This is a genomic window from Clostridium manihotivorum, assembly GCF_004015185.1.
Taxonomy (GTDB): domain Bacteria; phylum Bacillota; class Clostridia; order Clostridiales; family Clostridiaceae; genus Clostridium_AR; species Clostridium_AR manihotivorum.
This window is the reverse complement of the sequence record NZ_CP025746.1, coordinates 1,960,419-2,018,089: the sequence shown is the minus strand read 5'-3', so window position 1 is coordinate 2,018,089 and position 57,671 is coordinate 1,960,419. Positions and strand designations below refer to the sequence as shown.

General features: G+C 30.0%; 49 protein-coding genes, 1 other RNA gene, 2 pseudogenes and 3 riboswitches (2 of these 55 cut by a window edge). Of the genes and pseudogenes, 8 read left to right on the top strand and 44 right to left on the bottom strand.

Annotation, left to right across the window (positions count from 1 at the left end; all coding sequences use genetic code 11):
* The 9 genes and pseudogenes from C1I91_RS09005 to C1I91_RS08960 all read right to left on the bottom strand — a co-directional run.
* Nucleotides 1–37, bottom strand: the start of a protein-coding gene (locus C1I91_RS09005) for a hypothetical protein (RefSeq protein ID WP_128212571.1). The gene continues 434 nt to the left of window position 1, outside the view; the window shows 37 of its 471 coding nt (coding positions 1–37); its start codon is at nt 35–37; its stop codon lies beyond the left edge, outside the window.
* Between the two features lie 415 nt (nt 38–452).
* Nucleotides 453–1,568: a site-2 protease family protein gene (locus tag C1I91_RS09000; RefSeq protein ID WP_128212570.1), complete on the bottom strand. Its 1,116-nt coding sequence runs from the start codon at nt 1,566–1,568 to the stop codon at nt 453–455.
* Between the two features lie 183 nt (nt 1,569–1,751).
* Nucleotides 1,752–2,510 carry a hypothetical protein gene (locus C1I91_RS08995; protein ID WP_128212569.1) on the bottom strand — a complete coding sequence of 253 codons (759 nt, stop codon included), beginning with the start codon at nt 2,508–2,510 and terminating at the stop codon, nt 1,752–1,754.
* A 12-nt stretch (nt 2,511–2,522) separates the two neighbouring features.
* Entirely contained in the window at nt 2,523–3,398 is an 876-nt protein-coding gene (locus tag C1I91_RS08990) for an ABC transporter ATP-binding protein (RefSeq protein ID WP_128212568.1), read from the bottom strand.
* A 12-nt stretch (nt 3,399–3,410) separates the two neighbouring features.
* Entirely contained in the window at nt 3,411–5,006 is a 1,596-nt protein-coding gene (locus C1I91_RS08985; RefSeq protein ID WP_128212567.1) for an ABC transporter permease/M1 family aminopeptidase, read from the bottom strand.
* An 892-nt stretch (nt 5,007–5,898) separates the two neighbouring features.
* Nucleotides 5,899–6,271, bottom strand: an RNA gene (gene rnpB, locus C1I91_RS08975) — RNase P RNA component class A.
* A gap of 454 nt (nt 6,272–6,725) precedes the next feature.
* Nucleotides 6,726–6,995: a hypothetical protein gene (locus C1I91_RS08970; protein ID WP_128212566.1), complete on the bottom strand. Its 270-nt coding sequence runs from the start codon at nt 6,993–6,995 to the stop codon at nt 6,726–6,728.
* A 21-nt stretch (nt 6,996–7,016) separates the two neighbouring features.
* A pseudogene (locus C1I91_RS08965) lies at nt 7,017–7,388 on the bottom strand (AIM24 family protein); the annotation flags it as partial.
* A gap of 676 nt (nt 7,389–8,064) precedes the next feature.
* A complete protein-coding gene (locus tag C1I91_RS08960) occupies nt 8,065–9,684 on the bottom strand; it encodes an ATP-binding protein (RefSeq protein WP_008424573.1) in 1,620 nt (539 codons plus the stop codon).
* Nucleotides 9,685–9,802: 118 nt separating this feature from the next.
* Between C1I91_RS08960 and C1I91_RS08955 the strand changes: the two genes are divergently transcribed.
* Complete coding sequence (locus C1I91_RS08955) at nt 9,803–10,075, top strand: helix-turn-helix domain-containing protein (RefSeq protein WP_035283531.1); 273 nt, start codon at nt 9,803–9,805, stop codon at nt 10,073–10,075.
* Between the two features lie 205 nt (nt 10,076–10,280).
* On the opposite strand, the gene C1I91_RS08950 is transcribed toward C1I91_RS08955, so the two are convergent.
* The 11 genes from C1I91_RS08950 to mgtA all read right to left on the bottom strand — a co-directional run bounded on the left by C1I91_RS08950 (nt 10,281) and on the right by mgtA (nt 23,797).
* Nucleotides 10,281–10,517 (bottom strand): hypothetical protein, encoded by a 237-nt coding sequence (locus C1I91_RS08950; protein WP_035283526.1) that lies wholly within the window; start codon nt 10,515–10,517, stop codon nt 10,281–10,283.
* Nucleotides 10,518–10,887: 370 nt separating this feature from the next.
* Nucleotides 10,888–11,634: an ATP-binding protein gene (locus C1I91_RS08945; RefSeq protein ID WP_128212564.1), complete on the bottom strand. Its 747-nt coding sequence runs from the start codon at nt 11,632–11,634 to the stop codon at nt 10,888–10,890.
* Nucleotides 11,627–13,201, bottom strand: coding sequence for an IS21 family transposase (gene istA, locus C1I91_RS08940; RefSeq protein ID WP_128212563.1), 1,575 nt, complete (start codon nt 13,199–13,201; stop codon nt 11,627–11,629). Before istA ends, C1I91_RS08945 begins: the two co-directional genes overlap by 8 nt.
* Nucleotides 13,202–14,028: 827 nt before the next feature.
* The gene (locus tag C1I91_RS08935) at nt 14,029–14,442 is read right to left on the bottom strand and encodes a hypothetical protein (protein WP_008419182.1); all 414 of its coding nucleotides are present in this window, start codon (nt 14,440–14,442) and stop codon (nt 14,029–14,031) included.
* Between the two features lie 234 nt (nt 14,443–14,676).
* The gene (locus C1I91_RS28095; RefSeq protein WP_008419185.1) at nt 14,677–14,814 is read right to left on the bottom strand and encodes a hypothetical protein; all 138 of its coding nucleotides are present in this window, start codon (nt 14,812–14,814) and stop codon (nt 14,677–14,679) included.
* Nucleotides 14,815–15,230: 416 nt separating this feature from the next.
* Complete coding sequence (locus tag C1I91_RS08930; protein WP_008419187.1) at nt 15,231–17,759, bottom strand: cation-translocating P-type ATPase; 2,529 nt, start codon at nt 17,757–17,759, stop codon at nt 15,231–15,233.
* 92 nt (nt 17,760–17,851) lie between these two features.
* A riboswitch (NiCo riboswitch) is annotated at nt 17,852–17,942 on the bottom strand.
* A gap of 15 nt (nt 17,943–17,957) precedes the next feature.
* Nucleotides 17,958–18,683, bottom strand: a complete 726-nt coding sequence (locus C1I91_RS08925) for a serine/threonine protein kinase (protein WP_008419189.1) — start codon at nt 18,681–18,683, stop codon at nt 17,958–17,960.
* Nucleotides 18,683–18,943 carry a hypothetical protein gene (locus C1I91_RS08920; protein ID WP_008419192.1) on the bottom strand — a complete coding sequence of 87 codons (261 nt, stop codon included), beginning with the start codon at nt 18,941–18,943 and terminating at the stop codon, nt 18,683–18,685. Before C1I91_RS08920 ends, C1I91_RS08925 begins: the two co-directional genes overlap by 1 nt.
* Nucleotides 18,944–19,170: 227 nt before the next feature.
* Complete coding sequence (locus tag C1I91_RS08915; protein ID WP_008419193.1) at nt 19,171–20,043, bottom strand: cation diffusion facilitator family transporter; 873 nt, start codon at nt 20,041–20,043, stop codon at nt 19,171–19,173.
* Between the two features lie 19 nt (nt 20,044–20,062).
* Nucleotides 20,063–20,755: a L,D-transpeptidase family protein gene (locus C1I91_RS08910; protein ID WP_008419195.1), complete on the bottom strand. Its 693-nt coding sequence runs from the start codon at nt 20,753–20,755 to the stop codon at nt 20,063–20,065.
* A 330-nt stretch (nt 20,756–21,085) separates the two neighbouring features.
* Nucleotides 21,086–23,797: a magnesium-translocating P-type ATPase gene (mgtA, locus tag C1I91_RS08905; protein ID WP_128212562.1), complete on the bottom strand. Its 2,712-nt coding sequence runs from the start codon at nt 23,795–23,797 to the stop codon at nt 21,086–21,088.
* A gap of 369 nt (nt 23,798–24,166) precedes the next feature.
* Nucleotides 24,167–24,323: riboswitch (M-box (ykoK) riboswitch) on the bottom strand.
* Between the two features lie 185 nt (nt 24,324–24,508).
* Between mgtA and C1I91_RS08900 the strand changes: the two genes are divergently transcribed.
* A complete protein-coding gene (locus tag C1I91_RS08900; RefSeq protein ID WP_008419200.1) occupies nt 24,509–25,123 on the top strand; it encodes a manganese efflux pump in 615 nt (204 codons plus the stop codon).
* A 126-nt stretch (nt 25,124–25,249) separates the two neighbouring features.
* On the opposite strand, the gene C1I91_RS08895 is transcribed toward C1I91_RS08900, so the two are convergent.
* Nucleotides 25,250–26,134: a cation diffusion facilitator family transporter gene (locus C1I91_RS08895; RefSeq protein ID WP_008419201.1), complete on the bottom strand. Its 885-nt coding sequence runs from the start codon at nt 26,132–26,134 to the stop codon at nt 25,250–25,252.
* Between the two features lie 326 nt (nt 26,135–26,460).
* On the opposite strand from C1I91_RS08895, the gene C1I91_RS08890 reads away from it, so the two are divergent.
* Complete coding sequence (locus C1I91_RS08890; RefSeq protein WP_008419203.1) at nt 26,461–27,759, top strand: Nramp family divalent metal transporter; 1,299 nt, start codon at nt 26,461–26,463, stop codon at nt 27,757–27,759.
* A gap of 66 nt (nt 27,760–27,825) precedes the next feature.
* Here C1I91_RS08890 and C1I91_RS08885 read toward each other — a convergent pair whose 3' ends face one another.
* Nucleotides 27,826–28,368 carry a metal-dependent hydrolase gene (locus tag C1I91_RS08885; protein WP_008419205.1) on the bottom strand — a complete coding sequence of 181 codons (543 nt, stop codon included), beginning with the start codon at nt 28,366–28,368 and terminating at the stop codon, nt 27,826–27,828.
* Between the two features lie 306 nt (nt 28,369–28,674).
* Between C1I91_RS08885 and C1I91_RS08880 the strand changes: the two genes are divergently transcribed.
* Nucleotides 28,675–29,577: a cation diffusion facilitator family transporter gene (locus C1I91_RS08880; RefSeq protein WP_008419207.1), complete on the top strand. Its 903-nt coding sequence runs from the start codon at nt 28,675–28,677 to the stop codon at nt 29,575–29,577.
* A gap of 220 nt (nt 29,578–29,797) precedes the next feature.
* On the opposite strand, the gene C1I91_RS08875 is transcribed toward C1I91_RS08880, so the two are convergent.
* Together C1I91_RS08875 and C1I91_RS08870 are read right to left on the bottom strand one after the other, a co-directional pair.
* The gene (locus C1I91_RS08875; RefSeq protein WP_008419209.1) at nt 29,798–31,051 is read right to left on the bottom strand and encodes an Nramp family divalent metal transporter; all 1,254 of its coding nucleotides are present in this window, start codon (nt 31,049–31,051) and stop codon (nt 29,798–29,800) included.
* Nucleotides 31,052–31,066: 15 nt separating this feature from the next.
* Nucleotides 31,067–32,293: a magnesium transporter gene (locus C1I91_RS08870; protein WP_008419212.1), complete on the bottom strand. Its 1,227-nt coding sequence runs from the start codon at nt 32,291–32,293 to the stop codon at nt 31,067–31,069.
* 242 nt (nt 32,294–32,535) lie between these two features.
* A riboswitch (M-box (ykoK) riboswitch) is annotated at nt 32,536–32,705 on the bottom strand.
* Between the two features lie 437 nt (nt 32,706–33,142).
* Here C1I91_RS08870 and C1I91_RS29355 point away from each other — a divergent pair.
* The 3 genes from C1I91_RS29355 to C1I91_RS28745 all read left to right on the top strand — a co-directional run bounded on the left by C1I91_RS29355 (nt 33,143) and on the right by C1I91_RS28745 (nt 33,807).
* Nucleotides 33,143–33,274, top strand: a complete 132-nt coding sequence (locus C1I91_RS29355; protein ID WP_275051651.1) for a hypothetical protein — start codon at nt 33,143–33,145, stop codon at nt 33,272–33,274.
* 199 nt (nt 33,275–33,473) lie between these two features.
* Complete coding sequence (locus C1I91_RS28750) at nt 33,474–33,620, top strand: hypothetical protein (RefSeq protein WP_008419218.1); 147 nt, start codon at nt 33,474–33,476, stop codon at nt 33,618–33,620.
* Between the two features lie 49 nt (nt 33,621–33,669).
* Entirely contained in the window at nt 33,670–33,807 is a 138-nt protein-coding gene (locus tag C1I91_RS28745; RefSeq protein WP_238475946.1) for a hypothetical protein, read from the top strand.
* Nucleotides 33,808–33,824: 17 nt separating this feature from the next.
* Here C1I91_RS28745 and C1I91_RS08860 read toward each other — a convergent pair whose 3' ends face one another.
* The 12 genes and pseudogenes from C1I91_RS08860 to C1I91_RS08805 all read right to left on the bottom strand — a co-directional run bounded on the left by C1I91_RS08860 (nt 33,825) and on the right by C1I91_RS08805 (nt 48,431).
* Nucleotides 33,825–34,604 (bottom strand): hypothetical protein, encoded by a 780-nt coding sequence (locus C1I91_RS08860; protein ID WP_008419221.1) that lies wholly within the window; start codon nt 34,602–34,604, stop codon nt 33,825–33,827.
* Between the two features lie 3 nt (nt 34,605–34,607).
* Nucleotides 34,608–36,230, bottom strand: a complete 1,623-nt coding sequence (locus C1I91_RS08855) for a site-specific integrase (RefSeq protein WP_008419223.1) — start codon at nt 36,228–36,230, stop codon at nt 34,608–34,610.
* On the bottom strand, nt 36,227–38,242 hold the full coding sequence (locus C1I91_RS08850) for a hypothetical protein (protein ID WP_128212561.1): 2,016 nt from the start codon (nt 38,240–38,242) through the stop codon (nt 36,227–36,229). Before C1I91_RS08850 ends, C1I91_RS08855 begins: the two co-directional genes overlap by 4 nt.
* Before the next feature lie 23 nt (nt 38,243–38,265).
* Nucleotides 38,266–39,123 (bottom strand): hypothetical protein, encoded by an 858-nt coding sequence (locus tag C1I91_RS08845; protein WP_128212560.1) that lies wholly within the window; start codon nt 39,121–39,123, stop codon nt 38,266–38,268.
* An 8-nt stretch (nt 39,124–39,131) separates the two neighbouring features.
* Nucleotides 39,132–40,526 carry a hypothetical protein gene (locus C1I91_RS08840; protein WP_035282362.1) on the bottom strand — a complete coding sequence of 465 codons (1,395 nt, stop codon included), beginning with the start codon at nt 40,524–40,526 and terminating at the stop codon, nt 39,132–39,134.
* 217 nt (nt 40,527–40,743) lie between these two features.
* Nucleotides 40,744–41,169: pseudogene (locus C1I91_RS08835) on the bottom strand (AIM24 family protein); the annotation flags it as partial.
* Nucleotides 41,170–41,679: 510 nt separating this feature from the next.
* Nucleotides 41,680–42,483 carry a Nif3-like dinuclear metal center hexameric protein gene (locus tag C1I91_RS08830; RefSeq protein WP_128212559.1) on the bottom strand — a complete coding sequence of 268 codons (804 nt, stop codon included), beginning with the start codon at nt 42,481–42,483 and terminating at the stop codon, nt 41,680–41,682.
* A gap of 1 nt (nt 42,484) precedes the next feature.
* Nucleotides 42,485–43,174: a tRNA (adenine(22)-N(1))-methyltransferase gene (locus C1I91_RS08825; protein ID WP_128212558.1), complete on the bottom strand. Its 690-nt coding sequence runs from the start codon at nt 43,172–43,174 to the stop codon at nt 42,485–42,487.
* A 44-nt stretch (nt 43,175–43,218) separates the two neighbouring features.
* On the bottom strand, nt 43,219–44,106 hold the full coding sequence (locus C1I91_RS08820) for a PH domain-containing protein (protein ID WP_128212557.1): 888 nt from the start codon (nt 44,104–44,106) through the stop codon (nt 43,219–43,221).
* A gap of 133 nt (nt 44,107–44,239) precedes the next feature.
* Nucleotides 44,240–45,391 (bottom strand): RNA polymerase sigma factor RpoD, encoded by a 1,152-nt coding sequence (gene rpoD / locus C1I91_RS08815; RefSeq protein WP_128212556.1) that lies wholly within the window; start codon nt 45,389–45,391, stop codon nt 44,240–44,242.
* Between the two features lie 8 nt (nt 45,392–45,399).
* Nucleotides 45,400–47,181 carry a DNA primase gene (gene dnaG, locus C1I91_RS08810; protein ID WP_128212555.1) on the bottom strand — a complete coding sequence of 594 codons (1,782 nt, stop codon included), beginning with the start codon at nt 47,179–47,181 and terminating at the stop codon, nt 45,400–45,402.
* 221 nt (nt 47,182–47,402) lie between these two features.
* Nucleotides 47,403–48,431 carry a deoxyguanosinetriphosphate triphosphohydrolase gene (locus C1I91_RS08805; protein ID WP_128212554.1) on the bottom strand — a complete coding sequence of 343 codons (1,029 nt, stop codon included), beginning with the start codon at nt 48,429–48,431 and terminating at the stop codon, nt 47,403–47,405.
* Between the two features lie 360 nt (nt 48,432–48,791).
* Between C1I91_RS08805 and C1I91_RS08800 the strand changes: the two genes are divergently transcribed.
* Nucleotides 48,792–49,856: a CotS family spore coat protein gene (locus C1I91_RS08800; RefSeq protein WP_128212553.1), complete on the top strand. Its 1,065-nt coding sequence runs from the start codon at nt 48,792–48,794 to the stop codon at nt 49,854–49,856.
* Between the two features lie 392 nt (nt 49,857–50,248).
* Here C1I91_RS08800 and ppdK read toward each other — a convergent pair whose 3' ends face one another.
* The 8 genes from ppdK to ybeY all read right to left on the bottom strand — a co-directional run.
* A complete protein-coding gene (gene ppdK, locus C1I91_RS08795; RefSeq protein ID WP_128212552.1) occupies nt 50,249–52,879 on the bottom strand; it encodes a pyruvate, phosphate dikinase in 2,631 nt (876 codons plus the stop codon).
* Between the two features lie 134 nt (nt 52,880–53,013).
* Complete coding sequence (gene ccpN / locus C1I91_RS08790) at nt 53,014–53,649, bottom strand: transcriptional regulator CcpN (RefSeq protein ID WP_128212551.1); 636 nt, start codon at nt 53,647–53,649, stop codon at nt 53,014–53,016.
* A 195-nt stretch (nt 53,650–53,844) separates the two neighbouring features.
* Nucleotides 53,845–54,489: a DUF4342 domain-containing protein gene (locus tag C1I91_RS08785; RefSeq protein ID WP_128212550.1), complete on the bottom strand. Its 645-nt coding sequence runs from the start codon at nt 54,487–54,489 to the stop codon at nt 53,845–53,847.
* 5 nt (nt 54,490–54,494) lie between these two features.
* Nucleotides 54,495–55,235 (bottom strand): DNA repair protein RecO, encoded by a 741-nt coding sequence (gene recO, locus C1I91_RS08780; RefSeq protein ID WP_128212549.1) that lies wholly within the window; start codon nt 55,233–55,235, stop codon nt 54,495–54,497.
* An 18-nt stretch (nt 55,236–55,253) separates the two neighbouring features.
* Nucleotides 55,254–56,141, bottom strand: coding sequence for a GTPase Era (gene era / locus C1I91_RS08775; RefSeq protein ID WP_128212548.1), 888 nt, complete (start codon nt 56,139–56,141; stop codon nt 55,254–55,256).
* 12 nt (nt 56,142–56,153) lie between these two features.
* Nucleotides 56,154–56,549, bottom strand: a complete 396-nt coding sequence (locus C1I91_RS08770) for a cytidine deaminase (protein ID WP_128212547.1) — start codon at nt 56,547–56,549, stop codon at nt 56,154–56,156.
* 142 nt (nt 56,550–56,691) lie between these two features.
* Nucleotides 56,692–57,390 carry a diacylglycerol kinase gene (locus C1I91_RS08765; protein ID WP_128212546.1) on the bottom strand — a complete coding sequence of 233 codons (699 nt, stop codon included), beginning with the start codon at nt 57,388–57,390 and terminating at the stop codon, nt 56,692–56,694.
* Between the two features lie 10 nt (nt 57,391–57,400).
* Nucleotides 57,401–57,671, bottom strand: partial view of an rRNA maturation RNase YbeY gene (gene ybeY, locus C1I91_RS08760; protein ID WP_128212545.1) — the 3' portion only. Its footprint extends 236 nt past the window's final position; 271 of the gene's 507 nt are visible here — the last part of the coding sequence; the start codon falls outside the window, past its right edge; the stop codon is at nt 57,401–57,403.

Below are 57,671 nucleotides of genomic sequence, written 5' to 3'. Positions count from 1 at the left end.
CTTCATGATCATTTTTCTTATACTTATCTTTCCTCAATACTACATCATTTTTTTCTTCTGTTCCAAAAGATCGCTTTTCAACGAAAAAAACATATCAGTTCCCATAGATATCTCCTAACTAATCGTCATACTTATTGTCGCTTACTAACAATATGATCAAATAAATAATTGATTATTCCGAGCCTATTATTGATAAAAAACATTATATATTGCCCTAATATTTACCATTATATCACTTGATTAGAATACACTCAATGTCATTTAACTACTTAAACTTTTCTGTGTTGTAGATATATGTTTATTATAATCTTCAACAATCAAGTGCATCCTAATTATTCACATATCATAAAAAGCCCACCACGTTTTAATGCAATACCATTATTATTTTATACTTCAATTATGGCTTAATATGGTAAAAGCACAGAGACTTTAAAATAGCAAAAAATAAATATTTATCGCACTTCTTTTAAAGCATAACCTAACTTTAGGATACTCTTTTCAGTTATATAGAAACCTTCCTTACCATAAAAAAATTTTTCACTAAATAATTTCATTTCTGTAATTATACTGTGATGCGGAAGTGAAGTTCCTACAAAATACTCGGAGCGTAATTTAAAATATTTATAGAAACTATTTCTATGATCTGTGGCTTTATTCAAAAACTCTAATAACATTTTAGCCTCTCCCATTCTCTCTTTTAATGCAAAATAAACTACTAATAAATGAAAGAACTGAACACTTAAATAGTTAATCCTAGGCTCTAACACTAGTCTTTCCTTTTCAGAAATCATATTATCCATAAAGTCTTTTGCCTTTTGAGGTAGCTTTTCAATATCGTGTACCAGAAAGTATTGAACTATCAAGTACCCCATCAATAGCTGATATGGATTTTTACTGTAAGTAAGCTCCTCCTTTGTTAATTGCTTTAACCTCCCAACAAGCAAATTTATCATATATTCATTCTCATCGCCGTTATTGTACATGTACTGTTTGAACAAATTTACCAAAGCAAACTCCCTGTCCATAATATATAAATAAGCAAACTTGCCATCACCAATAAGTAAAGCTTGTACTCCTATAAAAATGCATACAAATAGAGGAGCTACTATAAAGCAATACAATTTATAGTCCACTAAATTAAGGATAGCTATAAGTATTCCTGCCATTATAAAACTCCCCACTGGCCCCGCTATATTGATAATTGACATTTTTAATATACTTTTCCTGTAAGCCTCTTTAGAACTGATTTTAGATAATTTAATATTTACACATCCAAGTTTACCTCTGTTTTCAAAGCTTACTTCTTTTATTTTCCATCTCCCAACTGTTTTTTCAAAGGCAAAAGGTATTGAATATATGTTATAAGGTACCTCTCCCAAGATCTTAGCTGCTATAGCATGACTTAATTCGTGTAAAAAAGTGCATAATATCACACATGCTAATGAATATAAAAGTCCAATAAGTACTATATAGGATTCGAATTTGTTAAAAGAAATAAAGCTAACAGCTGCATAAACAACAAATACAGTTATAGAAAAAATACTAAAGTATAAGTTATTTTTTTTCATTATACTTACCTCTTCTTTTTCTTAATAAAATAAACATCCTTTAATATAAATAAAATATCGTTTTTTGTAGAATAGTAGTTTCTTAGGTTATATTTGTTTAGTCATTAATATAAAAGAGTTCCATTCTATTTAAAGGAACTCTTACAATTACTCTCTGTTTCCATAACAATATTTTATATTTAATTATTTCTTTAATTGAAAACCTTTTTTTATAATACTGTAAGATGCCTTCCTTTGGGTCATAATAAAAGTTAAAGTTAATAAAATAATTGAAAGTATTATATATATTACCTTAACCTCTAAGAGTTCCCCTTTTTTGTAGTCTGTGTATTGGTAGATGTGTCCTAGTATTCCACTTGTCCCCATAACTTTACATCTCCATAAAGCTTCTTCAATTAAATAATAAACTGTAATTAGCGATGTGCTTACAGCTATATCTCTTGAGATAAATAATATAAATAGACTTAGAGATATTATAAACAAGTTAGTTACAATTGAATAAAATAAAACTTCTAAAATAGGAGTCAATATATAACTACTTGGTAGTATCTTCTTGTATAAGTAGTAAATATTAAAGAAAGATACACTGTATAAGAAGAAATACACTAATAATATTGAGATTAGTTTTCTAATCATAAATTTGTTTGTTCTACTTCCCCCAATAGCCAAGGATATATCTTCCATACTATTATTGAAGTCCACACCTAAAGTAAAAAATATTAAAATAACAAAAAGAAGTAATAAATATACATCACAGTACATATATAGTTCATTAGGGACTTTTTTTGTAACAGCTACACCTTGAAACATTGTGGAAATGTTGATGAACTTATATGGCATCACCCTTATAAGTATATTAAAAAGTACGACAACTGCAAAAATTATATAAAGCAAATTTTTAATAAATATATTATTAATAACCTTAAGATAAAATCTAATCATAAATACACTCCATTACTTCTCATGCATTTTACTATGGGCTATATATGCATCCTGCAAACTTATAGATGCTTTAACCGAGTTATCAGTAAGTGGATTACTACTAATATATTTTATATGATACATCTCATTTGGGTGAATAGTAGTTATTACCTTGCCTTGTTCTAGAATCTTAGGTAAATCATCTGAGTTTACATCTGTTTCCCAGACAGTATCTTTTATTTCTTCCACAAAATTTTTTTTAGTACCTTTATATATAATTTGACCATCTTTTATAACAATTAAGTACTTACAATAAAATTCAATATCCTCTACAATATGAGTTGTGGCTAATACTATACGGTTTTGACTTATCATAGGAAATAATTCTCTTATTACATTTCTTTGCTCAGGATCTAGCCCTACAGTAGGCTCATCAACAACAATTAAACTAGGATCTCCAATCATAACTTGGGCAAAACCTAACTTCTGTTTCATTCCTCCAGAATATTCTTTGAACTTTCTATCAATAAATTTGCTCATATCTAGCTTTTCAATAATACTATCGATATGCTTTTTAATATCCACTTTACTCCACTCTAATTTCAATGTACCTACTATTTCAAGGAACTCCCTACCAGTCAAATTTCCATAGGTAGTAAAATCTTGTGGTAGATACCCAATCCTTTTTCTAACCTTTTTCAAATCCTTTTTATAATTTAAGTCATCTAAAAATATCTCACCACTCTGAATATTAAATAAAGTAGTAATTAGTTTCATCGTTGTACTCTTCCCAGCGCCATTAGGACCCAATACTCCTATCAATCCATCCTCTACTTCAAAGGAAATATTCTTTAAAGCATCTAGTTTGCCATATTTATAACTTAAATTATCTACTCTTAGTAATGTCATTTTCTCTCCTCCCTAATCGTGTGAAGGCCATAAAAATGCGCCATCATACGGTTTGTCCATTTTTGATAATCCAGGAATAAACGGTGATAAAATAACTTTTTTAGTATCTATATTTGTCTTTTTTAAATAATCTATTAACTCATCACATTGATCATTATTTTTTATATATTCCTGATTGCCTATGAATAAATAATCCTTATATTTTCTTTCAGAAATATTACCACTAATCAAAAACATCTCTATATCTTTTCCCATAAATGTATGACTGCCATTCTTACTTAACTCATTTAAATTTGAATAAATTTTATTTTTGCTAGCATACTTTACATTTACTTCAAAATTTTTCTCATTACTATCATTCAATTTGGGATACCATTCAAAAACATCCGCTAAGAATAATGAATTATTTCTAACAAAAAACATATTTTCTCCATTTGACCATGTTAGATTTATCTTTCCATCATATGATATCCTTAACTGAATCGATTCCCCACTTTTATACGTTCTTGGCAATTTAAGAATAACGCTATTATTAGTCCTTTGAAAATCAATTGCTTTATTGTCAATTTCTAACTTAGATATATTTAGAGATTTATATAATCCAAATTCTAAAGATTTTATATTAGATTTATTGAATTTTACGTTTATCAAGCAATCATTTTTCAAATTATTATCTATATCTATATTCATATTGTAGCTGTCAACGTAATAACCACTTTCACTACTACTAAAAAAAGTTCCCTCTCTATAAGTATGTTCCGCACTTAAATGCTCAAAGTCCGGTCTTTCTTCTATATTATAAAAATCAGGCTTCATAGAATTTATACTTATTCCTAAGTAAGCACATAATAAACCAGCAATTATTATAGATACTAACTTAATCCCTAAGCCACCTTTTTTATACCTACTTCTAACAAATAAATAAGAAATCATCACAAGAATAAAGCTTACTCCTAACCAGAAAATATTATGATATAAATAACTCTTATCGTAGCTTATAACATCAAATATCCCTGGAAATGTTTTTATATCAATTAACGGAAAGATCTGATTCTGCAATTTATAGAAATTGCATAAAAACCCAAACTCCAAAAGTACTAATAGATATCCAATCATTTGATAAACTAACTTATTAACTACCTGTCCAATGAATAAACCTATACAAGTACATACTACTAAATAAATTAAAGTATTTACTATATAACCTAGACTTTCATATAATATATAACCTAAGGTCCCATGACTGATTATGCTAAAAAACAAAAATACTATCATATTGGTTGCAAGCAATATTGCATCGATAACTGCAGCTGTAAGCAATTTACCTTTTATTATATCCTTATAAGTAATATCTAAGCTCTCAAAAACTTCATTTGAGCTTTCCCCAATCATTACTATTAATAATAATAACGGCACCATTATAAAATTAAGAGGTAGCCACGAAATTCTAATTAATCCTACTACCGATAAAAATATCTTACCTGAAGTTCTCATACTATCTACAGATTGCTGAATTCCAAATATGTATAAAGCTCCAATAATCCAAATAAGCTTTCCTCTTCTTAAATTGATAAGTTCGTATTTTGCAAGTGCTTTTATTTTTTTCACATTATCCACCTATCCTTATATACTTAGGAAACGATAATTTATGGTTTCCTAAAATTCAATTAGAATGTAAAAAATATTAATAATTTTCATAAAAAATATTTCTATGTTTATTTTATAAATATCATACAGCGCTATATTCTGCACTCATTCTAAATACATTTTTTTCAATCTCGTACTCTAATTATATCATTTTACATTTATTTGTATATAATCAATATATTGTAGATATATATTTATTCTATAATTCTATATTTTTCACAAAAAGACACTCCAGGTCAGTGAATTTTCACACCCTATTCTCTCATTATTTTTCTTGCCGCTGACGATTTTCTAAAATTCCACTTCTATAACTTACAAGTCCAATATGCTTCCAACTAGCAGTACTATATAGGAAAGCAACCTCATTATTTACATAAGCAATTGCCTCAGAAACTTCATAAGTATCTAAGTTTCATCTATAATTCCTTCCGTTCCTCTTGCCTATTAATCTTCTCAAAAAAGGCTAGACAGAAGAAAAGTAATTTGTAATAGGGTTTCTATATCGAACTTAATTTATAATTCTTTGATAATCGGGGTTTCTTGGGGGACCGGGCACATATAAATTTAATAGTTGAGTTAGGAAACTTAAAGTTAAAGAAATTAGATAGTGCTGCAAATATAAAAAAACATATTAAACTTCATGATTTAAGGCACACCAATTCAACCCTACTTCTAAAGTAAGGAGTATCTATGAAAGTTGTTCAAGAAAGATTAGGACATAAAGAAATGTCTACAACTGCTAACATTTATTCACACGTAGATCTAGAAATGCAGAAAGAAGCTACCAATAAATTAAATAATATTTTAGAATGGCAAATAAAAAAACACTTAGGCATAAACCTAGTGTTTTCAATGTGCGAGATAAGTCTGTAAGCCGAGTTCTGTATTAGACAATCATCTATCTAGGCCTATCGTTGCCAATAGGCTCCAGCGACACACCCAGAGGCGGGACGGGCAATCCCATAATGCCTCTCTATTCGGTCTTGCTCCAGGTGGGGTTTACAGAGCCGTGAAGTCGCCATCACGCTGGTGAGCTCTTACCTCGCCTTTCCACCCTTACCAGATGATATAAATATCATGCTCATTCTTAAAAAGAATTCTGGCGGTATATCTCTGTTGCACTTTCCTTCGAGTCACCTCGACTGGACGTTATCCAGCACCCTGCCCTGCGGAGCTCGGACTTTCCTCTCCTGACTGTCGTCAGCAGCGATTGTCTGGCTTACTCGCAAGATTTATATTAACATATAACTTTATATAAAGCAAATAATTTTTTATAGGAGGTTTTCCTCAATGTTAGAAATAGCTTCCATATCTTTATCTTTAATACCTTAAAACTCAGGCAATATTTAAGAATAGCGCTAAAATAAAGTGGATAAACAGAAGATTCTATATGATCAAGCAATTAAATTAAATGTCTTTTATGCCCAAGCGTAGTGAGCTTAAAGTTTCAGCCATCTAATATGACAAAATCATGTTAATTCTTTGCGTAAGATTGTCTAAGCATCAGATTACCACCCATTTAATTTTATTATCCTGGCAAAGTCTACTTTTAAAGCTTTATAGCCACTTCCAGCTATATAGTATAAAGCATAAACCTTAATATAATTGAAGGTCTGTTGCTAAAATTCTTAAAAGCAAGAAATGGCTATATTCATAAAAAAGTCGCTAAAGCAGCCTAAATTATCTTCGATTGCTCATATATAGTGCAGCAATCAAAATTAAAATTGCAATTGGTATGCCTATTCTGGTAAAAACCAAAAGTACTATTATAGCTGATATTATGAGGTATTTAAAAAGGTTTGTACTTCTCTTTATCTTCATAGGTAGTTTATAATCCACTTTTTTATATATGTTTTTTATATCATTACCTAGCTTCTTTAAGTCATCACCTAAATTATCATAATTACTACCACCACTTTGATAGTGCTTGTAATTTTTCTTTTTTGACACACCTCTCAACCCCTGAAATTATTAAAAACCATCACCATCTAAAAAGTTTCCTAAGCCACCTAATATACTTCCTTCATCTTTTCTTCCGCCGCCATGCATACCTGAAGCTGCAAATACTCTTGAAGCAAGTCTTGAGAATGGCAGACTTTGTACCCAAACAGAACCTGGTCCTGTTAGTGTAGCTAGGAATAAACCTTCTCCTCCAAATAGAGTATTTTTTATTCCTCCTACGAATTCGATATCATAGTGAACATCTCTTGTCATTGCAACAAGACATCCTGTATCTATTCTTAGAGTTTGACCTGGCATTAAATCTTTTCTTGTTATGGTTCCTCCAGCGTGGACAAAAGCTAACCCATCACCTTCTAATTTTTCAAGTATAAAGCCTTCTCCATATGAAGTCCGTTATAACACAATTATCAAAAATTGATTATTTTTATTTTTTGTCCAATGAACAATTGTTATAAATAATCAAAATAGTACCAATATCTTCTACCAATCTAATACAATATATTTAAAATTAGATAGTTATATAACATGTGAATCTTTTCCTTTTTATACTTTATCTAATCATTTGCACATAACACTCTTCTATAATCAGTTGATTTTTTATCCCTAAAATTTATCAAATCCCCTCTACTAAACCAATATAAATTCAAAATTTTCTTCTATATAATGTATCATGATTTGTTGTTATAATAGACCCAATATTTTTTTAACTCTTTATAATGCTAATATTTCATCTTTTTTCTTCACTAAAAGCATCATTTTCTAAAAGTTGAGAAATATATATTTTAAATCTACTCAAATTTATATCTATATTCATGTTATCATAAAAAATATCATTTACATTTCTAAATTCTCCATATTGATCATTTTACAGAATTCAAATAAATAATAGTAATGTTCAATTTATAGTATTGTAAATCAAAGTATATATACTATATTTTGATAAGAACTAATAAGTAACTTATACATAAAATTTTCTCATATAAAAATTATAAATTAAACATTCCAATAAAATAAACATAAATTTATAATTTTATGTTATTTAAATTATTAATAATTTTTATCTTCTATATTGTTTATTCAATATAGAACTTAATTCAATTACCTTCATTTTTTTATTTTTTTCAGTTACAATATATTTTTCCTCCCCTTCACTAACTAATATTGTTTTTACATTATTTACCTGATTAATCACATTTTGTTCCAAATCAATTTTCCAACAAACAACATAATCATAAGTCTCTATCGGATGTTTATGTTTAAAAATATTACTTAATTTATATTCTATTTCAACTAAAGCAATTTTATTATCACTATCTGTGCAAATTGTATCTGTTGTCATTCTACCAGAATATGAAATTATATTCATTATATCCTCAATTAATATTTTTGTATTTTCATTTGATAGTATAGCAGCAAATAATAATGCAACTTCATACTCACTTTGTGGTACTTTTTTTATTGGTATATCATTGATATAAAGATTATCTACTAAGTCTATTTTCTTTATGTATTGATTCATTGCCCTGATTCTACATTCTGCATCAAATGCTTCTTCTTCCTCTTTTCGCATACTGAAGTATTCCTTTTCTGCAATTGGTTTGATGCTTTCTCTAAATATTTCTTGGATTTGACTAAAAATCCATTTCACCTTAATATCATCCATATTACTAATGCTATTTCTGTCTGCTGTCAACTCGAAATTCTGAGAATTAACCAACAGATGATAGTGATAATATTGCTCATCTCCTAATAAAAAATTTGCTTTTTCAAAAGGTATAAAATCTTTACAAAGATACAATCCAAATCTGGATTTATAAGTTTCAGATTGCTTTAATTTACATATCTTTTTTCTACAATTTACCCCTGAAATAGTACCATACATTTGTAATGAAACATATTCGCCATTTATTGTAGTTTCCTTATGGAAAGGCCCAAACGCCCTGCAATAATTTACACTCCTCTTATATTTTTTATTATTAACATCTTCCCTTGGATTTTCATTAGGGGGGGTAAATTGATGTACACCTGTCATTTGACATTGCTTATCTAGTATTTCATCCTTAATGTGAATTTTAGGTGATTTGTTCATATCTTTCACTTTATTCTGAAGTATTAAGTAGTTTGCAAAAATATTTTTATAATTCCCTCCAGCCGTAAACCATAATATATAATCCTTCAAATTATAATAGTTAAAATATTTCTCTGGATTATCAACCACATAACCACTAATAATAATTTCTGTACCATTTTCCAAGTCATCTCTATCGTAAACTTTATATTGTGGTACTTTTCCATCTAATAAATTCTGCCATGGATTTTCCATAGTTGCTGTATATCCAGATTCGTCACAGCACTTAGTATTAATAACTATTTTTTTGCTTTTAAAGAATGTTTTTGTTCCCAATCCCTTTTCACCAATATTTTGTAATACCTTTTTAGAGTCACCAAGATTAAAAAATGAATGTATATCATCAATCCTCATACCATTGCCATCGTCACGTATTATAATTTCTAAATCTGCAGACAAATCTCTTTTGATAATAATCCAAATATTTTTTGCATCTGCATCGTAACAATTACTAATCCCTTCCCTAACTACTTCACTAGGATTCTTTATATTCAATGCAATCTCCTTAAACATTGCAACTGCTTGAACTTTAGGTACAAATACATTCATAATAAATCACCTCCATAAAATAAAAATTTTTTCGTTATGTAGTTACTACATAATATAGTCTTGTTCAATCTTGTAAAATATATTCATATCTCATAATGGTGGTGGTATATTGAAAAATATGGATAATATAAAAAATATTTCTGGTGACTTTATCAAAAATTCTAGAATTAAAATTGGAATGTCGCAAGAAACTTTAGCAGGTAAACTTAATTTATTTGGATTAAAAATGGATCAATCTGCTATATCTAGAATTGAAAATGGAACACGAGAATTATATGACTATGAACTTTATTGTATATGCAAAATATTACATATTGATATTAAAATATTTTGGGATAAAAATCTAATTTCTAAACTTCCTAAGAAACATAATCCATTTATAAGAAAATAGATAATACTTATAACATTATTAATTAGTTTATTTGGAGTATAAATTCACAAATATCTATAATTAAATTACAAAAATAAATTCAAACAAAAAAGCAAAACCTGCTATTTTGAATTTACATTGAAAATAGTTACATTTTGCCAAACAAAAAATATTATAAAACTAATAATCCTTACATGGGAATATATATAACTATTGTTTACCAATGTTAAATTCCCACACCTTCTCTTTCTACATTTATAATTAAAGGAGATATATTTTTGTATTTATTATTATAACTGATTCTCATATCATATATATTTATCATAATGCCATATTTTAATTGACATTCCACTGATATTTCAGATATTAAATCATCTATATTTTTTATTCTTGTTTCGTCATATACTAAAAAAATATTAATATCAGAATCGTTACAATAAAATAATATCTTTCTTAACTTCATTAAGTAACATAGACAATTCATAATTACCTATGTATGTCTTTATAATACAACTCATAAATCACCTCCATTTTTATATTTGTTTTATCATTTACTTGAAATATCTAATTAGAAAATCTACACCTAGTTATTACAAGTCATTTTTCGACATCCAATTTATCTGGAAATATCATCATTTGGTATCTCAATATTATCATCTTAAATCAAATTTCACAAAGGAAGGGCTGAAATATGATTATAGAATCACAGATTAAATGCAAGTGATTATTACGCCACATTAGAACCATAGGTTCATATTATTGAAACTATCTATTCACAGTAAAGAAACCACCTATTCACTTATAAGCACCGCCTAAAGGCGGTGCCTTTATAACTAAATTTCTTTAGTAGAGAAGTACTCTCTCATGTTCATGCTCCCTGTATCAATACGAATTGATTTATGTACTATACGGTCTAAAATAGCATCAGCCATAGTTCCACCTCCCAAGCGAGTATGCCAATCTGACACCTTGTATTGAGTACAAAATAAGGTAGAATGACAATCATAACGTTTCTCAGTAAGCTCAAAAATAAATCTGACGTCATCATCGGATAATTCTTGAAGTAGCCATTCATCCAGAATCAGTAGATTATAGTTAGAAAATTTGTTTACCAACTTTCCGATCCCTTTGCCTTGCAAAGTTGCCTCGGTCCGAAGCTCTAGGAGTTCTGGCATTCTTATATAGCGTACTCGATATAACTGCCTACAGGCGACTTTGCCTAATGCACAAGCTAAAAAGGTTTTACCAGAGCCTGTGAAGCCGTTAAGAACAATACTAAAGTTATTACGCATGTATTGACAGGTTGAAAGCTCAAGAATTTGATTTTTATCAAGACCTCTATCTGCATAGTAAATCGAATTTACATCTGCATCAGTAAATCTGAATTTGGCCTGCTTCATTAAACGCACGGAGCGCTTATTGTTTTTACCCTGATATAGACCGTCAATAGCTAAAGTTATTCTTTCATCAAAGGTCATAGTTAGATAGAGCGATTGATTATCATCCTGTATCTTTAATATATCAACCATTTCATCAAGGTTTAACTCTCGAAGCTTACGTTTTGTTTCATCACTAATCATACCTGCCACCTCCGTAGTATTCAGAACCTCTCACATATCCATGAGTATTGGAGTTTGATTGTATAGATTTAAGGTGGGTATTTTTCTTTTCAAGATAGATGATATCTTGATTACTTGCGAGAATGGACTTAAGCTGTCTATAGCGAGGTATGCGTGTCATAGGCAATGCTATTTCACATGCAACTTCAAGTCGCTTTTCCGAATAACTCTTACTTAATTTTAAAACTGATAATGCAGAGTTATATCCTTGTTCTTTTATGGTTACACTTTTAAATATACGTTCAATAACTTCGCTTGTGTGAGTACCTATACTTGCTGCCCATTGTCTCAACCTTATATCATTCATTTCTGGTTGATTAAAGGCATCAGGCATATCTTCTTTGTGGGTAGAATATTTGTTACTCACATAAAGCGGAAACCTAGGATGCGTAGAAATACGCTGATGTCGGTTATATATTTCTACAATACTATCTGTTAGCTTCACATCCACATACTGACCGGCAAAAGCAAAAGGTACAGAGTAATAATTCTTACAAACGCATACATGGCTGTTAGGATAAACCTTATGATTGTACTCCCAAGCGGCTACTTCGTAAGGTACTGCAGGAAGTGCCCGAAGATACTTTCTTTCTTCTTCAAACACTTCAATTCTACTGTATTGACGTTTCTGAAAAGGTGCCTCATTAAATCCTTTCAAAGCCTTTGAAACAGCTTCTTTCAATTCATATAGAGAATAAAAAGTACATTGTCTTAGCTTAGCAATTATGGCAGTTGCCACTTTGCCAACCGTACCTTCTACGGAACTTTTTTGTTTAGGTTTTCTCACTCCAGTCGGCATGATAGCTGTAACATAGTGACTTCCTAAGGCTTCATAAGCATCTGTGAGTATAATATCTCCTTCTTTCGGATGTTTAACAACTCCCGCCTTAAGATTATCACATACAGTTTTTACAGGAACACCTGAGAAAAACTCGTACATATGGATATGACATCTAAGCCAAGTATCTTGCTTTTCATCTAGAGTAGGCTCTACATAAGCATATTGACTATATGGTAGACATGCTACAAAAAGATGTACCTTTGTAATTTCACCAGTATCAACATTCACGATTTCCATAAGCTTGCCACTCCAGTCTACTTCCACCGTCTGACCTGGTTTATGTTCTAAATGATTGGAGAGATTGCACTGATTAATGTATGAGCTATAGCCCTCTGTAAATTTAGTGTATCCCACAGGAATTAAGCCCTCTTTGTTGCAGAAATCCCTATATTCTTGATGTAAGAGTTTTAGTGTTACACCAACTCTTTTCAGTTCGTTGTGAATGTAGTCATAGTCGGGTACTTTAAACATTGTTTCTACAGCAAACTTATCTGGATAAAAGAGACGGTATACTTCATCGTCAGGTTTATCTTTAATGTCATCGTAGAAAATTTGCTTTTCCTTTGCGATATTTAGTACATCGCATATAGAAGTTTTTGATATGTGCCTGGTCTTTGCAATTACATTCTGCGATAATCCAGATGCCTTAAGCTCCATTATCAGCTTAACATTGATTTTATTAGCCATATGTCTGGCTCCCTTCTGATAGAATTTGATAGTCCTACGGACTTCCTTAATAATTCTTGTCAAAAGAGGTGGTTTTCAAGCGTGAATTAATGGTCTCTTTAGGCAAATTTATATGAAATTTAAAGTGGTTTTATTAGTGTGAACTATCGGTTTCGAGAAGCGAATCGGTGTCTTCCGATACGTGAAATATTCAGCAAGAATGGTAATTCAAAATTTTTTAGAACTGTTAAAATTAAATTTAAATATTAAAAACTCTAAGCATAACCACATAAGTATTCATACAAACAAATAATTTAACATATTATATTCAGTTTAAGGTAACTTTAATATGAAATTATACAAGTCGTTGTCTTTTAATGCAACGTAAGCGTCAAAGAATCGATGCGTAGCGGTAGAGTAATTTAAGTGATAAAATAAACCCAGCAGAAAAGTTTACATTCTTTGTTGGGTATGATTTTATATATAAATAATTATTTGGTAGTCTTGACACGCAGTTGATCTGGAATGTTTTCTGACCATTGAATACATTTCTCTAGCATGTCCTTGTTCTGAACTGTATTTTCCATTGCAACATTCATCCATATCACCAAATTCTTCGTATGGATAACAAAAGTACAGTAGATAATTAGTTAGCCCAGTATTTTAAGCATTTTTACATTTATTTATTAATGTAGAAAATACTAACTATGTTTTAATATATTGTTGAAATTTATATAAAGAAAACTCTTAATTTAAATTATAATGTATTTCATGTAAATTACATTTATTTTGTATAAAACACTAATAAATACTTTGAATTTTTTTATTTACGAATTTTTATAATATTCTTAAAAAATACCCCTTTCTGCAAAAAATCCAGTACAATCTTCGTGATAATCATCTTGTAGAAAATAAATTCTTTGCAGTTTTTCTCCATAATAATATCGTTGACTATTAATTATCTTAATCATTTTATCAAAATATTCTCTAAATTTTTCTACTCTCTCTTTACTTTTACAATTGTTACAGTAATTATAATGCCCACTCACATCATCTTCTAAATAACATTCTACTACATTCATGTAGTATTCTAGGGATTTTTTTATTTCTTCATACTCCTCCCCCTCTTCCCAATGATAGTGAGTACTTCTATTTATATCATTCATTTCGAACATCAAAGATTGTTCCATTTGCTCCATTACATTGTACTTGCAATTATTGCAAGAATTATGCTTGTAACAATATTGTTCTATCACATTCATATAATTCAACTCCTTTATTTTTATATAGTATAACTTGAAAATTAAAAATTAGATAAATAAAAAAATTATTTTTCTATTTCAAAATTTTGTATTAATTAATAAACGTATTGGAGTTTATTTATACCAACTTTGTAAGCATTTTAAAAGCTGTTTCTTACTTCAATTGGCTTAAATTTAGACTTAGTTCTAACTTCATATCCCATAAGTAGCCATTTTAATTCTTCTTTGTTAATTTTAAGAGCTTCGTCTGGAGTCATCGGCCATTTCAAAAGAACTAGCCTGCTTCCTAATATCTTCCTTACATATATCATCTGAGTCATAACCAGATATTTCAGGATAGTAATCTACTGAATACATTCTATCATTATACATATTTTTTCTTCCTTAATTTAGTATTTCAAAATCATATTATGTTTTAGTCTTATAAATTGTGCTTTGGTGCACCTATTACAACCATAAATACGCATTTGATATTTACATTTTCATCACCATAGCCATACTCATTAAAATGTCTATGATAAAGTTGTTATGGAAACTAGAACTGGAGACACCATTAATTAATATACAAATAAACATACTATGCAAACATCCATCCAATGAAAATATAGTGTTATTTTATTCTTAACTATTCATTTCCTAATAGATTATAATGATGAAACTATAATCATTTTTATACATATAGACTATACTGAAAAAGGACCAAAATAAGATTTTAATCAATAACCTTATTCTAGTCCTTTAATTATATTTAACTATTTGTAATTTCTGCTATGAACGCTTTATTTAACTCACTTGTTTTTAATATACTTAAATACTTTTACAATTTCATACCAAAAAACAGATGCTATTGATATGATAGATGCCATAATTAACTGACTAAAAGATAATGGTGCAAGTTTTAAAAAATTATTTAGAGGAGTATATAATATTAACATTAAACCAATAATAGTGCCTAAGCTAACAAGCCACATCACCTTATCCGTTTTGAGTTTAATAAATGATTTAATTGCAAATTCTGAATCAGAACTGTTTACTTGAACTAATAATAAATTAGAGAGTAATATAATTGTTAATCCAATTGCTCTTGCTAATGGCGCATTATCTATATTATTGTTTAAAAATACAAAGTAAGTTCCAAATGATGCTCCAAATATAACAAAGCCTTGTGCAACACTTTTGAAAAGACCTTTTGCTGTTATAAGCTTTTCATTTGGATTTCGTGGTGCTCTCTTCATAATATCACCTTCAGCAGGTTGACGTTCTAATACTACTGAACAAGTTGGATCAATTACAAGTTCAAGCAATACAACATGTAATGGAAGTAATAGAAGGCTTGCAGGATTTATTCCTAATATAGGTGCAAGCAATGCAGCAAACGCAATCGGAATGTGAATAGTAAATACATATCCAACTGCTTTTCTAATATTATCATAAATTCTTCTGCCATCTTTAATAGTGTCAACTATAGTTGAAAAATTATCATCAAGTAAAATCAAATCTGCTGCCTCTCTTGAAACTTCTGAGCCACGTTTTCCCATTGCAATACCAATATCCGCATATTTAAGAGCAGGAGCATCATTAACTCCATCGCCAGTCATTGCAACTATTTCTCCATTTGCTTTGAATGCTTTAACTATTCTCATTTTGTGCTCCGGAACAACTCTAGAAAAAATACTTACATCTTTAACCCTTTCTTGAAGTTCATTATCACTCATTTTATTAATCTCATCCCCAGTGATTATTTTATCACAATTGGGCATATTAATTTGTTTAGCAATAGAACTAGCAGTTATTCCATTATCACCTGTTATCATAACAACTCTAACCCCAGCTTTAGTACATGTTTCAATATCTTCTTTTACTGACTCCCTTGGAGGATCAGCAAGACCAACTATTCCACAAAGCTGCAAGCTACAGTCATTAATTGTATCAGGTATATCCTCTTCACTGTCTAATAACATTTGTCCAATCGCAATAACACGAAGCCCTTGGCTAGACATTTCTCTTATTTTATCTTCCACTATTTTTTTTTCATAATCTGGCAATTTACATAGTGTTAATATACGTTCAGGAGATCCTTTTGCTGCTACCACAATGCTATCACTATTTTTCCAAACGTTGCCCATCATTTTTGTTTCATCAGTAAAAGCATATTCCTTAATCAATTGTCCACCAAAAAGAATATCTTTTGTAATTTTTTGTTCTTCACAATAGGATATCATCGACTTTTCCATAGGGTCATAAGCATCCGATTTGCATCCCATTCCCATTATCTGTGTCACTTTTTTCGTATCACTTTCTATACTCCAAATATCTCTAACTGTCATTTTGTTCATTGTTATTGTACCTGTTTTATCAACACAAAGAACAGAAACAGCACCCAAAGTCTCAACTGATGGTAATTTTCTAACAAGAGATTGTTTTTTTGCAAGTCTCCAAGCACCCATTGATAAAAATACTGTTAGAATAACTGGAAATTCCTCTGGAATCATAGCCATGGCTAAAGTTACTCCAGATAAAATACTTTCTATGATTCTGTCTCTAAAATTATGATCTGGTATATTAAAATACGTAACAACACCAACAAACGCAAATAAAACAGCAGCAATTACAGCACATAATTTTACCAATTTTCCAGTTTGCTTTTGAAGTGGTGTTGGATTTTCAGGAGCGGACACGATATTTTGTCCAATTTTTCCGTATTCAGTTCCTGCTCCTATCTTGTCCACTAATATGGTACCTGTACCTTGAGTAACAAGAGTTCCCGCATAGCAATAATCATTACGCCAATAATCAGCATTAATATTTTTATTATTGCCATCACTAGTCTTCCATACCCCCTCAGCTTCTCCTGTAAGCGATGACTCATCAACACAAAGAGTACTTGCTTTTATTACTGCGCCATCTGCAGGCACCTTAACACCTTCAGCTATAAACATAATGTCTCCTGGTACTAAATCTGCACTATTAATTATCTTTTCCTCTCCATCACGAAGAACTTTTATATGTGGAGCTGATAAATCTTTTAAAGCATTTAATGTTTTATCCGTTTTCCATTCTTGAATTGCCTCAATACTAATCATTCCAACAACAAAAACAAGCATAATAGCACCATCTTTTGGCTCTCCTAAAATAAAATATATTATAGATGCTACAATTAACAATACAAACATTGGCTCACTAATGACATGGAAAATCTTGTGTAAAAAACTTTCCTTTTTTTCAGCCACAAGCTCGTTCTTACCAAACTGTTCCTGAAGTTCTTTTGCTTTAGAAGTGGTAAGTCCTTGATAATCCTGTATTTTTTGTTTACTCATAATAATTACCTCCATTTTACTTTTTTTAAATATCTCCAGATATTTAAATTGGGGGGATTTTTAAAATTGATATAAAAAAAAGTGGAACATTTTATTGTCCCACAGGTTCATTACTATCCTGCTGCCAATTAAGGCCCAGCCTACAAACCTTTTACAAGTTCATGGCCTGCTTAGTTAAATTATATATCTATAATCCTTTTAGTGATCTTGTACAACTTTTAATTCCTTGAAATCCCCTTCTACATCATAAATGCTTCTATATGCATCATCTAATTCTAATAACTTTCTCAGAAATTTTAATTCCCCTTTAGATAATTCCAGTTCTTCATACCAAGGTTTTGATTTTTTATTAGTTTTTTCAAAAGAAGAATAATATAAATGAATAAGTAAATGCCCTAAATATAAAAAATCAACTGGTGGAATGTATTTATCATTGTTTATTATTCTTGCAAGACCAAAATCAATAAGATAAACCTCATCACCATTAATAATTACATTAGGCACCCGTATATCTCTATGCACAATATTACGTTCATGAAGATATTTTATTATTTCTATTACCTTAATTCCTATATTAAAAATTTCATCTGGGGTAAATATATGCTTATCTCCAAAAATCATATCTTCTATTGTCTTTCCTCTTTTATATTCCAAAATATATGCATAGATCTTATCATCTTTAATTGTATCTACTATTTTAGGAATTAAAGGATAATTAATAATTGAAAGTATCTCTTCTTCAAATATAATTTTGTTACCACTCTTCTTAATGGCTTTGGACTTTATTACCTTTAGTACATATTCTTTGCCATTAAAATCAACTAAATAACATACACCAAATCTTCCCTCACCTATTAATCTTATAATCTTATATTTACCAACTGAGCTTCCTGGATCATATACCTTCTTTTTAAAAAATGGCATTATGACCACGAACTTTTATATCTTCTTTTATGATGCCCGTGATCTGAATAATGTCTTTGATCTGAATAGTGTCTTTCATTAGAATGATAGTTCTTATGAGAATCATGTGAATGATGTTTGTTATACCTCTTGCCTGAACTAGAAAATGAGCCAAACATTTTAAATATACGACTTAAAAAACCTTCTCTTTTATAATAGTTACTACCTCGATGCTTATCTTCATAGTGTCTTTTTCCTGATGATCTTGAGAAAAAACCCATTAAATACACCTCTTTTCAAAACATTCTTTACTAATATATGTCAGTTGTTATCAATTAAGAATTTACTTTATATTTTTATAATACGCTATAACCCGTTATATGTCAACAATACATAAAAAATAATTTAATCAAATTATATTATCAATTGATAATATAATTTGATTGATAACTTTTACCAATTTACATTAAAAGAAAAAATTACACTGAATAACTTATTTAACTAAAAATCATTCTTTTTTATAAGGATCAATATGAATATTTATCTGAGTATTTTTAATTTTTTCATTCATATCCTTTTTCAATTTTCTAATAATATCATGTGTTTCTTCGACTGTTAAATTAGGAGCAACGGTAATATGAAAATCAATATGCTTCATATTACCTGATTTTCTTGTTTTTAGCTTGTGGTAATCTATAAATTGATCTCTGTGTTCTCTTATTACTTTTTCTATCTCTGCTTCTTCTTCATCAGATAACCTTGCATCAAGAAGATAATCGAAGGCACTTTTAGAAAGTACCCATGCCTCTTTAATTATCAGTAGTGCTACAAGTATCGCAACTATTGAATCTAGTATAATTAATCCGGTAACCTTGATAAGAAGAATTCCAATACCTACGCCTAAAGATGTGTAGATATCAGTTTTTAAGTGAAGAGCATCTGCTTCAAGAGCCATGGAATCTTCCTCTTTCGAAACCTTGTATAACTTTCTTGACACAAAAAAATTTACAAGTGCTGAAACAACCATAACTCCAATTGCTATAGTTGCTTGTTCTATTGCAGTAGGTTCAAATATTTTCTTAAAAGCTTCAATAATAATCATTCCAGCAGCAATAAAAATTAAAATTCCTTCCACCATACCAGATATATTCTCTATTTTTCCATGGCCGTAAGGATGTTTCTTATCAGCTGGCTTTGAAGACTGCCTAACAGAGAAAAATGCTACTACTGATGCTAATAAATCCATACCTGAATGTATTGCTTCTGAAATAATACTTACTGAACCGCTTAAAGTGCCTGCTATAATCTTAAATATTATGAGTGTTGTGTTTGATATAATTGACAAAAGAGCAACTTTAACTTTTCTATCCGTAGTAACCATAAATAAACTCCTCTCTTTTTTAATCTACTAATATTATTCCAAGTTTTTTATACAGCTCATAATCAATATTATTGTTAACTTTTAGATCATTATCTTTTTTATATTTCATTACATACTCTTTCATACCCTCTCCATAGATACCATCTAATTTTCCTGGATAATATCCTTTTTCCTTCATCTTTCTTTGCACCTTAAAAACATCTGCCCCTCTATCACCTGGTTTTAGAGTTACTAGCCCCTTTTCAAACGGACCATATGGCCCTGCATATACTGCTACAATCATTCCTATTTCCTCATACTCATATAGATCTTCAACATCTCTATTTAGCATTCGAATGCATCCATGAGATGCCTCAGATCCAATTGATCCTGGTTTATTAGTTCCATGAATTCCAAAAATCCCCCACGGAACATTCAACCCAATCCACCTTGTGCCAAATCCTCCACTCCATTTGGACATACCAACAACTTTCCACGTGCCTATTGGAGAAGGCGTTTCCATTTTTCCACTAGCTATACTATATTTTTTTACGATTATATTCTTATCTTTATTAATTAAATAAAGTCTTTCTTCTGTAAGATCTACTAGTATAGCAAAACTTTCATTGGAATTAATTTTTGAATATGCCTCTACTGAGCATTCGCACATATTAAATATAAAAATAACTATAAAAACAAAGAAAACACTTCGTATAGAACTTCTTTTTTTCAATCCCTGCACCTCATTTCATACGAATTCTTCTTAAATATGTTACCCAGTTATTTTTCATATTAAAATATATTTTTATTCATTCTTCCTTGTTTTATATTTTATGAAATTTCACAATTAAGTTACTTATCAGTTCCTATCAACATACAGTATACACTTCGATTTATATTACTATATATTGTATATTAATGTTATATTTTTAATTATGCAAAATCCCAAATTAATTAAATTTAAAATAATAAACAAAAAAAGTCGTTAATTTGCATATTAAATTAGCGACTTTTTAGTAATCTGAATTTTAACAAAATCTTTGACTTTTATAATTATTAAATATTATAAAAATTCACCATACCTTCTTATATATAATTTTTTTAATATTGTTACTAAAATCATATATGCAAATATCATAGCTATTAACCACAAGAAGTATACTGCTGGCATAGGTGACATTCCAAGCATTTGACCAACGTTAGTATAAGGAATTATTGTACCTACTATAATAGCAATAGTTGTAAGAGTCAATATTGGCATAGATGCTCTGCTTTGAATAAATGGAATTTTAGGTGTTCTTATCATATGAATTACAAGAGTTTGTGACCATAATGATTCAACAAACCATCCTGCATTAAATAATGCCATAAATAATACATTATCTACACCTGGTGTGCCATATGATCCCCCACAAACTGCTGGGCATATTACAAAGAACATAAGAATGTAGGTTGTAATATCAAATACTGAACTTGTTGGCCCTATCCATCTCATAAAACTTCCAATTGAAGAAGCATTCCATTTACGTGGTTTTTTAAGATAATCTGAATCTACATTATCCCATGGAATTGATATACATGAAATATCATAAATAAGGTTTAGTACTAGAATTTGAACAGGTAGCATTGGTAAAAATGGTAGAAAGGCACATGCAACTAATACACTAAACATATTCCCAAAATTAGAACTTGCAGTCATTTTAATATATTTAATAATATTGGCAAAAGTTCTACGTCCTTCAATTACACCACTTTCAAGCACCATTAAATCTTTTTCAAGAAGAATAATGTCTGCTGATTCTTTTGCTATATCAACAGCAGTATCTACAGAAATACCAACATCAGCTTTTCTCATTGCTGGTGCATCATTAATTCCATCTCCCATAAATCCTACTACATGTCCATTATCTCTCAAAATTGACACTACTCGAGATTTTTGTTGTGGAGATAATTTAGCAAATATATTAATTTTCTCAACGGCTTCTTTTAACTGTAAGTCGCTCATCATCTCAATATCTGAGCCTAAAAGAATATTATCTGTAGGAATACCAACCTTATTACAAACATATCTTGTTACTTTCTCATTATCCCCTGTTAGAACTTTAACATCAACACCATTTTCATGTAAAGCCTTTATTGCTTGAGTTGATGATTCTTTTGGAGGATCTAAGAAACCAATATACCCCATTAGCACCATCTCTGATTCATCTTTAATAGAAAATACTCCTTCTGGTGATGGATTAGTTTTTTGAGCTACTGCAACAACTCTCATTCCGCTTGCATTAAGTTCATCTACAGTTTCAAGAATTTCATCTTTTACATCACCTGTGAGTTCAACGACATTACCCTTATATTCTGCAAAAGTACATATAGATAACATTTCTTCTACTGCACCTTTAGTAATTAACTGCGTTTTTCCATTTTTATCTTCTAACACTACTGACATTCTACGACGTGCAAAGTCAAATGGAATTTCATCTACCTTCTCGTACATTGTTTTTAAATTTTCAAAACCCTCTTCATCACCATGTTCAAGTATTGCTATATCAAGTAAATTTTTAAGTCCTGTTTGAAAATAGCTGTTTAAATAACCATGTCTTAATACTCTAACATCTTCATTCCCATGAATATCAAGGTGACGTTCTAAAATAATTTTATCTTCTGTAAGAGTTCCAGTTTTATCTGTACACAAAACATCCATAGCTCCAAAGTTTTGTATTGAATTCAAATTTTTTACTATTGTTTTGCGCTTTGACATCATTACTGCACCTTTTGCAAGGTTTGTAGTAACAATCATTGGAAGCATTTCTGGTGTAAGTCCAACTGCCACTGATAATGCGAATAAAAATGATTCAAGCCAATCACCTTTTGTAATTCCATTAATTATAAATACAACTGGCACCATACATGCCATAAATCTAATTAATACCCAACTTACTGAATTTACACCCTTATCAAAGCTTGTAGATTCTCTTTTTTCTGTAATTGAATCTGCCATAGTCCCAAGGCATGTGTTATTTCCTGTTGAAATAACGATTGCTGTTGCAGTTCCACTAACAACATTTGTTCCCATATATGCTAAATTTTCTAACTCTAAGTGACTTGATAAATTCTTATCCCTTGTAGCTTGATGTAACTGCCCATGTTTTTCAACAGGTTCAGACTCTCCTGTCATTGAAGACTGACTAATGAATAAGTCCTTCGCAAAAATTATCCTAACATCTGCTGGAATCATATCTCCTGTTGCAAGATGAACTACATCTCCTGGTACAAGTTCAGATATAGAAATCTCATTTGCTATTCCATTACGCACTACCATGGCTGTAGTTTTAATCATAGCTTTTAATCTTTCTCCAGCCTTATTAGATCTGCCTTCTTGAATAAAACGAAGACTTCCGCTTATTGTAACCATTGTTCCTATAATTATTACTGTCTTCAAACTTCTATCTTCTGGTGAAGCAATCACATAATCTGTAATAAAAGATACTGTTGCAAGTAAAATTAACACTACAGAAAATGGGTTTATAAATGCACTAATTAATTTCTTAACTAATGTCTCTTTATTAGCATGGTTTATTTCGTTATGCCCATGTTCTTCTAATCGCTTTTCTGCTTCTTCATTTGTAAGTCCCTCAACTGTTGCATTAAGCTTTCTTAACATATCATCTTTTTCTAATAATCCTAATTGAAGTAACTTATTAGATATTTTATCTCTGTTAATATTTTTTTCTATAGCTGCTTTATTTAATTTCTCTTTGTTTACAAAAAATTTCATTTCTATTCCCCCTGCATAATTAAAATTAAAATTTTTATGCGACATTGGAATAGACTTAAGTAAAAATTTAATCTCTACTAAAAATTATCTCCCATAAGAAATATTATTCTGACATTAAAAATAAGCAGTTTCAAGTTGTAGATGCTTAGCTAATATTTTAGCATCCTTAAAGATTCTCACATAATTTATATTGTCAAAAAAATATTTCTGCTTGGGGTAATCATCGTCTATCCCAATGCACCTACTACTAGATTCCACTTATTTTCACCTACCTCTACTTCTTATTATTTCAATAAAAATAAAAATCCTCGCTCAGCTAAAACCGAACGAGGACGTAAAAACGCACGCTATTAATTAAATAATAATGTATTATTTATTCCGTTCAAGCTTTAGCTTCATAGGGCAATGAAATTGCGTTAAAATACGCCTTAAACTCGACGTATTCTGCTAACCTTCTCATAGTGTCTCCACTACTCCGCGGCAGCAACCCGTATCCCTATGGTAACCTCACCTACCGATTCTTATTCAATTGTTATGATTACTTTGTACAAAATTAGTATATGCACTTATGCGAAATTTGTCAACAAATTTATTTATATTAATTTTCACGCTATTTTTTAATTTATTACCTAGTAACTTACGAGCTCTTGTTCACTATATAAATTTACAGTCATATATTAAAATAAAAATACTAAAAAGGAAAATACATGTATGACTTTATTTTTATCTGCATTATTGTTTAGCTTATCCTCCAATTTAGATAATGTAGTTGTCGGTACCGCTTATGGCCTAAAGAAAATAAAAATTGGACTACTTCCAAATCTTATAATAGCACTCATAACCTCTACAGGTACACTTTTAGCAATGTCAGTTGGAATATATATATCAAAATTCTTACCAGATTATATATCAAATAGCTTTGGCGCTGGTGTTATTATTATTTTGGGAGGATATTTTGTAATCAAAAGCAAAACAAAACTTTTAAACAATAAAAATTCAAAAGAGCTTGCTTTGAAAAACATTGGTGATATGCTTGAGTATGCAGAAAAATCGGATTTAGATAACTCTGGTGATATAAATATAAAAGAAGCTGTCCTTGTAGCATTTGCATTAACCTTTAACAACTTAGGTACTGGAATCGCTGCAAGTATAACAGGAGTTAACATTCAATTTACTGTCATATTTACATTCATCTTAAGTATAGTTACACTTAAACTTGGTGAAACTATCGGAAATAATGTACTAGGTAATTTTTTAGGAAAATATGCACCATTAATTTCAGGCATATTGCTAATAATACTTGGTATTATTGAATTATTTAATTAATATTATTGAATTTATAATATAAAATAACTCTTGTGCTAACGATGTTTAGCCAAGAGTTATTTTATATTACTTCATAATTCTTAATTAATTTAAAGTTCCATTTTCTTTACTAATCCAATTCTACCGCTATATATTAATAATTTTTTGATGTTTCTCATCTCCGCATTTATCAATACACATATTGCAACAATGCTTGTGATCAGGCTTACTATGAAAACAGCTTCCACATGTTGACTTTTCGAATTGTATTGTAGAATGGTCTATATTAAACTTATCTTTTAATAAATGTTGTATTTCATGTAATCTTGATTCGCAATTTTCAATGTTACATTCTTTTATTGAAATATGTGCTGTCATTGATAAAATTTCTTTAGATAAGCTCCAAATATGAATATCAGTTATTTCAATTATCCCTCCTAAATCCTTAATTGACTCCTTTAATTCATCAATGGATATATCTTCTGGTGCCGCTTCCAAAAGAATTTTAATACATTCAATAGTCATCTTAAATGCATTTCTTAAAATAAGGCATGCTAATATTGCACTAAGAAGTGTATCAACACCAGGCAAATGTGTAAAATAAATAATTATACCTCCTATTAGTACTCCTATATCTGATAATGCATCCACCATGAAGTGTAAAAATACACTTTTCACGTTCATATTGTTTGAATTATTTCTAAGATTTAATACTACTATGGTATTTACTGTAAGACCAAGAATAGAAAAAATAATCATTCCAGATGGCTCTACATTTACAGGATTAAAATATCTTAATATTGCTTTATAAAAAATATATACGGAAATAAGAATTAGTGAAAGATTATTTATTAATGCTGTGAATATGCTAAATCTATAATAACCAAAATTATATTTATGATTTGCAGACTTTAGCGCAACCTTTACTCCCCAATAACTTAATATTAATGAAGCTATATCAGTTAATAAATGCCAACTATCACTAAAAAGAGCAAGGCTTTTAGATATAAATGCACCAATAAATTTACCCACAAAGATTATTGTTATGCCAATTATTGTAAAAGCAATTTTTTTCCACTTCTTTTGAATACATTATCCGATTGTCTAGAAGTTTCTCTATCCATTTTTTAACCTCCCAAAATTACATTATACAACCGCTTTCCACATAGTAAAATAACTCCTTTATTAGATAACTTATGTACTTAATAAAAAAATGCAACTAAGATTTTAATGTAACATTTATACAACTACTTCATAGTTTAAAGTATCAAAAAGATTTAGTTGAGGCTAATAATATTAAATAAAACTAACTATTTTAATCGTAGTTAAAATAAAATTAGGAAAGGCGATGTATTATATTGGAGAACAAAAGAAATTATAAAAGTACTAGTGTATCTTTATCTAAACTTTTAAATTTTAAAAAAGAAATTAATTATAATTCAATAAAATCAAGACAATTATTAAAATTTTTAGGTCCTGCTTTTATTGTAAGCGTTGCTTATATAGATCCAGGTAATTTTGCAACTAATATTAGTGGTGGATCAAAGTTTGGTTATACACTAATCTGGGTTATTTTATGTAGTAATTTAATGGCTATATTCCTTCAAATAATGTCTGCAAAACTCGGAATAGCAACAGAACATAATCTTCCCGAAATGTGCTCTAAGGTATTTTCTAGGAGTGCTAATTGGATATTTTGGATTATTGCAGAGATAGGTGCTATGGCAACTGATTTGGCAGAATTTCTCGGAGGGACAATAGGCTTATATTTATTATTTCATATACCAATGATATATGCAGGACTTATAACGGGACTCATAACATATATAATTTGTTATATGGAAAAATACGGTCAAAAGGTTGTTGAATTAATAATATCAGTACTAGTAGCAATAATATGTATTGCATATACATTAGAACTCTTTCTTGCTAAACCAAATTGGTTTCAGGTGGGTATACACACAATAATTCCATCATTGCCTAATGGTGAAGCAGTGTTAATTGCCGTAGGAATGCTTGGAGCAACAGTTATGCCTCATGTAATATATCTACACTCACAATTAGTTCAGCATAGAAGTATTGATTTGTCTAATGAAGGAAAATTGAAACATTTAAAAATGGAAAAGATTGATGTTACAATTGCTATGAATATTGCTTTTATAATAAATGCTGCAATGGTTGTAGTATCTGCTGCTGTATTTAACAGAAATGGATTAGTAGTTGATACAATGGAACAAGCACATACTTCATTGCAACCATTATTAGGTTCTTTATCGAGTAGCGCTTTTGGAATAGCACTTCTTGCGTCAGGCTTGTCTTCTTCTGCTGTTGGAACAATGGCAGGTCAAACTATTATGAAAGGATTTGTTAATTTAAGCATACCAATTAATATTAGAAGAATTATAACTATGGCCCCAGCACTAATTATAATTGCACTTGGAATAAATCCAATGAATGCTCTTATTTTAAGCCAAGTTGCACTTAGCTTTATTTTACCATTCCCAATAATTCAAATGCTAATTATAGCTAAACGTAAAGACTTAATGGGCATTTTAGTTAATAAAAGTCTTGTAAGATTTTTTGGTGCCCTCATAGCCACTATAATAATAGTATTAAATGCTATTCTCTTATATCTAACATTTACTGGCAATGTTTAAATATATCTATTAACAAATAAGGGCTGTCAATTTGTGACTGCCCCATTCTCTACATCTATATTAAATCTATAATTTTCCTTGATTTATAAAATACTTTATCTGTTTGCTTCTTAAAAGCCTTATTAAAAAAAACACAATAATTATAAATCCTATTAATTCAGGCAAGTAATAACTTTGATCTGTAATAAGTCTCACCAAATCACTGCTTACCCAATTCCCTTCAGGTCTTTCAGGAAACCTCCATCCAAAGTATGGCCAAAACAATATATCAGGATATAACCACATACTATCTAATATTAAATGAATGGAACTACAAATCCCCAATATTAGGATACTGTTCTTGCCACGTTTATTTAACATATATGAACCCATCAATATCAATAAAAGAGAGAATATTAACGTATGCCCAAAAATGCGACTGTTATGAAATGTATTTCTGAATAAACCAGCACCAATTGGTTTATCTATAATATCAGGTAGTATCGAACCAATCAAGACAACTCTGTAATCAACTAAAACTTTATCACTTAACTTTTTATCTTTATGTAAAAACACTTCATACAACTTTATTACTTCAGTTGTCAATCCTAAATGTCCAAACAAAATCATTTATTTCCCTCCAAATTATTAAATAAATTATATTTTATCATTGAATTTAGAATAAATCTATATAGTATAGTTTTGAATATTTTTTTATTATTTTTTAACTAACTTATATACTTAATAATTAAATGCTGCTAAAATTTCAAATTGCCAATTCTTATCAGTTACAAATATAAATATGTTGGAACATATTATCAATTGATAATATGTCCTAGCCTTTTTATCCCTTGACCTTTAAGATATTTAGTTATATTATAGTATTAATTTGTTTTATCAGATGATAACTGATTTTTAGAATTTGGAGGTTTTTGTATGAATGCAAAAGTTAAAGTTGCTAGGCTATCATTACTATCAAATAGTACTTTAATTGTTCTTAAATTATTTGTTGGTCTTGCTACTGGTTCAGTAAGTATAATATCCGAAGCTATACATTCAACTATGGATTTGTTAGCCGCAATAATAGCATTTTTTTCTGTAAGAATATCAGACAAGCCAGCGGATGAAGCCCATCCCTATGGGCATGGAAAAGTAGAAAACATTTCTGGCGTAATTGAGGCACTTCTCATACTAGTCGCTTCTATTTGGATAATAGTTGAAGCTATAAAAAAAATATTCAATCCTGGAGAGATCGAATCAGTTGGGCTAGGTTTTATCGTAATGTTTATCTCTTCAGCTGTTAACTTAATAGTATCTAAAAAATTATATAAAGTAGCTAAACAAGAAGATTCTATAGCATTAGAAGCTGATGCACTGCATTTAAAAGCTGATGTATACACGTCATTAGGTGTAGGTTTAGGATTATTTCTTATATGGGTTACTAACTTAAATTACTTAGATCCTATTGTTGCAATTTTAGTTGCTATCTTCATATTAAAAGAAGCTTTTGAATTATTAATATCTGCTTTTAACCCTTTATTAGATATAAAATTATCTGACGAAGAAATTGAAATAATTAAAAATAATATTAATAAATATTCTTCTGTATTTTGTAATTACCATAAACTTAAAACAAGGAAATCCGGGCGAATAAGATACGCAGAATTACATCTAGTTTTTCCAGAAGACAAATCAATTAAAGATGCACATGATATATGTAATAAAATTGAACATGATATTAAGCAAGATTTAAACTATTCTGAGATTATGATACATTTAGAATCTTGTGAGAAAATATGCACTTGTGATGAATGCAAAATATCACTGCAACTAAACTAATTATATTCAAAATAAAATTAGACCATCTTAATTTTATAAATTAGATGGTCTAATTTTTTATTGCCGCAATCATTTTATTTCTTATAAACCAGTGGATGAAAATCATCCATATCAGACACTGAAAAGTAATTATTTTTTTGTCAAAAAAATATTTGACGTTTATGGTTATAAATTAGATAATCTATAGTTTCTCCCCTAATAAATTATATATTATCAGTTGTTATGATGTAAGCATAGTTATTAAAGGTTCAAAAGTTAAAATCGCTGTTAGTGCAATTAAAACTATAATAGTTCCCCAACCAATTGCATTTTTAATTTTATTATTTACATACTCACCCATAATTTCCTTATTATTCACCATAAGCATCATACATATTAAGACTACCGGTAATAATATACCATTTATAACTTGTGATCCCAATGTTATCTCAATTAAAGGTGCTCCAGGAATCAAAATAATAGCAATTCCAACTACTATAATTATAGTGAATAACGTAAAAAACTCAGGTGCTTCTTTTAACTTTTTATCTATTCCAGCTTCAAAACCAAAAGCTTCGCAAATATAAAATGCTGTAGCTAAAGGTAATATTGTTGCTGAAAAAATAGACGCTATAAAAAGTCCAAATGCAAAAATTTGAGAAGCGAAAGCTCCAGCAAGTGGCTTAAGCGCTAATGCAGCATCTTTAGCCTCTTCTATTTTAATTCCATTTTTGTTAAGTGTTGCTCCACAGGCTACAATTATAAAGAAAGCTACAACTACTGTTATAATACTACCAACAACTACATCCCAAATTTCGTACTTAAAGTCTTCTACCTTAAGACCTTTTTCTATAACTGCTGATTGCATATAAAACTGCATCCACGGAGCAATAGTGGTTCCTACAATACCAATAACTGTACCTATATATTCAAAATTTGTCTCGATGGTTGGATGTATTATAGCACTCCCTATTTCACTCCAGTCTGGCTTAGCAAGAAATGCGGAAGCAATGTAGGATAATAAAAATAAGCTAAAAACCAAAAACAACTTTTCAGTAGTTTTATAAGTCCCCTTTACAACCAAAATCCATACTGCTACAGCTGCTAGAGGTACAGATATATATTTACTTACACCGAATACCTGCATACTTCCTGCAACCCCTGCAAATTCAGTAGCTGTATTTCCTATATCTGCAATAATTAATCCAACAAATATAAAGAAAGTTATCCTAACCCCAAAATTTTCTCTAATTAAGTCTGCTAGTCCTTTACCTGTTACAATCCCCATCCTAGCATTCATTTCTTGTACTACAAGAAGTACAACGAAGCATGGTATTAGAGACCAAAGCAAGTTATAACCATAAGTCGCACCAGCTACAGAATATGTTGTAATACCACCTGCATCATTATCTACACTACCTGTTATAATTCCTGGGCCTAAAACACTTAAAAATATTAATAAATTTGCTATCCATGTTTTTCTTTTTGCATTCATCTTCTACACCTCCACCTATTTCAACCTCTTATTATGCTTTGCAATTTCATAAACAATATCGATTAAACTTACACTCCCAATTAAATGCATTTCTTCATCAACTACAGGCATAGCAAGTAAATTATATTTGATTATATCTTTTGCTAAATGACTTATTTTTTCTTCATCCTTTATATATATAACTTTTTTACTCATAAACTCTTCTATTTTTTTATCAGGAGTAGAAATAACTAATTCTCTTAATGAAACTACTCCCATAAGTTTATTTGCATCATTTACAACATAAACATAATAAAACTGTTCAATTTCTTCATCAGCTTTTCGAATATCATTAATTATATCCGCTACTGTATAATCAATTGGACATGATATAAAATCAGTAGTCATAATACTTCCAACTAGATTATCTTCATATTCCATAAGTTCTCTTATTTCATCTGAAGCTTCTTTTTCCATGTTGCTAAGCAGCTCTTCTGCTTTATCTTCCTGTAATCCATCTAACACGTCTGCAGCCTCATCTGCAGGCATTTCTTCAAGAATATCTGCTGCTCTCTCTATAGACAGTGTTCTGAGCAAGCTTACTTGTACGTCCTCTTCTAATTCTTCTAATACATCTGCAGCCCTAGCAGTATCTAATCTTGAAAAAATAATTGCACCAGTATTTGCATCAAAATCTTCAATTATATCTGCTAGATCTGATGGATGAAGTGTATGGAGCTTATTATAGGATTTTGAAAGTGAAATATCTTCTGAAGCAAATGCTGTTTCAATTTCATCCCATAGCATTAATTTACTTTGCACTTTAACTCCTAATATTTTTAATGGTTTAGCTATTCCAATTCTTCTTAATATGCCCTCCATTCCGATATCTACTGCTGCAATAAACATACCTGAATCAAGGATAATTAATCTAACATCATTAGCTCTAACTACCTTTCTACCATTAACATCAATAATCTGCTTATCTAAAACATACTTTTTTAACAATAATAAATTTCCCAAATTGGACTCTTTGACTTCATTGCAAACTAACTTATATTGTCTTTTCTCCTTGGAAATATCAATATTCTCAAAATCAATATATTTTATTCCATCTTTTGTCTTAATAACAGCTATAGTAACTTTGGGATTTTTAAATTTTGCATCAACAGCTAAATCCTTTAAAGTTCCCAATACTTCGTTACTAGTTGTATATATTTTTTTATCTAATATTCTGCTTAAATAAACACTTTTAAATTTCATTGTACACTCTCCTTTTCTTTTAGAGTGCACAATTCATAGTTTAATGTCAGTACACCCTAATCATATTTTCTGATAATTTTTAATTATTATGCTATTCTGCTTATCATACGGGTCTCCATCCATTAAACTTATCACTCCTCCTAGTTTAGATTCTAATATACTTTTCATACATTTTATTACATGAACATATAAAAAGTGATTCATGCAATAAAAAAAGAGCTCGTAAAAGCCCGCAAAAAATAATATATTACTTTTTGTTGAGCTTTAGCACTATGTGGCTTTGAGTTAAACTCAGCTACATTAAATAAAGCCTTAACTTTCGGCAGTATCTGTTGACCCATTGGCATCTCTCGATGTTTTTGGGCAGTAGCGTATATCCTGTACATAGGAGCCTCACCTAACAATTTTATTAAATTTTATAAATATTAAATATATTATCTTTTTATTTTCAATTGATAATACGTTCAACTCATTATACGTCTAAAACTCTCAGTTGTAAATATCTATTATAATTTCATTTTGTTAAATTATCATTACGTTTCATGGCATTTATACACAGGATTAATTTCTAATGCTAAATTTAATTTTTATATTTATATTATAAGGCAATACTTAAGCATCAATATCAATTGATAATATAAATTATTTGTATATTAATTGCAAACTATTCTTATCTACTTATTTTTCTATTTTCAATGACATGTTTGCTACTGTTTAATGGTTTTACTAAATCATAGCTTAGCATATTATATCTATTGCCATTGAAGATAAATTAAATCTTAGATTAAAAACATCGTATTTTTACATTCAGTATTTATATCCAATACAATTCTTGCAGGAAATGGTAAATTGTTAACTGAAAATTCTATAGAAATATCAAAAGGAATATTTGACAATGCGTCAACTTATATAAACAAAAACTGTACAGTTATTTATGTAGTTATCAACGCTCAACCATATGGTTTTATAGTACTAGCTTAAAAATTACGTAAAGATTCTAAATCAATGATTAAAAAGCTAAGTTTAATCACTGTAGAAAGTATCTAATTAACTGAAGATAATCCACAAGCTGCTTCTCATATTGCTAATAATATAGGTATTATAAATATTTACTCTGAATGTTTACCAAAAGATAAACTGTTTGTAATTGAAGAATATCAAAAAAAATGAGATTATATGCATGATTGGAAATGGAATTAATTATGCCCCTGCTCTTAAGAAAGCATATGTAGGTATTGCAATGTGGGGCATAAGTGATATTGCTGTTGATGCAGCAGCCATTGCTATTGTAAGTGATGATATTTTAAATCTATCCCCCATTTATTAAGTCTGTCTCAAAAACTATAACTAAAATTATATGAAACTTATCTCTTTCCATGTTGCTAAATTTTATAGCTATAATACTTGCAATGACAGACATTTCAAATCCAGTTCTTGGAGCCTTAGTTCATAATTTAGGGCCTGTTGATGTTAGTATAAACTCTGCATTATTATTAAAATTCAAAAGTGAATAAAAATCTGAGCTCCCATGTTAAAAGTCATCATAACTTGGTAAATTCAAACTATCATCCTCAGCTTCTTTTACATTTTCATGTAGCAACGCTTTTGTACTTGTATATATTTCAGTTTCTAATTTTCTAATGTTCTCTTGGTTTTGTTTCTCGTTTGTAATATCTGTAATATCCAATATATCTGTCTGTTTTTCATTCCAGTATTTATTATAAAAGTCTACATAGGTATGTTCTGCAAAATTTTTTACTTTTAATGACCCCCTAAGTTTTTCGAATAATTCTAGTTCATATAGAATATCTCTTTTAGAATTTTCTCTAATTAATAGTTTCTTTAGTTCTCTATTTTCTGATTGTTTTTCTCTTAGTTTATTTGCCAATACAATTTTATCTGTCTTTAAGGTATCAATAAATACTTTTAATTCTGAAATTTGTTTTTTTAGTTTTTCGTTTTCTTTAATAATATCGGTTTGCGCTTTATTAAAATAATTTAAGTACTGTAATCTATTATTCTTATTAATTTTCTCTACAAAATCTATATCAATATAGAATGATTTAAATGGCATATTCTCAAGTTTCAAAGCCTTTTCTGATAAAAGATTTTTTTCATTAATATCATTAATTAGATTACTTATATTTTTGTTACGAGAAAAATCCCTTCTCTCAACACTCTCATACCCCTTTTCTTTTGCATATTCAGCTAAATCTGTATATTTAACTTTCTTAAAAACAGCATTTTCAATATAGTCTTTTACGATTGAAATCAACGTTTCTTCTGAACATTTTTTATGATTCTTAGACATATATTACTTCTCCTTTTTTGCCAATAGATGAGCTAATTCATAAGTATTATTAAGCATGGCATCTCGTTGAATAGACATTTTTTCATCAAAATTTGCAATTGTTTCCCTGTCTTTTACTATGTCACAGAGAACTTTTATACAATTTTCTAACTTTTTTTCTGCTTGTCCAATTTGAACATCTTCATCATATGGTATAAACTTAGGACATAAAACATGATTAGGTAGATATTTCATACAAAATAAAATATCCTTATTTGTATTATATTCACAATATCCACCACATGATTTAAAGTCTTTTCTATTAACTGATATAACATCATCTATTCCCAACACAACACTTGCAAGTAATCTCCCATGATTATGGGATCTTTTTATATTGGGAATTTTTTTTAAGTCATTTTTATGTAACATCTTTTTTGAAAAAGAAAGAGCAAAAGATTTCGCATATTCATGCTCATGCCTAAAATAACCATAAGTAGTATTAACTACTTTATGTCTAGCAAGACGCTGAACCGTCTGAATATCATATCCTAAAAATATTGCATTTATAATAGCTATATGCCTTGAATCATATAATGAAAGCCTCTCTATCTCTTTTTCTTCTAATGTTTCAAATGGTTTTTCATATCTATTGCAAATTACATATCCCTTTTTGTGTTGTATAAAATCATCATAAAACCTATTAAGCAAGTAAGTCAAATTTGCAACTGTAAATTTATTTTTATTCAAATTGGGCTGTATTAAATTATATGACATATATAGTTCTTTTGAAAAAAGATACTTACCACCATAGTTTTCCATATCCTTAATATACTTTTTTAAAAATTTATACATTTTCTCATCAATATTTATTTTATCATTATAATAACACTCATTTTCATTGGACGAATTAACCAATTTAAAACCACTTATTTTGCCTAAGCTCCGTTTAACAATAATAAAGTACTCTCCATTAATTTCATCAATACACAATCGATCCATATTTATAAGTTCAGAAGGTCTCAAAGGTATAACTGAAGTTAATTTCCACCAAACAATAATCGGATACCACTTTAAAAGTACTTTTATATTATTTTTATTTCTTCTATAAAATTCCTCTATTACATCGTCAAATTTAAACACACTTACAAAGCTAGGTATTTTTTTATTTTTATAATCTCTTTCTACAGCATATTCAGTGATTGATTCAATATATTCTGAACAAATCCCACCTATAAAATCATTGAATTTACAGAAAAACGTAAAATCATAAACATTCACAGATAATGCATACCTCTCTATTAATTCTCTATTTATAAGTGATTTTAAATAATTCAACTTAATCTTGATATTTCCTTGAGATGTATTTTCAATATAATCTAATAAGAATGATTTAATACTACTATCTATAAAATCTTGTGATATTTTTAATTCTTTTGACGCATTCATTAACTCTATGTTATTTAAGAAATTTAAATTTAACTCTACTCCAATGATTTTAACACGCCAAATCCTATCTTCAAATTTAATATTAGCTGCTATGTATCCATCATCTTTTAATTTTTCAAATTTATTAATATATTTATTTAACTTAGATAATTGGAACTGTTCTACATTTTCTATCCATAACTTTTGTTTTACCTTCATTTATTTCCCTCCTTTTTAATATTCTTCACTTCTTCAATTTGTCTGCTAAATGCCTTATATTGTTCAGCATCTAACACTCTATTAAATATATTCTCGCCTAACTCTGATTTAAATGCTGAAAGTAGTGGCCTATACTTTTTATTAAAAACTTTTGCAAACAATATTTTTGATTCAATGTCCAGTAAATTCTCAAATTGTATAAAAAAATTACGGAGTAATTCTTTAAACTCATATATAAACAATCTTAATGCAACAAGATAGCTACATCCAATACAATTATCAATTCTAATCGGACATACTACTTTTCCTTTTATTTCAGTTTCATCTTCAAGTATGATGCTGTTAACTACATTAATTTTTACTTTCAATAAGCATTTGCAGTTAGCATGTTTAGCATATGCCTTCCCATATAATAGCTCTCTAAGGAACTTCTGTGCAAGTTCCTTATCCTCACAGAAATCTTTGAAGAACTCTTCTAACATATTACTTGTTTTATATAAATTTTTATGAATTCTTTCTATATCTATGTTTTTTAATTTTAAAGCCTTAAATTTTTCTATTTGCTTATTATCATCTAATAAATCGTAATCATCATCAGTTAGCTTTAGAATATAATCTTTAACACTTCCCATTGTTTCTTTTGAAAATATCTCAACTGTAGCTTTACTGATATCCTTTTGAAGATAATACTTACTACCAGTATTTGATATATTTTCTTTATCATTCTTATGTGCCCTTAATTCGCTAACAGCCTTTAAAACACATATTTCAAGTTCCTCAAATCGTTCACCTAAAACGCTGAAAAATGATTTAGTTCCCCTAAGATTACTAAAAGGCTTTCTAAGTATGCCTACTATATCTATTCCAAAATATAAAAATGTTTCATTTATATATCGTGTCTTGACACTTCCTGGACTTATCAGTGTTTCTGTATTTTGACGTTTCCTTTCAATTTTTTTGCAATATTGTCTATTACCCTCACAAATACACATTAATAATCCTAAATGCTTATATATATTTGCTTGTATACTTGCTTCTAATTGTTGTTTATTTTTATTTGATACTAGCCCCATTCTATAAACATACTCTGTTATATCCTTACAAATCTTTTCTCCATGATATTCTTCAAAAATGAACATGTCATTTTTTAAATCTTCTAGAAATTTTATTCCATCATCATATCCAATGAGTTTAAGATTTGGTTTTGGCAACTGTTCTATAATATCATTTCTTCTCCAAGCAAATACAAAATGAATTAAAACATATAATATTGCAGATGAAGCTGTTCTATAATATATTAATTTTTTAAACTTAATAGGATCATCTAATATGCCTAATATTGATATCAAAATAGTCGTAAAATCATCATCGCTATATTTATCAACCTTATCCTTAATTTTTTCTTCTTTAATAACTGATAACTTAACATTGGGTATTAAATGTGTTTTTAAAAAAATGCTTAAATATTTAATAACTTCATCAGAAATATCTAGGGATAATTGCATCAATTGCTTTGCTTTTTCAATTTTATATTCTAGTGGTAACTGCATAACGTTACCATCAATATTATGATTTATCACTGTACAAACTTTAGCGTAAATACTAGCCATTTTCACAATATCTCTTGTTTCTGATTTATTACTTTTATCGAGAACATATTCATCAAATATCTTTATTATATCTATATTCTTAAGTAGTATCTTCTCATGGGATAGTTTGATTTTATAAATTGAATAAATACTACCTGCATTTCTTATTTCATTTTCTCGTATTAACTGTTCCTTTAACATTAGTAATTCTGATTTTTTAATATATATTTGGCTTTCTTTAAGCAAATTTGTAGGAGCTTTATACACATTTATATTTCTTCTTTTCAGGAATGAAACATTTATCGTCATATCCGTTAATTCAGTTAATTCTTTTTTTATTTGTTCCTTATTAATATACTTTTTAGATTCAATTATAAGCTTATCAACTTCTTCTCTTCTGAAAAAAAGTTGACTTGAGGTCATTAATGATATAAATCTAATTACATTTATTTTATATCTTTTAAAACAATCAAAACTATTTTTTTCGGAATTTCTTCACCTATCTCATTTACTAATTGTTTTAATTGCTCATATGTATAATATAGTGTATTTATATCTTCTTCTTTTAAAGTATCAATAGTACGAAAAAACTGTTTATCTCCTTTAATATATGATATTTTATCTTTCATAAAATGTTTTATGTAAGCAACGCATCCTTTCCTACTATACAATTGTTTCCCGAAAAAGTTATAATCACTATAAAACTCCAAAACATTAAAGTTATTTTTTCCAAAGAATTCTGCAAATCTAATTTCACTCAATATATTAGGTTCATACCCTAAATATTTTTTTCTTATCTCAATTTTAACCCATTCATAACTTTTATAGTTTTCATTAATTTCTATAAATTTTGCTTTATAGTTTTCTGCTTTAACTATGTCCAAATGCCTCATTCTTCTGTTCAATGGATTGGTAACAAACATGCCCATTCGTTGAAAAATATCTCTGGCCCTATTGCGGGTAATTCTTTTATAACCTAATTTGTATAAACTATCTAAAAAAACGTCTAACTCAATAGTGCTCTTATTGAATTCTTCCAATACGTATTTAAAATCCTTCTTGTAAACATATATTTTTTTCACAAAAAGATTCCCACCATTGCTTTTCGCACATATTAATCCAGTAATAACCCCTTCTTTAATCTTTTTCGCTAATCCAAGTCTATCTTTAATCATTGTTTCTTTTACAATAGATTCTATTGTAAAAAATTCTCTATCCAACTCCTCAACACTAATATATTCACCTGAAAAATCAAAGCTAAGATCTTTATTTTTAAATATCTCTAGAACTCTATAATTATTCATTACTCCTCCTAGACAAAATAGCTCATAAATAGCTCTTTAGCCTTTTTTAAATTAGTCTCTGGTATATATGTATCTTGACTTTTTATATTTTGGTCACCACGAAAGTATGCCACTGCAGTTCTTTCCCCTACAACCTCTTTTATAAATTGACTATAAATATATCTTAAAGAATGGGGTGTTATTATTTTCCCCTCAAGCAACCGTTCTTCTCTTATGGCTAGTTCATTTCCTTTTGCGGCTTCAATTTTTATATTGATAATAGCTTGCTCAGCTATAGCTCTAAATCTTTTCATGTAATTATCACTAGTCATAGCTTTTCCTTCCTCATTAATAAACAAAGCACCATATTTATGCATTAAAAATCCTTTCTGTAATAAAAGTTCTTGGTGCTCTAAATATTCGTCTCTTATAACATCAGCAAACACCTCAAATATTGGTTGTTCTCTGTTCACTTTAATTTCTCCTGTCTTGACCCTGTCAGAACGTAGTCTAGAATCTGATGTTAAATCTATATATAAACTACAACTTTTAAATCTAGAATCAATTAATTTAAGTCGTCCATTATGCATCTGCATAACTTCACCCAGTCTTAACCCAGCAAACGAATCAAGAATGATGGCAAACGTAATCATTGGATCTATTATCCTGGACACTTCTATAAGCTTTTTTACTGTGTATAAAGTACCTCTAATTGCTTTGCTTCGCTTTTGGCCATTATTTGAATTATCCAAGTTTACAGTAACTATATCCCGTAATTTATATCTATATTCTATCCCACCACTTTTCAGCTTTCTTGAATATTGCATAGTTTTAAAATCACTTGCTTCAAAGTACTTCATATTATATTTTAATTTTTTATTTCTTGCTGTTTTTTTAGATGTGAATAACCAAAAAATGAATTTAGTTATTACCTGATTTACTCGATTAACTTCCGTTTTTGACCTACATGTATCTGATTTGCAATCATCTGGTAATAGGTTATATGAATATAAGTTTAAAAATTCTTTTATCATATCTTTATCTAATTCCTCTATGTTTTTAATTCCTTGTTTGTATATGTAATTTAAAAACTTTATTAAAGGCTTTGAATAATTATTAAGAGTATTTGACGCTTTATCAGATAATCCAATTTTAATTTCAGCTAAACCAAAATCATCATAGAAAAAATCTGTAAATTCGTGAACACCTTTTGCACTCTCCTCTTTGATTCCAAAAAAAGTTTTATAAATTCCACCTACGAGTACATTTATTCTTACTCCTCGAAATTCTTTAGATCTTAGGTTAATAATATCTAATCCTTTTGAATTTGTTTTCCTATTAATAAAAAATCTCAATTCATCAATTTCTATACTATCTACTATATCGTCATTATCTAAATTCAAAGTACCCAAATCCCTATACATACATAAAACCTTCCTAATCCACTTCTTAATTTTCATTACGATTCCCATTGGACATTTTATTATTATCTATTATAAAACATTTATTGGACATGCACTATATTAATTTATTTAAACATAAAAAAAGTACATACTATAAACTCTTTATTTTAAATATCTTATAGTATATACTGGACATTTTTAATTATTTTATAAATCTTGATTTTTATCACATAACTTCTCCAAAGAAGCCTACGCTTAGCTTTTTTCTAAAGTCTATGCCTACTGATACGCCTTTTGCTGCGCAAAGGAAAGCATCTTTTTGGCATATTAGCTTCCCACCAAGCTTGGATAGGTCCATAGGTATTATCTTACCAGGATAAGGAGCTGCAAATGAAACCTGTGCCTTACCATAACCTGTGTTACTGAATGCAGTCATAAATAAACTTTCGCCTGTTAGTACTCTCTTTCCTGCCGAGAACAATTTTCCCATAAAGCCACTACCAGCATTTGTTCCATCTCCAAAGATTGTCTCCATCTTAATAGTTTGATCCATCATCATCATTGCGCCTGCTTCTGCAAATACAGTTTCGTTTGGATCTAACTCTATTTCTACAAACTGCATATCGTCACCATAGATTTTGTAGTCTATCTCATGTGAATTCAATAAAAATCACTCCTTATAAATTTATAATAATATTCTATTTGAAATTTCGTGCAAATAAAATATATAATTAGTATTTTTAAGAAATTTTTAAGTTATTTCTAAGAAATACTAAATATAAAACTATTCTCAGTATATATTTATTGTTCCTTGCTCGAAAATATTTATTATATCTCTTCAAAAATTATGGTTTATCTTCACTTTCACTGCAGTGCTTTAAAAGCACCTAAAAAAGTCACTGAAGTGTGCTTTTTTTGCGCATCTACCTTTCCGAATGTATATTTAGAAAATCTGACAGGCGAATAAGATTTCTTTTTTACTGTTTGCCCTAAATAGCCGTTCTAAGCCCTTGAACTTAATAGGTTTAGCTAACAATAAATTTTATACTTTCCTACGAAAAAGAAAACTTTTTTCATTATACTTTTGTGATGACTCTTATGATGACTTTTTAGATCATGGCTGATTACTATATAGTAAAAAAACAGCCTGATTAAGTCAAGCTGCCTATATTATTTATATGAAATTATATGGATCATTAGTGCTCTTAGATATTACAACCTTTATGTTTTTATCCACTGCAATAAACTTCTCTTTTAATCTGTTGCAGATATTTATAAATAATGGCCATTCTGAGCCAAAGTGACCTATATCTAATATGGATATGCCCATTTCATTATAATCACTTACATAATGGTAGGTTGTATCACCAGTTATGATGCAGTCTGCTCCATATCTATTTGAGATTTCAAAGAAGTCTTGTCCGCTACCATTAATTATAGCTATCTTTTTTACTTCTTTATTCAAGTCACCAGTGAATCTTAAATTATTTATTCCAAGCTTTGACTTAATATCCTGCACCAAATCAGATAGCTTTATAGCACTTTCTAGTTTAATTAGTCTTCCTATACCTGATCCTTCAAAGTTAGGAACTTTAGTTGGTTCCAAAATTTTTTCACTTTCAAATCCTAAAAGCTCTACTATCGTGTCATTCATACCAGCCTTAGTAGAGTCTAAATTGGTATGTGAACTATATAAGTTTATATTATTTTTTATAAGTTCTATTATCTTTCTACCTTGAAGGGTGTCATTTGTTATGGTTTTAGGCTTTCTAAAAAGCAGTGGATGGTGAGTAAGTATCATTTCAGCTCCTATAGCCTTAGCTTCTTCTATTACACTTAAGGTACAGTCTAAAGCCACTAGTATAGTAGATACTTCAGCATTATTATCTCCAACCATAAGTCCTACATTGTCATAATCCTCTTTTAACACTTTAGGTGCCATTTGTTCAATTATCTTTGATATTTCAAATACCTTCATATTACAATAACTCCTTAAGTTTAGAAATTTTAATTTCTAGCTCCTTCTTTTTTTCCTCTGCATGAATAGTATTTTCATTAATATGCTTAACTATGCTTTCATACTTATCTATTCTTCTTTTTAGGAAATTCATAAAGGTTTCTTCCTTCTTCTTTAAGAGTATTGGACTTATCTCATAATAAATAGGATCATTTACTTCTATACCTTCATTTGCTTCATTATATTTCACCTTAAAAAGCTCATAATACTTTCTTTCTTCAAAGCACATGTCCTCATCAAGGATTTCGAACTTACTAGAATATAAAAACTCTCTTAACACCTCTGGATTTTGTGCTGGTTGTAGTATAATAAAAGAGCACTTTTTAATCTTATCTATATCAGCTAGAAGTATATCTCTGGTTAAGTTTCCCCCCATACCAGCTATAACTAAGGCCTCCACTTCATCTTTATCCATTGTGGTTAACCCTGGTCCTAATCTGCAAGCTATGCTTCTATTAAGGCCCTCCATTGATACATTAAGTTTTGCCTTTTCTATAGGCCCTTTATTAATATCTGAAGCTATGGCAGTATTGCAGATGTTGTTCTTTACGCAATAAATTGGCACATATCCATGATCTGTACCAATATCTGCTATACTTTCACATTTATCAATATTATTAACTATAGTTTGTAATCTCTTACTAAGTTCCATCAAGTTCACCTTTCTATAAATCCATCATTAGCTTAGAAAACTTATTATAAATATAAATGTAGTATTCTGATTTGTATTATTAAAAATACCACCGAAATAAGTAAGGCTACATAAATATATTTATAAGCTGATCTCTTGTCATATTTAGCACAAAAATATGCTGCATAATGCATACAAAATAGTATTATCATATTAAGTGCGCCATAGGTCATCTGCCTGAAGGCGAATTGCTTTCCAGTACCTTGAACAACTGGTCTAAATGTAGCATCAAAGTAAAGAGGCATATTGTCTGGAAGCTTATCCATGAGATAAAGTACAAAAGGGTTTAAAGTCATGTACACTATAATTAAAGCTACCAATATAAAAGGTATAAAGAAACTTTTTTCTTTAAACAGATCTCTATTCCTATTTAGTTTAATTTCAAAATTTTTCTCTTCTATTCCTTTTTCCTTAACCTTCTGTAAGAAAGCTTCTATGTTGTCAGGTGAAATACCGTAGCTTATTTCCTCAGTGTGAAGATATAGAACTTTTTTACTTGAAGTAACAAACATATGGCTTGTTCCAACATTATCAACAACTGATCTACCGTAGTTATATCTGGTCCTACCTACTCCAGATAAGTTCATACCTTCTATAGGTCCTGTCTGAATATTATAGCCATCTATTTTTTCATAAGAAATAAGAATTTTTTTTATTCCCCAAAGAGCATTTATCTCTATGCCATCTTCATTCATTTTATATCTGAGACTTAAGGTCTGAAGTATATAAAACAAACAGTATATTGAAAAAGCTACTGCAAAAATTTTTATAAGGCTTATTTCAGTATATGTGTTAAATAGCTTTACTCCAAAGTATATAGCAATATCTACAACTAAGATAAAAAACATGAGTTCATATATAGCAATCCCTCTACGGGGCTTATAACTTTCCACTCTAACCACCTCAAAGTCATTATATCATAATCTATGGTTATCCTTAACAAAGATAGTACTAATATTAACATTGTTTATAGAATATTAACTACCTATGCTTTATTAAGATTAAAAGCACCATTGGTAGGTGCTTTTAGTCTAGATAATCCTTTAGTTTTTTGCTTCTGCTTGGATGTCTTAGCTTTCTTAAAGCCTTAGCTTCAATCTGTCTAATTCTTTCTCTTGTTACGTTGAACTCCTTACCTACTTCTTCTAGAGTTCTAGCTCTTCCATCATCTAAACCAAATCTAAGTCTTAATACCTTTTCTTCTCTTGGAGTAAGTGTATCAAGTACGTTTATTAGTTGCTCTTTTAACATTGTGAAAGCTGCTGCTTCTGCTGGTGCTGGAGCTTCATCATCTGGTATGAAATCACCTAGATGACTATCCTCTTCTTCACCTATTGGAGTTTCTAAAGATACTGGCTCTTGAGCTATCTTTAATATCTCTCTTACTTTATCTACAGGCATATCCATATGCTTTGATAGTTCTTCTGGCAATGGATCTCTACCTAATTCTTGTAGCAATTGTCTTTGAACTCTTATCAACTTATTTATAGTTTCTACCATATGAACTGGTATTCTTATGGTTCTTGCCTGGTCGGCTATAGCTCTTGTTATCGCCTGTCTTATCCACCAAGTTGCATAAGTTGAGAACTTAAAGCCTTTTCTGTAATCAAACTTTTCTACTGCTTTAATTAGCCCTAAGTTACCTTCCTGTATAAGATCTAGGAAAAGCATACCTCTTCCAACATATCTTTTAGCTATACTTACTACAAGTCTTAAGTTAGCTTCAGCAAGCTTCTTCTTAGCATACTGATCTCCCTCTTCGATTCTTTCAGCAAGGTTTATTTCTTCCTCAGATGACAATAAAGGTACTTTACCTATTTCCTTTAGATACATTCTAACAGGGTCATCTATAGCAATACCTTCTGGTATTGAAAGATCAAGCTCTTCTTCTATATTTTCAGAATCAGCTATATCTCCTATTACTTCTATTCCCATGGATTCCAAAACTTCATAGATCTTTTCTATTTGATCAGGACTTAAGTCAATTTCATCTAACTCATCCATAATTTCTTTATATGTTAAGGTACCACTCTTCTTACCTTTTTCTATGAGTCTTTTAACAATCACCATCTTAGCGTTTTTATCTTTAGTATCAACTTTAGCGGCTACCTTATCCTTAGTTGATTTCACCTTACTTGCCTTTTCAACATTTTCCATGTTAATACCTCCTTCCGCCATATCCGTACTTAACCCCTTTCTAATCTTTTAAGTTTATCGTCTACTTCTTTAGCTTCTTTTACTAGCTCAATAGATTCTTGAAATAGCCCTTTTTCTTCATACCGTTTCAGCTTCTGTAAAATTTCTTTCTTATAGTTCTCTAAACTTTGCTTTTTTATTTTATTTATATAGTCACTAATGATTATTTCTATGTCATTATCTACAATCATTATTTCGATTTCCCTTATAAGTATCCACTCTTTTAAACTGTCACCATCATCACATCTAAATTCAATTAATGTTTCTATATTTTCCTTTCCTTCCTCGAATAGGGAAGTTATTATAGAAAATATTTTTTTATGTGAATCTAAAATTAAATCCTCTTTAGATATATGCCCAACAACATACTGATAGAATTGTTTATCAGACATAATCTTAAGCAAACTTCTTTCTGATTTAATGTAAGCTGGCTCTACATATAATTTTGTTCCAAATTCTTCCTTATTATTCATGTTAAGTGAAGATTCATTGTTTTTTGTCATTTTTTTCGATAATAAGTCGTAGAGTGACTGTTCTCGGAGACCGGTTTCTTCAGAAATCTTCTTAACATACACATCCTTCTCCACTGGATTAAGATCCGCTAAGATTTCTGTTACTCTTTCTCCATACTTTATAAGTTCTTCATTATCGCTAAAGTTTATTCCCTCTCTTGCCCTTAGCAATCTATATTCTATTAGAGGCTGTGATGTCTCAATTAGTCTTAAGAATGCCTCTTTGCCATTGCTTCTTATGTATTCATCGGGATCTTTTCCTTGAGGAACCTTCAATACCCTAACATCAAAGCCTGCACCTCTAAGTATTTCTAACCCTCTTACGGTGGCATTTTGTCCAGCTAAGTCTGCATCATATGAAATTATTACCTTATCAGCATATCTTTTCATAAGTCTTGCTTGACCTGGAGTAAGAGCAGTACCAAGTGATGCTACTGCATTATTTATTCCATATTGATGCAGAGATATACAATCCATATAGCCCTCCACCATTATAAAATATCTTTCTGGTATCCCTTTCTTAATAGCAAAGTTTAAACCATATAAATTAGTGCCTTTTTGAAATACTAGTGTTTCTGGAGAATTTAAATATTTAGGTTTAGAATCATCTAATACCCTTCCTCCAAAACCTATTACTTTTCCTTTGTAATCAAATACTGGGAACATAACTCTATTTCTGAATCTATCGTAGACTTTTCCCTTTTCACTTTTTACAGCTAACCCAGCTTCAATTATGAAATCTTCTTTATAGCCTTTTCTCTTTAGAAAGTTTAAAAGAGAATTCCAACTATCAATAGAATAACCTAAACCAAATTTTTTAATTGTACTTTCAGTAATACCTCTGCGTAAGAAATACTCCTTTGGTATTTTATTAGTTTGAAGATTAGAAAAGAAAAATCTAGCCGCATCTGTATTAACTTTATAAATCAAATCTTTTTTAGAATTTATCTTACTGTTGCCGCTGCTTTCGCTTTCCATAGGTATATGTGCTCTATCAGCTAAATATCTGGCCGCGTCAAAATAAGGTAAATTCTTTGTCTTCATAATAAAGGTTATTACATTGCCTGCTTCACCACACCCAAAACACTTGTATATCTGTCTATCTTGAGTTACGGTAAATGATGGAGACTTTTCACTATGAAATGGACATAGTCCCGTATAGTATCTGCCTGCTCTTTTTAGTCTAACTGTTTCTGAAACAACATCAACAATATCATTTTGTTCTTTTATCTTTTCTAAAAGCTCTTCCGAAATTTTCAAGGAGCATTACCACCTTAAAATAAATTTATTTCTTTGCAAGTTTTATAATATTCGACATAAGTTGATAAATTCCTTCTTAAAATATAATATTTTTTAACTTAACCATTAAAATTTATCATTATAGAAGTAATTTAATTATTCGTTATTTCCTTTAATTTTCCTTCTTTTATATAAATATCTAATACTTTTTTATGATTTATATAATTTAAAAAGGTTACTTGTTAGTAAATCACAAATTTAGGGACATAAATTTTATTAAACATATTAAGACAATAATCATCACTCATTCCAGCAGCATAATCTGCAACGGCTCTCTCTAATCCTTCATCCTCAGCAATATTTTGATATATGATAGGCATTTCTTCTGGATGCTTCATAAAATGTTCAACCACGTGCCCTAGTACAAATTTAGCTTTTTCTCTCTCAATTTTTAATATATCTCCAAGATATACTTTCTTGAACATAAAGTTTCTAAGCTTTGTGAGCGAAGCTCCTACCTCATCACTTAAAGAAACTTTTATATCACCTTTTTTTATATTATTTAAAGTATTTTCTATGCAATCTGTTACCAAAGTATTAATTCTTTCTGAGTTATTTACTCCTAGTATATGTAATATATCCTTAGGAATTTCATCCTCTTTTAATAAACCTGCTCTTATTGAGTCATCTATATCATGATTTACATAAGCCATCTTATCGCTATATCTCACAACCTGCCCTTCCAAGGTAGCAGCTTTAGCTATTCCATTGGTAAAGCCACTGTGATTCTTTATACCATCTATAACTTCAGCGCATAGATTGAGTCCATGACCTTCTTTTTCCAATTTCTCTACCACTCTTACACTTTGCTCATTGTGCCTAAAACCATCTTTTAGAAACTCATTTAGCACTTCTTCTCCCATATGAGCAAACGCAACATGCCCCAAATCATGACCTAGAGCTATAGCTTCAACTAAATATTCATTAAGCCCTATTCCTGTTGCTATAGTTCTTCCTATCTGTGAAACTTCTAACGTATGAGTAAGTCTTGTTCTGTAGTGATCAGATGACGTTTTTATAAACACCTGTGTTTTGTGCTTAAGTCTTCTAAAGGACTTACAATGCAATATTCTGTCTCTATCAACCATATAACAAGTTCTTATATGATCCAACTCTTCTTGCTTCTCTCTACCCTTAGTTTTATTTGAAAAAGCAGCTTCCTTTATCAGTGTCAAACTTTCAAATTTCTCATTTTTTTCTCTTATAGTCATATAATCACCTCCCTTATAAATATTCTATATTTTCTTCATAAATCCTTCAATTTTGTGCTACTATTTATGATTTGCATTTTTTTTCAAACTATTACAATTTTATATTTATAATATTAAAAATATGAGTACTTATTTAAATAAAAAGAAAATATATATAATTTTTCACTTCTATTTTCTAGCCTCATCATATGTAAATACACCATTTCGTAATAAAATTAATATTTTCGTATTAAAGTTCACATCTTTATTGAAATATTAAAGTTTTCTAAATATTCATTCCTTAATTCACCAACTCTAAGTATAATGTAATAATTTTCATAATATTAATATAATATGAAAATTTATGTGAAGGAGGTACTTATGCCAAAAGAATCGCTTGCAACTGCTGATTATTATCTATCTGAAGCTAATGTGGCAAAGCATGTCTTACCTTTTTACAACTTAAAGGAAGCCTCCATAGAACAAATAAAGCTAAAAAACACAGATAAACAGAGGGCGGTCTATAAAGTTGATCATAACAAAAATACTTATTGCCTAAAAAAAGTTTATTATACTGAACCTGATTTACTCTTTGTTTATTCAGCTATGGAGTGGCTATATAGAAATGGCATTAATGTGCCAAGATTTTTACCCACTATAAACAAAAGTAGATATGTAAATTACAACGACATGCTTTTTGTGCTTACACCCTGGGTCGAAGGAGAGAAATGTGACTATGATAACATAGATAACATAGTAGAAACCTCTAAATACTTAGCAAAGATGCACCACTGTGCTAAAAACTTCATCCCTATACCAGGAAGTAAAATAAAAAAGGGATATGATGATTTATACATATCCATTAACAAGCACTTTCAAAAACTACTAATCTGTTCAAACGCTGCATATCTGCATAAGGATAAATTCTCTAAAATCTTCTTAAACAGCTTTGATAAAAACATTGAACTTGCAAAGTTTGCATTAGAAGTAGCTTCAACCATTAATAAAGATAATTTGACTACTTCTCTATGTCATGGAGATTATGTTAATAAGAATATAATTTTCGACAATTTAGGACAGATATGGGTGATTGATTTCGACAAATGTTCTTATGACTATATAGCACACGATATATCTTATTACTTAAGACGCCTATTAAAAAGAGATAATACAAAGTGGGATGCAGAAATAGCTATAAATTGTATTAAAAATTACAGCAGTATAAATAACCTAACTATTGATGATATAAAATATATTTTAGTGTACTTATCATTTCCTCAAAAGTTTTGGAGGATTTCGAAGGACTATTATAATAACATAAAAAAATGCAATAAAAACTCTTTCTGCAATCTCTTAGAAAAAACCGTTCAAAAAACTGAGTATCAAATGAACTTTATAGATGAGCTTTCCAACTATCTAAAGAAGTACTACTCTATTAATTTTTAGACTATACTAAAAAGTATTGTGTTGAAATTAAGTGCTCAGTTATCCGATGCTTATATGAGCTTATACTAATAGCTCGCTCATATAGCATCTCCTTCTTGACCACTTAATTTAAATAACAAAAAATCTTATTCTTTACTTAACAATAAAAAGCCTAAGAACCAAGGATATTAAGAATATTTATTCTTAATATCCTTGGTTCTTTTTGGCAAAGTAAATCAAAGCATTGTCGGAATCAATGACTTTATTTTAACACAATACTACACTACAGTCTAAATGTAATGGTTGGCAAGAAAGTAAAAACGCATCATAAATGTTAGCATACAGCAACATTTATGATGCGTTTTATATTATCCTATATGGTGTCCATAGGAAACCATATAACTTATTCTAATCTATCTTGGGTTTTTAATTTGAGCTTGAGCTGCAGCTAATCTAGCTATTGGAACTCTAAATGGTGAGCATGATACATAATCTAATCCAAGTCTATGACAGAACTCTACTGAAGCTGGATCTCCACCATGTTCTCCACAGATACCTAGCTTGATATCAGGTCTTTCTGACTTACCTTTTTCAACAGCTATCTTCATTAATTCTCCAACACCAGTTTGATCTATCTTAGCAAATGGATCTTGCTCATAGATCTTCTTTTCATAGTAATCCTTTAAGAACTTACCAGCATCATCTCTTGAGAAACCAAAAGTCATTTGAGTTAAGTCGTTAGTTCCAAAGGAGAAGAACTCAGCTTCTTTAGCTATAGTATCTGCAGTAAGAGCAGCTCTAGGAATTTCTATCATAGTACCAACCTTAAATGGTAGCTCTACATTTTTTTCGCTCATAACTGTCTTTGCAGTTTCTACAACTATATCCTTAACATACTTTAATTCCTTTATTTCTCCAACAAGAGGAATCATTATTTCAGGAACTATATCATAGCCCTTCTTTTCTCTAATCTCTATAGCAGCTTCTATTACCGCTCTTGTTTGCATTTCTGCTATTTCTGGATATGAAACAGCTAGACGGCAACCTCTATGCCCCATCATTGGGTTGAATTCATGTAACTCTTCGCAAGTTGCTTTAAGCTCTTCATAAGTTATATCCATTTCCTTAGCTAAAGATATGATATCCTCTTCAGCTTGAGGTAAGAATTCATGTAGTGGTGGATCTAAGAATCTTATTGTTGCTGGTCTTCCTTCTAGAGCTTCGTACATAGCTGCAAAGTCTCCTCTTTGCATTGGAAGAAGTTTATCTAAAGCCTTTCTTCTTTGCTCAACAGTCTTAGCAACTATCATCTCTCTAACAGCAGCTATTCTATCTTCAGCGAAGAACATGTGCTCTGTTCTACATAAGCCTATACCCTCAGCACCAAACTCTACTGCTTGCTTAGTATCTCTTGGAGTATCAGCATTAGTTCTAACCTTAAGCTTTCTAGTTTCATCTGCCCATCCCATGAATGTAGCAAAGTATCCGCTTATTTCAGGTGATACTGTCTTTACAGCTTCAGCATATATATTACCAGTTGATCCATCTATAGATACCCAGTCGTTTGCAGTTAAAGTCTTACCTGAAACTTCTAAAGTTTTAGCAGCTTCATTTACCTTTAATTCTCCACAACCAGCTACACAGCAAGTTCCCATACCTCTAGCAACAACAGCTGCATGTGAAGTCATACCGCCTCTTACAGTAAGTATACCTTCTGCTGCTATCATTCCTTCTATATCTTCTGGAGAAGTTTCAAGTCTTACTAAAACTACCTTTTCTCCATTTGCAGCTCTTTCCTTTGCTTCTTCAGCAGTAAATGCTATCTTACCGCAAGCAGCTCCTGGTGATGCAGGTAACCCCTTAGCTACAACTTCTACTCTCTTAAGCTCAGCTGGGTCAAAGTTTGGATGAAGTAGTGAATCTAGTTGCTTTGGATCAACCTTTAGTAAAGCTTCATCCTTTGTAAGCATACCCTCTTCAACTAAATCAACAGCAATCTTTAAAGCTGATTGAGCTGTTCTCTTTCCGTTTCTTGTTTGTAAGAAGTATAGAGTTCCTTCTTCTATTGTAAACTCCATGTCCTGCATATCTCTATAGTGCTTCTCTAAAGTATTAACTATGTCTTCAAATTGTTTGTAAATCTCAGGGTTTTGATCCTTTAACTTATCAATTGGCTGAGGAGTTCTTATTCCTGCAACAACGTCCTCACCTTGAGCATTCATTAAGTACTCACCATAGATATGCTTTTCACCAGTTGATGGGTTTCTTGAGAAAGCAACTCCAGTACCTGATGTTTCTCCTTTATTACCAAATACCATCTCTTGAACGTTTACAGCAGTTCCCCAATCACCTGGAATATCATTAAGTCTTCTATAAACTATTGCTCTTGGGTTATCCCATGATCTAAACACAGCAGTAATTGATTCTATTAGCTGATCTTTAGGATTTTGTGGGAATTCTTCGCCTTTCTCTTTCTTGTAAAGTTCTTTAAATCTTACAACAAGTTGTTTAAGATCTTCTGCGGTAAGTTCTGTATCGAAATGAACACCCTTTTCTTCTTTCATCTCATCAATTTTTTCTTCAAACATTCTCTTTTCTATACCCATTACAACATCAGAGAACATTTGAATGAATCTTCTGTAGGAGTCATAAGCAAATCTTGGGTTGTTAGTAAGTGCTGCCATAGCTTCAACTGCGTCATCGTTTAGACCAAGATTAAGTATTGTATCCATCATACCTGGCATTGATACTCTTGCTCCAGATCTTACAGAAACTAAAAGTGGTTTATTTAAATCACCAAATTTTTTACCTGTTATTTCTTCTAGTTCAGATAGTTTTTCATGTATTTCTTTGATTATTTCTGGTGAAATCTTCTTTCCATCTTCATAGTATTTGTTACAAGCCTCAGTAGTTACTATAAATCCCTGTGGAACCGGAATCCCTAAGCTTGTCATTTCGGCTAAATTAGCTCCTTTACCTCCAAGTAAGTTTTTCATTGATGCATTACCTTCTTTGAAGAGGTAAACATATTTTTTATTCTCCATCTCAATACTCCTCCGTTCAATACTATTTATAGTAATATGTTTATATATACTAACAGAGCTATTGCTCCGAAAGATAACAAATTGAACTTGTGAACCATAGATTATTAAAAAACATTTGCGATACTTACCCTTAATTATTGACCATTACCCATTTTTACAAACAATTTTGTTATATTTGTTTTAGAAATTTTACCTATTATCTTATATTGTTCTTTATCATTGCTGTCTATAACCTTTTCAACCACCGGAACAGAATCTATTTCATGTTCTATTATCTTTTTTGCTACATCATATGCACTATGTTCTTTTGTAACGAATATTATATTAGGCATCCTAGTCATTATTACTCCTACGGGTACCTTATGTATATCAGTTCCACCTATAGCTATTTTCAAGAAATCTTTTCTCGAAACAGCGCCAATTAAAAAACCATCACTTTCAACAAAAAGTGTACCTACATCTGTTAAAAACAAATTTACTATAGCATCGTATACCATAGTTTCTTCATTCACAAAAGCAGGTTTAGACATTATATCCTTAACTTTTATATTTGCAATGTGTTCATATAATAGACTATTCATAGGTTTCTCAGAATATACATACCCAACTTTAGGTCTTGCATCTAAAGCACCAATCATAGTAAGTATTGCTAGATCTGGCCTTAAAGCAGCTCTAGTGACGCCAAGCCTTGAAGCTAGCGCCTCTGAAGTAATAGGCTGTCCCTCTTTTACAAGCTTTATTATTTCCTCCTGACGCGGTGATAACTTCAATGTCCTTCCCCTCTTTCGTTTTAAATAAAGAGGAATATTCTGATTATTCAGAACCGTATACGTTTTACATAACTTATTATATCACTATATCGAAGTTTGACTATACCAAATTTTCTGAATAATCTTTTAAATTCTTAGAATATCCCTCATTTGCCTCTTATTTCTTCGGAATTTTCTTATTTTTCTTTAAATTCCTTATTCTTCTTTGTCTACTTCATCAAATTTTACTGTGTAGGTATATACTGGTGTATCATTATCTACATGAATATTTTTGTTAGAAGAAGTTTTGTCACTCTTTATTGAGTTTATTTTATCTTTTAAAGTCTCAGCAAGATCACTTGCTTTTTCTTTTATATCACTAGCCTTATCTTTTACATCATCTACTGTATCTTTAACAACTTTATTTACTATTTCTACAGAACCGTCTTCTTTAGTTATTTCAATTGTAAGCTTTGTAGCGATGGCTGTAACCACACCTATTATTAATAGCTGCGGAATTATTAAAGCTATAACGCCGGCTGCTATTCCAGCATTTACAGGCACATCAATAAGAACTTTTTCATCTCTTTTTATCTTTATTCTAGATATATTTCCCTTTTTAATCATTTCAGATAACCAAGCTTTAAACTCATCTAAGGTCTCATACTTTTGAGAGAAATCTTCTTTTTCAGCTTGCCACTGATTGTCACTGTTATCATCATGACTCTTTACTTCTTCAAGATAAATTAGTGCTTCTAGCACATCTCCATTATTAACCTCTAAGGCATGTTTTGCCTCTGCATAGCTAACGCCAGTTCTTTGTCTTACTTGGTCAACCTTCTCTAAAGTTACTTCACTCATTTTTATCACTCCTTAATATAATTTAGCATTTCTAAACTTTTTGGTTTTTTAGAATAATTTGAATTGATCATGTATGCTGTAATTTTTGCAATTTCATCTTTTATAGTTCTATTAACATTAAGCCTATATATTTTATCCATAGGAGCATTATTTATATACTTTAATGCACTGTATGCTCCCTTTGATAAAGATATTCCATGTTCCTTAGTACAATCTTCGCAAACACCTCCATAATAAGACAAATTTATGTAGGATGCAGATGTTATACTTTTCTTACAGTATGCACAGTTCTCTAAATTCAATCCATATCCAGTAGCTTTTAGTAACTTAAGTTCAAAACTTCTTACTAAAAGCTCATAATCAAGCGCATCTGTATTTAATAAGTATAAACATGTAACAAAGTCTTTAAACAACTGTCTGTTGTCCTCTTCATCAGTTACACATATATCAATAAGCTCGCAAATATATGATGAATATGTCAGTTTCTCTAAATTATTTAATAATCCTTGAAAGGAACTTGTTATCCTTCCTTCTGAAAGAGTATATAGATTTTTACCTTTAAAAACCACATACTGGCCATAACATAAAGGCAAGGTGATAGAAAAAAGTCTACTTTTATTTTTTTTAGCTCCTTTAGCAATAACTGCTATCTTACCTAATTTTTCTGTAAATAGCCAAATTAATTTATCATTTTCTTTAAAATCCTGAGCTTTAATAACTACAGCATTAGTTTCTAAAATAGACAGAAATCCTCATCTCCTACTCTATTTTTTCTTATATCCAAGCTCTCTTAAAAATAAAGGATTATCTCTCCATTCTTTTCTTACCTTAACCCAGATCTTTAAGTTCACTCTTTCTCTTAAGAATTTTTCAATTTCATATCTAGCACTAGCACCTATTTTCTTAAGGGTCTGGCCATTTTTCCCTATAATTATCCCTTTATGCGAATCTTTTTCACATATAAGATCCACTTCTATATTATATAATCCTTTTTCATTTTGTTTCATCTGTATTATATCTACAGCTATACCATGAGGTACTTCTTCGTTTAAAGTTCTAAGAGCCTTTTCTCTAACGATCTCTGATATAACAAATCTTTCTTGTACATCTGTTATCATATCTTCAGGATAGAATTTAGGACCTTCTGGCAGATACTTTACTATAAGATCTAAAAGAGTGTCAGTATTTTTCCCTTTAAGAGCTGATATTGGTATTATCTCTGCAAAGCTCATTGTCTCCGAATAGTTTTTAAGAGTTTCTGCAACTCTCTCTTTAGTGTTTTCATCTACTTTATTGACAACTAAGATCACTGGTGCCTTTATACCCTTTAAGCTTTCTATAATATATGAATCTCCTCTGCCTATTTCAACGTCAGGAGTTATTAAAAATAAAACTAAGTCAACCTCACTCAAAGATTCCTTAGCTGAGTTCATCATATATTCACCTAGTTTATGCTTAGGCTTATGCATTCCAGGAGTATCTACAAATATCATCTGATAATCTTCTCCTGTGAGAATGGTCTTTATGTTGTTTCTTGTGGTTTGAGGCTTATTTGACACAATGGAAAGCTTCTCCCCCATTATGTGATTTAGCAATGTAGATTTACCTACATTTGGTCTTCCTACAATTGTTATATATCCTGATTTAAACATTTGTCCTCCTAGTTATTTATTTAAGTCTTCTTTTGAAAAAATACCCGGTAATATATCTTCTAAAGTCTTAACAATATATTCTTTCTCATTTTTAATTATTATTATAGGTATCTTAGTATCTTTTGCAAATTCAGCGATTACCTGTCTGCATATTCCACATGGATAAGTATATGCATTTACATCTCCTATAACAGCTACAGCTTCTATGGATTTATGACCTTCAGATACAGCTTTAAAAATAGCAGTTCTTTCAGCACAATTAGTAGCTCCAAAAGATGCATTTTCAATATTGCAACCTTCAAATATCTTGCCATCGCTTATTATAGCTGCTCCTACTGGGAAGTTTGAGTATGGAGCGTAAGCTTTATCTCTTGCATTTATAGCGGCTTTTATAAGTTGTTCATACATTATTAACTACCCCCAATTGTTTTTTGGTGCAAAATAAATTATAACACTATTAATATTATTTACAAGCTAAGTTAATATTCTGCCAACCACTATACTTTTCTACGAAAAAAACAAACTCTTTCCAGATAGACTTTGTGGAATTTTAATTAAATAACTTAAATACTATTAAAGTTAAAAAGGTACCAAATATAGCTCCTACGATTACTTCCCAAATACTATGCACCTCGGAGTCCACCCTACTTTGAGCAGTAATAAAAGCCATAAGATAGCTTAGCATTATACATAGTGGCTCCTCAGTTATTAAAGCTATAGCTGTTGCTAAAGAAAAAGCTAAGGCACTATGACCACTAGGCATGCCTCCCTTTAGTGGTGTACCTTCACCAAAAAAAGCTTTTACGGCTATGGTAGCTAGGCAAACAATAACTAAGACTATAAATATAGTATAAGGCTCAGATTGCCTTATCTTTCCTACTACGAGATAAGTAACGTTAGTGAGTTTATCCCAGAATATAACATATCCAACCAATATAGCATTGATTGCTGTAACTAATACCGCTCCTGCTGCTGCATTTTTGGCAAGTTTGGCTAAAGGATGGTAGTAGTTTGTAGTCATATCAACTACGTGCTCTATCGCCGTATTCATAAGTTCAGATGCAATTACCATTGTTATAGTTACCGCTAAAATAAGAAACTCCATCTTTTTTATATCATATATAAAACAAGCAGTAAGAACCCCAAGGGCCACTGCTATATGAATACGCATATTTCTTTGAGTTCTTACAGAATGTATTATTCCATTAATTGCATAGTTAAAGCTATCAACTAATTTTCTTACCTTCATAATATTCACATTAAACCTCTCTTGTTATATTTAATTTCTCAAGTATGCTTTCTTCTCTTTCCCTCATAATAGACTTTTCTTCTTCTTCCATGTGGTCATAGCCTAAAAGATGCAAGATTGAGTGAACTACTAAATAGCAACATTCTCTTGTAAAAGAATGATTAAACTCTTCACTTTGCTCTTTTGCCTTTTCAAGAGAAAGAACTACATCTCCTAAAACTAAATCTGCTTCATCAAAGAACGACGCATCAAAATTATAATTTATGTATACATCCTTATAA

Bases quoted from the DNA above. Each gene is read 5' to 3' on its own strand.
- C1I91_RS28095 (WP_008419185.1), bottom strand. From the start codon at position 14,814: ATGTATAATGATAGAATGTATTCAGTAGATTACTATCCTGAAATATCT.
- C1I91_RS08925 (WP_008419189.1), bottom strand. From the start codon at position 18,683: ATGCCATTTTTTAAAAAGAAGGTATATGATCCAGGAAGCTCAGTTGGT.
- C1I91_RS08805 (WP_128212554.1), bottom strand. From the start codon at position 48,431: ATGACTATAAGAGAAAAAAATGAGAAATTTGAAAGTTTGACACTGATA.
- C1I91_RS08900 (WP_008419200.1), top strand. From the start codon at position 24,509: ATGACTTTATTTTTATCTGCATTATTGTTTAGCTTATCCTCCAATTTA.
- C1I91_RS08765 (WP_128212546.1), bottom strand. From the start codon at position 57,390: ATGAAGGTAAGAAAATTAGTTGATAGCTTTAACTATGCAATTAATGGA.
- C1I91_RS28745 (WP_238475946.1), top strand. From the start codon at position 33,670: ATGTTGCTAAATTTTATAGCTATAATACTTGCAATGACAGACATTTCA.
- rpoD (WP_128212556.1), bottom strand. From the start codon at position 45,391: ATGGCGGAAGGAGGTATTAACATGGAAAATGTTGAAAAGGCAAGTAAG.
- C1I91_RS08860 (WP_008419221.1), bottom strand. From the start codon at position 34,604: ATGTCTAAGAATCATAAAAAATGTTCAGAAGAAACGTTGATTTCAATC.
- C1I91_RS08800 (WP_128212553.1), top strand. From the start codon at position 48,792: ATGCCAAAAGAATCGCTTGCAACTGCTGATTATTATCTATCTGAAGCT.
- C1I91_RS08945 (WP_128212564.1), bottom strand. From the start codon at position 11,634: ATGATTAGTGATGAAACAAAACGTAAGCTTCGAGAGTTAAACCTTGAT.
- C1I91_RS08915 (WP_008419193.1), bottom strand. From the start codon at position 20,043: ATGGTTACTACGGATAGAAAAGTTAAAGTTGCTCTTTTGTCAATTATA.
- C1I91_RS08930 (WP_008419187.1), bottom strand. From the start codon at position 17,759: ATGAGTAAACAAAAAATACAGGATTATCAAGGACTTACCACTTCTAAA.
- C1I91_RS08950 (WP_035283526.1), bottom strand. From the start codon at position 10,517: ATGAAGTTAAGAAAGATATTATTTTATTGTAACGATTCTGATATTAAT.
- C1I91_RS08785 (WP_128212550.1), bottom strand. From the start codon at position 54,489: ATGAGTGAAGTAACTTTAGAGAAGGTTGACCAAGTAAGACAAAGAACT.
- C1I91_RS08840 (WP_035282362.1), bottom strand. From the start codon at position 40,526: ATGTATAGGGATTTGGGTACTTTGAATTTAGATAATGACGATATAGTA.
- C1I91_RS08855 (WP_008419223.1), bottom strand. From the start codon at position 36,230: ATGAAGGTAAAACAAAAGTTATGGATAGAAAATGTAGAACAGTTCCAA.
- C1I91_RS08995 (WP_128212569.1), bottom strand. From the start codon at position 2,510: ATGATTAGATTTTATCTTAAGGTTATTAATAATATATTTATTAAAAAT.
- C1I91_RS08845 (WP_128212560.1), bottom strand. From the start codon at position 39,123: ATGAATAATTATAGAGTTCTAGAGATATTTAAAAATAAAGATCTTAGC.
- C1I91_RS08960 (WP_008424573.1), bottom strand. From the start codon at position 9,684: ATGAATGTATTTGTACCTAAAGTTCAAGCAGTTGCAATGTTTAAGGAG.
- C1I91_RS08920 (WP_008419192.1), bottom strand. From the start codon at position 18,943: ATGGGTTTTTTCTCAAGATCATCAGGAAAAAGACACTATGAAGATAAG.
- C1I91_RS08885 (WP_008419205.1), bottom strand. From the start codon at position 28,368: ATGATTTTGTTTGGACATTTAGGATTGACAACTGAAGTAATAAAGTTG.
- C1I91_RS08875 (WP_008419209.1), bottom strand. From the start codon at position 31,051: ATGAATGCAAAAAGAAAAACATGGATAGCAAATTTATTAATATTTTTA.
- istA (WP_128212563.1), bottom strand. From the start codon at position 13,201: ATGGCTAATAAAATCAATGTTAAGCTGATAATGGAGCTTAAGGCATCT.
- C1I91_RS08880 (WP_008419207.1), top strand. From the start codon at position 28,675: ATGAATGCAAAAGTTAAAGTTGCTAGGCTATCATTACTATCAAATAGT.
- C1I91_RS08770 (WP_128212547.1), bottom strand. From the start codon at position 56,549: ATGTATGAACAACTTATAAAAGCCGCTATAAATGCAAGAGATAAAGCT.
- C1I91_RS08850 (WP_128212561.1), bottom strand. From the start codon at position 38,242: ATGACCTCAAGTCAACTTTTTTTCAGAAGAGAAGAAGTTGATAAGCTT.
- C1I91_RS08955 (WP_035283531.1), top strand. From the start codon at position 9,803: ATGGATAATATAAAAAATATTTCTGGTGACTTTATCAAAAATTCTAGA.
- C1I91_RS28750 (WP_008419218.1), top strand. From the start codon at position 33,474: ATGATTGGAAATGGAATTAATTATGCCCCTGCTCTTAAGAAAGCATAT.
- C1I91_RS08990 (WP_128212568.1), bottom strand. From the start codon at position 3,398: ATGACATTACTAAGAGTAGATAATTTAAGTTATAAATATGGCAAACTA.
- mgtA (WP_128212562.1), bottom strand. From the start codon at position 23,797: ATGAAATTTTTTGTAAACAAAGAGAAATTAAATAAAGCAGCTATAGAA.
- C1I91_RS09000 (WP_128212570.1), bottom strand. From the start codon at position 1,568: ATGAAAAAAAATAACTTATACTTTAGTATTTTTTCTATAACTGTATTT.
- C1I91_RS08830 (WP_128212559.1), bottom strand. From the start codon at position 42,483: ATGAAGGTATTTGAAATATCAAAGATAATTGAACAAATGGCACCTAAA.
- ppdK (WP_128212552.1), bottom strand. From the start codon at position 52,879: ATGGAGAATAAAAAATATGTTTACCTCTTCAAAGAAGGTAATGCATCA.
- C1I91_RS08825 (WP_128212558.1), bottom strand. From the start codon at position 43,174: ATGGAACTTAGTAAGAGATTACAAACTATAGTTAATAATATTGATAAA.
- C1I91_RS08870 (WP_008419212.1), bottom strand. From the start codon at position 32,293: ATGAAATTTAAAAGTGTTTATTTAAGCAGAATATTAGATAAAAAAATA.
- era (WP_128212548.1), bottom strand. From the start codon at position 56,141: ATGTTTAAATCAGGATATATAACAATTGTAGGAAGACCAAATGTAGGT.
- C1I91_RS08935 (WP_008419182.1), bottom strand. From the start codon at position 14,442: ATGAATGTGATAGAACAATATTGTTACAAGCATAATTCTTGCAATAAT.